This is a genomic window from Dolichospermum planctonicum (genome assembly GCF_005402965.1).
Classification (GTDB): domain Bacteria; phylum Cyanobacteriota; class Cyanobacteriia; order Cyanobacteriales; family Nostocaceae; genus Dolichospermum; species Dolichospermum planctonicum.
Map to the genome: position 1 here is coordinate 1 of NZ_BJCF01000035.1, position 50,354 is coordinate 50,354.

The 50,354-nt window shown below is 37.2% G+C and carries 50 protein-coding genes, 1 tRNA gene and 1 riboswitch; of the genes, 23 read left to right on the forward strand and 28 right to left on the reverse strand.

Annotated features, from left to right (window positions below; genetic code table 11):
- Positions 1–77: 77 nt before the first annotated feature.
- A complete protein-coding gene (locus FFO06_RS14685) occupies positions 78–383 on the reverse strand; it encodes a hypothetical protein (protein WP_137908742.1) in 306 nt (101 codons plus the stop codon).
- Between the two features lie 604 nt (positions 384–987).
- On the opposite strand from FFO06_RS14685, the gene thrC reads away from it, so the two are divergent.
- The 3 genes from thrC to FFO06_RS14700 all read left to right on the forward strand — a co-directional run bounded on the left by thrC (position 988) and on the right by FFO06_RS14700 (position 3,326).
- Complete coding sequence (gene thrC, locus FFO06_RS14690) at positions 988–2,292, forward strand: threonine synthase (RefSeq protein WP_028082282.1); 1,305 nt, start codon at positions 988–990, stop codon at positions 2,290–2,292.
- Between the two features lie 134 nt (positions 2,293–2,426).
- On the forward strand, positions 2,427–2,702 hold the full coding sequence (locus tag FFO06_RS14695) for a MoaD/ThiS family protein (RefSeq protein ID WP_137908703.1): 276 nt from the start codon (positions 2,427–2,429) through the stop codon (positions 2,700–2,702).
- Positions 2,703–2,876: 174 nt separating this feature from the next.
- On the forward strand, positions 2,877–3,326 hold the full coding sequence (locus FFO06_RS14700; protein ID WP_028082280.1) for a DUF2996 domain-containing protein: 450 nt from the start codon (positions 2,877–2,879) through the stop codon (positions 3,324–3,326).
- Between the two features lie 138 nt (positions 3,327–3,464).
- On the opposite strand, the gene FFO06_RS14705 is transcribed toward FFO06_RS14700, so the two are convergent.
- Positions 3,465–3,959 (reverse strand): TM2 domain-containing protein, encoded by a 495-nt coding sequence (locus FFO06_RS14705; protein WP_137908704.1) that lies wholly within the window; start codon positions 3,957–3,959, stop codon positions 3,465–3,467.
- Positions 3,960–4,065: 106 nt separating this feature from the next.
- Here FFO06_RS14705 and dusB point away from each other — a divergent pair, with 106 nt between their 5' ends.
- Entirely contained in the window at positions 4,066–5,115 is a 1,050-nt protein-coding gene (gene dusB / locus FFO06_RS14710; protein WP_137908705.1) for a tRNA dihydrouridine synthase DusB, read from the forward strand.
- A 288-nt stretch (positions 5,116–5,403) separates the two neighbouring features.
- On the opposite strand, the gene FFO06_RS14715 is transcribed toward dusB, so the two are convergent.
- Entirely contained in the window at positions 5,404–6,864 is a 1,461-nt protein-coding gene (locus FFO06_RS14715; protein WP_137908706.1) for an aminotransferase class I/II-fold pyridoxal phosphate-dependent enzyme, read from the reverse strand.
- 217 nt (positions 6,865–7,081) lie between these two features.
- On the opposite strand from FFO06_RS14715, the gene FFO06_RS14720 reads away from it, so the two are divergent.
- Positions 7,082–7,804 carry a TerC family protein gene (locus tag FFO06_RS14720; RefSeq protein WP_137908707.1) on the forward strand — a complete coding sequence of 241 codons (723 nt, stop codon included), beginning with the start codon at positions 7,082–7,084 and terminating at the stop codon, positions 7,802–7,804.
- Between the two features lie 67 nt (positions 7,805–7,871).
- Here the strand turns inward: FFO06_RS14720 and FFO06_RS14725 are convergent, their stop codons facing one another.
- The 9 genes from FFO06_RS14725 to ndk all read right to left on the reverse strand — a co-directional run bounded on the left by FFO06_RS14725 (position 7,872) and on the right by ndk (position 14,214).
- Positions 7,872–8,534, reverse strand: a complete 663-nt coding sequence (locus FFO06_RS14725) for a Na(+)/H(+) antiporter subunit B (RefSeq protein ID WP_028082275.1) — start codon at positions 8,532–8,534, stop codon at positions 7,872–7,874.
- A 20-nt stretch (positions 8,535–8,554) separates the two neighbouring features.
- Entirely contained in the window at positions 8,555–9,097 is a 543-nt protein-coding gene (locus FFO06_RS14730) for a DUF4040 domain-containing protein (RefSeq protein ID WP_137908708.1), read from the reverse strand.
- Entirely contained in the window at positions 9,090–9,368 is a 279-nt protein-coding gene (locus FFO06_RS14735) for a monovalent cation/H(+) antiporter subunit G (RefSeq protein ID WP_137908709.1), read from the reverse strand. Before FFO06_RS14735 ends, FFO06_RS14730 begins: the two co-directional genes overlap by 8 nt.
- Positions 9,365–9,622 (reverse strand): hypothetical protein, encoded by a 258-nt coding sequence (locus tag FFO06_RS14740; RefSeq protein WP_137908710.1) that lies wholly within the window; start codon positions 9,620–9,622, stop codon positions 9,365–9,367. Before FFO06_RS14740 ends, FFO06_RS14735 begins: the two co-directional genes overlap by 4 nt.
- Before the next feature lie 5 nt (positions 9,623–9,627).
- Complete coding sequence (locus FFO06_RS14745; protein ID WP_137908711.1) at positions 9,628–10,005, reverse strand: Na+/H+ antiporter subunit E; 378 nt, start codon at positions 10,003–10,005, stop codon at positions 9,628–9,630.
- A complete protein-coding gene (locus tag FFO06_RS14750; protein ID WP_137908712.1) occupies positions 10,002–11,435 on the reverse strand; it encodes a cation:proton antiporter in 1,434 nt (477 codons plus the stop codon). Before FFO06_RS14750 ends, FFO06_RS14745 begins: the two co-directional genes overlap by 4 nt.
- A 145-nt stretch (positions 11,436–11,580) precedes the next feature.
- Complete coding sequence (iscB, locus tag FFO06_RS14755) at positions 11,581–12,864, reverse strand: RNA-guided endonuclease IscB (RefSeq protein WP_137908713.1); 1,284 nt, start codon at positions 12,862–12,864, stop codon at positions 11,581–11,583.
- A gap of 253 nt (positions 12,865–13,117) precedes the next feature.
- The gene (locus FFO06_RS14760) at positions 13,118–13,453 is read right to left on the reverse strand and encodes a cation:proton antiporter subunit C (protein ID WP_028082268.1); all 336 of its coding nucleotides are present in this window, start codon (positions 13,451–13,453) and stop codon (positions 13,118–13,120) included.
- Between the two features lie 311 nt (positions 13,454–13,764).
- Entirely contained in the window at positions 13,765–14,214 is a 450-nt protein-coding gene (gene ndk / locus FFO06_RS14765) for a nucleoside-diphosphate kinase (RefSeq protein WP_137908743.1), read from the reverse strand.
- A 330-nt stretch (positions 14,215–14,544) separates the two neighbouring features.
- Here ndk and speA point away from each other — a divergent pair, with 330 nt between their 5' ends.
- Positions 14,545–16,560 (forward strand): biosynthetic arginine decarboxylase, encoded by a 2,016-nt coding sequence (gene speA / locus FFO06_RS14770; protein ID WP_028082266.1) that lies wholly within the window; start codon positions 14,545–14,547, stop codon positions 16,558–16,560.
- 59 nt (positions 16,561–16,619) lie between these two features.
- Here the strand turns inward: speA and FFO06_RS14775 are convergent, their stop codons facing one another.
- The 3 genes from FFO06_RS14775 to FFO06_RS14785 all read right to left on the reverse strand — a co-directional run bounded on the left by FFO06_RS14775 (position 16,620) and on the right by FFO06_RS14785 (position 20,035).
- A complete protein-coding gene (locus FFO06_RS14775) occupies positions 16,620–17,789 on the reverse strand; it encodes a nucleotidyltransferase family protein (protein ID WP_137908714.1) in 1,170 nt (389 codons plus the stop codon).
- A gap of 80 nt (positions 17,790–17,869) precedes the next feature.
- Positions 17,870–18,658 carry a segregation/condensation protein A gene (locus tag FFO06_RS14780; RefSeq protein ID WP_137908715.1) on the reverse strand — a complete coding sequence of 263 codons (789 nt, stop codon included), beginning with the start codon at positions 18,656–18,658 and terminating at the stop codon, positions 17,870–17,872.
- 282 nt (positions 18,659–18,940) lie between these two features.
- Positions 18,941–20,035, reverse strand: a complete 1,095-nt coding sequence (locus FFO06_RS14785) for an AI-2E family transporter (RefSeq protein WP_137908716.1) — start codon at positions 20,033–20,035, stop codon at positions 18,941–18,943.
- 156 nt (positions 20,036–20,191) lie between these two features.
- Between FFO06_RS14785 and pdxH the strand changes: the two genes are divergently transcribed.
- Positions 20,192–20,836 carry a pyridoxamine 5'-phosphate oxidase gene (pdxH, locus tag FFO06_RS14790; protein ID WP_137908744.1) on the forward strand — a complete coding sequence of 215 codons (645 nt, stop codon included), beginning with the start codon at positions 20,192–20,194 and terminating at the stop codon, positions 20,834–20,836.
- Between the two features lie 406 nt (positions 20,837–21,242).
- A complete protein-coding gene (locus FFO06_RS14795; RefSeq protein ID WP_137908717.1) occupies positions 21,243–22,334 on the forward strand; it encodes a glycosyltransferase family 4 protein in 1,092 nt (363 codons plus the stop codon).
- A gap of 554 nt (positions 22,335–22,888) precedes the next feature.
- On the opposite strand, the gene FFO06_RS14800 is transcribed toward FFO06_RS14795, so the two are convergent.
- Together FFO06_RS14800 and FFO06_RS14805 are read right to left on the reverse strand one after the other, a co-directional pair.
- The gene (locus FFO06_RS14800; protein WP_137908718.1) at positions 22,889–24,199 is read right to left on the reverse strand and encodes an amino acid permease; all 1,311 of its coding nucleotides are present in this window, start codon (positions 24,197–24,199) and stop codon (positions 22,889–22,891) included.
- Between the two features lie 84 nt (positions 24,200–24,283).
- A complete protein-coding gene (locus FFO06_RS14805) occupies positions 24,284–25,486 on the reverse strand; it encodes an AAA family ATPase (RefSeq protein ID WP_137908719.1) in 1,203 nt (400 codons plus the stop codon).
- A gap of 603 nt (positions 25,487–26,089) precedes the next feature.
- Between FFO06_RS14805 and FFO06_RS14810 the strand changes: the two genes are divergently transcribed.
- Positions 26,090–26,536, forward strand: a complete 447-nt coding sequence (locus FFO06_RS14810) for a response regulator (protein WP_137908720.1) — start codon at positions 26,090–26,092, stop codon at positions 26,534–26,536.
- Between the two features lie 74 nt (positions 26,537–26,610).
- On the opposite strand, the gene FFO06_RS14815 is transcribed toward FFO06_RS14810, so the two are convergent.
- Together FFO06_RS14815 and FFO06_RS14820 are read right to left on the reverse strand one after the other, a co-directional pair.
- Positions 26,611–27,726 (reverse strand): sensor histidine kinase, encoded by a 1,116-nt coding sequence (locus tag FFO06_RS14815; protein ID WP_137908721.1) that lies wholly within the window; start codon positions 27,724–27,726, stop codon positions 26,611–26,613.
- 22 nt (positions 27,727–27,748) lie between these two features.
- On the reverse strand, positions 27,749–29,056 hold the full coding sequence (locus tag FFO06_RS14820; RefSeq protein ID WP_137908722.1) for an ATP-binding response regulator: 1,308 nt from the start codon (positions 29,054–29,056) through the stop codon (positions 27,749–27,751).
- 675 nt (positions 29,057–29,731) lie between these two features.
- Here FFO06_RS14820 and FFO06_RS14825 point away from each other — a divergent pair.
- Positions 29,732–30,373 (forward strand): response regulator, encoded by a 642-nt coding sequence (locus FFO06_RS14825; RefSeq protein WP_137908723.1) that lies wholly within the window; start codon positions 29,732–29,734, stop codon positions 30,371–30,373.
- Positions 30,374–30,700: 327 nt separating this feature from the next.
- A complete protein-coding gene (locus tag FFO06_RS14830; RefSeq protein WP_137908724.1) occupies positions 30,701–31,423 on the forward strand; it encodes a response regulator transcription factor in 723 nt (240 codons plus the stop codon).
- An 18-nt stretch (positions 31,424–31,441) separates the two neighbouring features.
- Here FFO06_RS14830 and FFO06_RS14835 read toward each other — a convergent pair whose 3' ends face one another.
- Positions 31,442–32,773, reverse strand: a complete 1,332-nt coding sequence (locus FFO06_RS14835; protein WP_137908725.1) for a lipid-A-disaccharide synthase-related protein — start codon at positions 32,771–32,773, stop codon at positions 31,442–31,444.
- Between the two features lie 41 nt (positions 32,774–32,814).
- Complete coding sequence (locus FFO06_RS14840; protein WP_370539408.1) at positions 32,815–33,648, reverse strand: carbohydrate ABC transporter permease; 834 nt, start codon at positions 33,646–33,648, stop codon at positions 32,815–32,817.
- 222 nt (positions 33,649–33,870) lie between these two features.
- Here FFO06_RS14840 and FFO06_RS14845 point away from each other — a divergent pair, with 222 nt between their 5' ends.
- Both FFO06_RS14845 and FFO06_RS14850 read left to right on the forward strand, forming a co-directional pair.
- Positions 33,871–34,707 carry a D-alanyl-D-alanine carboxypeptidase family protein gene (locus tag FFO06_RS14845; protein WP_137908727.1) on the forward strand — a complete coding sequence of 279 codons (837 nt, stop codon included), beginning with the start codon at positions 33,871–33,873 and terminating at the stop codon, positions 34,705–34,707.
- A gap of 151 nt (positions 34,708–34,858) precedes the next feature.
- Complete coding sequence (locus FFO06_RS14850; RefSeq protein WP_137908728.1) at positions 34,859–35,431, forward strand: TIGR04376 family protein; 573 nt, start codon at positions 34,859–34,861, stop codon at positions 35,429–35,431.
- Between the two features lie 65 nt (positions 35,432–35,496).
- Here the strand turns inward: FFO06_RS14850 and FFO06_RS14855 are convergent, their stop codons facing one another.
- The 3 genes from FFO06_RS14855 to FFO06_RS14865 all read right to left on the reverse strand — a co-directional run bounded on the left by FFO06_RS14855 (position 35,497) and on the right by FFO06_RS14865 (position 38,959).
- The gene (locus tag FFO06_RS14855; protein ID WP_137908729.1) at positions 35,497–36,924 is read right to left on the reverse strand and encodes a collagen-like protein; all 1,428 of its coding nucleotides are present in this window, start codon (positions 36,922–36,924) and stop codon (positions 35,497–35,499) included.
- 159 nt (positions 36,925–37,083) lie between these two features.
- Complete coding sequence (gene acsF, locus FFO06_RS14860) at positions 37,084–38,160, reverse strand: magnesium-protoporphyrin IX monomethyl ester (oxidative) cyclase (protein ID WP_137908730.1); 1,077 nt, start codon at positions 38,158–38,160, stop codon at positions 37,084–37,086.
- Positions 38,161–38,533: 373 nt separating this feature from the next.
- Complete coding sequence (locus FFO06_RS14865) at positions 38,534–38,959, reverse strand: GxxExxY protein (protein ID WP_137908745.1); 426 nt, start codon at positions 38,957–38,959, stop codon at positions 38,534–38,536.
- A 422-nt stretch (positions 38,960–39,381) separates the two neighbouring features.
- Between FFO06_RS14865 and FFO06_RS14870 the strand changes: the two genes are divergently transcribed.
- Both FFO06_RS14870 and thiC read left to right on the forward strand, forming a co-directional pair.
- The gene (locus FFO06_RS14870) at positions 39,382–39,855 is read left to right on the forward strand and encodes a DUF2726 domain-containing protein (protein WP_137908731.1); all 474 of its coding nucleotides are present in this window, start codon (positions 39,382–39,384) and stop codon (positions 39,853–39,855) included.
- A gap of 91 nt (positions 39,856–39,946) precedes the next feature.
- Positions 39,947–40,043: riboswitch (TPP riboswitch) on the forward strand.
- Between the two features lie 7 nt (positions 40,044–40,050).
- Complete coding sequence (thiC, locus tag FFO06_RS14875) at positions 40,051–41,424, forward strand: phosphomethylpyrimidine synthase (RefSeq protein WP_137908732.1); 1,374 nt, start codon at positions 40,051–40,053, stop codon at positions 41,422–41,424.
- Between the two features lie 288 nt (positions 41,425–41,712).
- On the opposite strand, the gene FFO06_RS14880 is transcribed toward thiC, so the two are convergent.
- Together FFO06_RS14880 and FFO06_RS14885 are read right to left on the reverse strand one after the other, a co-directional pair.
- On the reverse strand, positions 41,713–42,060 hold the full coding sequence (locus FFO06_RS14880) for a type II toxin-antitoxin system PemK/MazF family toxin (protein WP_137908733.1): 348 nt from the start codon (positions 42,058–42,060) through the stop codon (positions 41,713–41,715).
- The gene (locus FFO06_RS14885; RefSeq protein WP_137908734.1) at positions 42,050–42,280 is read right to left on the reverse strand and encodes a hypothetical protein; all 231 of its coding nucleotides are present in this window, start codon (positions 42,278–42,280) and stop codon (positions 42,050–42,052) included. The genes FFO06_RS14880 and FFO06_RS14885 overlap by 11 nt, the downstream gene beginning before the upstream one ends.
- A gap of 126 nt (positions 42,281–42,406) precedes the next feature.
- Here FFO06_RS14885 and FFO06_RS14890 point away from each other — a divergent pair, with 126 nt between their 5' ends.
- Positions 42,407–43,324: a dolichol-phosphate mannosyltransferase subunit 1 gene (locus FFO06_RS14890; RefSeq protein ID WP_137908735.1), complete on the forward strand. Its 918-nt coding sequence runs from the start codon at positions 42,407–42,409 to the stop codon at positions 43,322–43,324.
- A 166-nt stretch (positions 43,325–43,490) separates the two neighbouring features.
- Here FFO06_RS14890 and FFO06_RS14895 read toward each other — a convergent pair whose 3' ends face one another.
- A complete protein-coding gene (locus FFO06_RS14895) occupies positions 43,491–44,738 on the reverse strand; it encodes an L-lactate MFS transporter (protein ID WP_137908736.1) in 1,248 nt (415 codons plus the stop codon).
- A gap of 10 nt (positions 44,739–44,748) precedes the next feature.
- Between FFO06_RS14895 and FFO06_RS22355 the strand changes: the two genes are divergently transcribed.
- From FFO06_RS22355 to FFO06_RS14925, 7 genes are all read left to right on the forward strand, one after another.
- Complete coding sequence (locus FFO06_RS22355; RefSeq protein ID WP_255501597.1) at positions 44,749–44,880, forward strand: hypothetical protein; 132 nt, start codon at positions 44,749–44,751, stop codon at positions 44,878–44,880.
- 155 nt (positions 44,881–45,035) lie between these two features.
- A complete protein-coding gene (locus FFO06_RS14900) occupies positions 45,036–45,953 on the forward strand; it encodes a DNA-methyltransferase (RefSeq protein ID WP_236097155.1) in 918 nt (305 codons plus the stop codon).
- Positions 45,950–46,912: a hypothetical protein gene (locus FFO06_RS14905; RefSeq protein ID WP_201275469.1), complete on the forward strand. Its 963-nt coding sequence runs from the start codon at positions 45,950–45,952 to the stop codon at positions 46,910–46,912. The genes FFO06_RS14900 and FFO06_RS14905 overlap by 4 nt, the downstream gene beginning before the upstream one ends.
- A gap of 360 nt (positions 46,913–47,272) precedes the next feature.
- Positions 47,273–47,500, forward strand: coding sequence for a hypothetical protein (locus FFO06_RS14910; RefSeq protein WP_137908738.1), 228 nt, complete (start codon positions 47,273–47,275; stop codon positions 47,498–47,500).
- A 154-nt stretch (positions 47,501–47,654) separates the two neighbouring features.
- On the forward strand, positions 47,655–48,398 hold the full coding sequence (locus FFO06_RS14915) for a M50 family metallopeptidase (RefSeq protein ID WP_137908739.1): 744 nt from the start codon (positions 47,655–47,657) through the stop codon (positions 48,396–48,398).
- Positions 48,399–48,414: 16 nt separating this feature from the next.
- On the forward strand, positions 48,415–49,503 hold the full coding sequence (locus tag FFO06_RS14920) for a tocopherol cyclase family protein (protein WP_137908740.1): 1,089 nt from the start codon (positions 48,415–48,417) through the stop codon (positions 49,501–49,503).
- 33 nt (positions 49,504–49,536) lie between these two features.
- Positions 49,537–49,610: transfer RNA gene (locus tag FFO06_RS14925), tRNA-Arg, on the forward strand.
- 540 nt (positions 49,611–50,150) lie between these two features.
- Here the strand turns inward: FFO06_RS14925 and tnpA are convergent.
- A partial coding sequence (gene tnpA / locus FFO06_RS14930) for an IS200/IS605 family transposase (RefSeq protein ID WP_137908741.1) occupies positions 50,151–50,354 on the reverse strand: 204 nt, incomplete at its 5' end.

Here is a 50,354-nt window from a genome sequence, read left to right on the forward strand (position 1 = left end):
ACACCACCCCCCTTTTAATGATATGTATTCTCATTAAGCTTATTTCTCTTTAATTGATCGTTAGTTATTATGTACTACTATCTCTGCTTTTTTGATCTGTGACAGTTCAGGGTGCGGAATGTGGGTTGTAAACGAGATTTCCAATAGTTAATACTCTCAGCATTATTCATCCAAAACTCAATTACCGTATCTACTACTTGATCTAAATTCCAACCCCATTTTACAGGAATTGGTTCTATAGATTCCAGGAACGCATCTAAAGTACAAGTATGAGTTCCTAGATATTCTATCCCTTGATGTTGTGGTTTTACTAAACTCTGTTGTTGGTGATTAAAAAAATGCCAAACAGGAGATACCCCTATCAAATTGAAACTGTATTTAATCATTCTCGTCCTCCAAAGTTATCAATTGCCGATAAACCTCTGTTTTTGGCAAAAACTATTGCAGAAAAGTCCGCTAACTTCATCTAGAAAAAGTAGAATTTCTGCCAACTACATCAGTTTCAAGATTACCTCAGACATTAGCACTCAAGCCCTTTGACTGCTAGGATTTATTTGGTTTTTAGATTGTATTGATAAATAATATATGGCATTAATTCCAGGATGTAAATGATTTTTAGTATTTTTTCACCAAAAATCTATAAATCAGTATTTACCCCCCATTACTAGCTTTTATCTGATAGTATTTTATACTAAATTCTGTAGTCCAAACTGTTTACACACAGCAAGTTACCTGTTGGTTGGCATAAAACCCCAAGCAGGGGAACTAGATAACCTGTTACTAACAATATCTGACTAAAGTGCATACCCCTAAACCTGATTCTTTCCCAAGGGTAATTCATGAATTACCCCTACTTTGGTGATTTTTTTGGTAATTGCTGCGGTTGAGTAACCAAACCCGATAATTTTTGTCGGGTATGTTTGACGGTGATTTTGTCTCGTGCTACTATGATTTCAAAGTTGACGGATATCCAGGGAAAGGTAAATTATGACTCAGGCGATTACAAACCTCAACCAAGCAAACACTTCCATACTCAAAGCATTGAAGTGTAAAGAATGTGGCGCAGAATACGAGCTTAAAGCTACTCATGTATGTGAATTGTGTTTTGGTCCACTAGAAGTCAAATATGATTACAATGTTCTTAAAAGCTTAGTTAGTCGAGAAACTATTGAAGCAGGTCCCAACTCAATTTGGCGCTACCGTCACTTTTTGCCCGTTGCTACAGATAATTATATAGATGTCGGTACAGGGATGACTCCCTTGGTGCGTTCTCACCGTCTTGCCCGTCGCCTGGGTCTAAATAAGCTTTATATTAAAAATGATGCCGTGAATATGCCCACCCTGAGTTTTAAGGATCGGGTGGTATCCGTTGCCCTCAGTAGAGCGAGAGAATTAGGTTTTACAACTGTTTCTTGTGCTAGTACAGGTAACTTAGCAAATTCTACCGCAGCGATCGCCGCTCATGCCGGTTTAGATTGTTGTGTATTCATTCCTTCTGACTTAGAGGCTGGTAAAATTATCGGTAGTTTAATTTATAGTCCTACCCTAATGGCAGTCAAAGGCAATTATGATCAAGTTAATCGCCTTTGTTCAGAAGTTGCGAATACCCATGGTTGGGGTTTTGTGAATATTAACCTCCGTCCTTACTATTCTGAAGGCTCTAAAACCTTGGGCTTTGAAGTTGCAGAACAACTAGGTTGGGAATTACCAGATCATATAGTTGCACCATTGGCTTCCGGTTCTCTATTTACTAAAATTTATAAAGGTTTCCAAGAATTTGTAGAAGTTGGTTTAGTAGAAAATAAAGCTGTCCGGTTCAGTGGCGCTCAAGCAGAAGGTTGTTCTCCCATTGCGACAGCCTTTAAAGAAGGTAAAGACTTTATTAAACCAGTTAAACCGAATACAATTGCTAAATCAATCGCTATTGGCAACCCCGCAGATGGGGTATATGCTGTAGAAATAGCTCAAAAAACCAACGGTAATATTGAATCAGTTAATGATGCGGAAATTATCGAAGGTATTAAATTATTAGCAGAAACCGAAGGTATCTTTACAGAAACCGCAGGGGGTACAACCATTGCTGTTCTGAAAAAATTAGTAGAAGCCGGCAAAATCAATCCAGATGAAACCACAGTAGTTTATATCACTGGTAATGGGTTGAAAACCCAGGAAGCAATTCAAGGCTATATTGGCGAACCTTTGACAATTGAGGCCAAACTAGACAGTTTTGAGCGGGCGTTAGAAAGATCCCGGACCCTTGACCGTTTAGAATGGCAACAAGTCCTAGTTTAGAAGCTTTAGCGGTTAGAAACCGTAGTTATACAAATAAAGTCCACCTCCGTGGACTCAACAAAAATTCAGGTTTTTACCTGTCGCGGTTTATAACCGCCTATTTAGCTTACTCACTCACAATTAACGTTTAAACAATGGCCGTAACAGTTTTAGTTCCCACCGCTTTGCAACAGTTTACAGAAAATAAGTCCGTATTAGAATGTAGTGCTAGTAATATTTCTGGCTTATTAGATTCCTTAGAAGTAAGCTGTCCTGGTATTAAATCGCGTTTGTGTGATGATCAAGGCAAACTCAGACGGTTTTTGAATGTCTATGTTAACAGCGAAGATATTCGCTTTTTAGAAGGTGCAGAAACAACCCTAAAGGATGGTGACGAGGTGAGTATTGTTCCTGCTGTTGCGGGTGGTTGAAGCATATATAAATATTTAAAGTATAAAGTTTTAGTCATATCTCCTTATCTCGTTCCCAGTCTCCGACTGGGAATGCAGTCCAGAGGCTCTGCTTCAACAGTAAATGAATAAAATTCCCAAATTCATGGCTCTGGTATGTCAAAATAAAAATAACTGACTACCCCAAAACGAGCAATGGCAGAAGAAACCACACAAACTCCAGCAGAAAGCGAAAAAACCGCCGCCAAAGCTGCCAAAAAGGAAAAACCCCCAGCTTTGGAAGATAAACCTTTTGAAGAGTTTATGCAGCAACATTATCTCCCGGCACTGCAAGCAGCAATTACTAAAGAAGGTGTGCCAGATGTAAAACTGACTTTTGCCAAGCAGAAGTATTCCATAATTGGTTTTACCTCAGCGGAAGAATGTTGGCAAGTTATCGGTTCCTGGCAAGGGGGACAACGCCAGTTTAATGTATATTTCCCCGAAGAGAATATTCAAGGTAAAAAGGGTTTTTCCTGTAATGAAGGTAAAAAACCGAGTACCCTAGAATCATTTTTAATTGACGAGCGGAAAATCACCCTAGATTTGTTAGTATCTCGGTTAGTATATCGTTTGAACGGTCAAAAATGGCTAGGTAGAAATTAGTTAACGTAATCATAAGTCACGACTTCAGAAATGGAGTCGTTACCTATTTTTAGATAATTTAACAGAAGAATATATAGCATTTCCTAGTCTAATGAAGTACAAAAGTTCGGAAATGATAAATCATAGCGGTTCGCAACTTTACAATTCATCAAAGTAATAAGTCACAACTCCAGAAATAGGGTTGTTGCCTATTCTCACATGATTTGATTGTAGCATTTCTTTGAGCATGGTTTCTACTTCTATAAGACTAGCTCCTGTGGCCTTAACACCTTGAGTTACTGTTAAACTACCACCATTAGCCTCTGCTGCTTCTATGAGTTTGACAATGAGTGGTTTACCATTTGGTTGGTGAACTTGTGATATAAATATCCGCTCATTCATGGGTATACCCGCAGATGATACACCTGCTTTTAACCGCAATTTTTGCTCATATTCGTCAACCATATTCGGTATGATCACTAAATCAACAAGTTGTCCAATATAAAATAAACCACCAGTACATAGCCATAATAAACCAGTACCGATTTTGCCATTATATAAGCGATGTAAGCCTCCTATACCAAAAAAACCTGCTCCACACAGAAGATAAGAAACAAGAAGACGATCTTGATTTTGATTGTTTTTTATAGTCATTTTATTTTATGTCCATTAGGATTTACTGGTTTAATCATCTACCCTTTGATTAACTACCTTTCCTTAGTCCTCAATTCCCTTAACGATTCTATTTTTAATTTTAACCATGATTTCTCTTTCTCCTGAACTTCAAGCTAGACTTTCTACACCTCTCAAAATTGGATCATTTGCGGTTAAAAGCCGTGTTTTACAGTCTCCATTGTCGGGGGTGACGGATTTGGTCTTTCGTCGTTTAGTACGTCGTTATGCACCAGAATCTATGATGTATACAGAAATGGTCAATGCAACGGGTTTACACTATGTTAACCAATTACCAAAAATTATGGAGGTAGATCCTCAAGAAAGACCTATTAGTATTCAATTATTTGATTGTCGTCCCGATTTTCTAGCGGAGGCAGCAATAAAAGCGGTTGCGGAAGGTGCAGATACTGTTGATATTAACATGGGATGTCCAGTTAATAAAATTACTAAAAATGGTGGTGGTTCTTCTTTATTACGTCAACCGGAAATTGCAGAGGCAATTGTGCGGGAAGTTGTGAAAGCGGTAGATGTTCCTGTAACTGTGAAAACTCGTATTGGTTGGAATGATCATGAAATTACTATTTTAGATTTTGCTAAACGCATGGAAGACGCGGGAGCAAAAATGATTACTGTCCATGGACGCACTCGCGCTCAGGGTTATAATGGTAATGCGCGGTGGGAATGGATAGCTAAAGTTAAAGAAGTCCTGTCAATTCCTGTGATTGGTAATGGAGATATTTTTTCTGTGGAAGCTGCGGTAAAATGTTTAGAACAAACTGGCGCAGATGGGGTAATGTGTTCTCGTGGAACTTTAGGTTATCCCTTTTTAGTTGGTGAAGTTGATCATTTCTTAAAAACAGGAGAATTATTACCACCACCTAACCCCATTCAACGTTTAGAATGTGCGCGAGAACATCTTTTTGCTTTATGGGAATACAAGGGAGATAGGGGAGTCCGTCAAGCGCGTAAACACATGACTTGGTATGCTAAAGGTTTTGCTGGTGCTGCTGACTTACGGGGTAAATTAAGTTTAATGGAAACTGTACAACAAGGTTTAGATTTGATTGATAGAGCTAAGGAAAATCTAACTCATGGTTATGAAATTGAGGAAGAAATACCTGCAACTATAGCATAAATATAAAGAATAAAGATCAGGTCTCATTAACGTGGGGTGACATATCCTTCTGAGTTCAATGTTTTAAAAGCCAATTCTGTATTATAGCGGTTCTTGGTTGAGTAAAGTATAATATCCCCGCAAGAGAGCAGGGGTTATGATGTAAAAAAACTATCTTACAGCAAGTTCAGCTTGAGTGAGGTACACCTTGTGCGGGCAAGACTTGTACTGAGCTTGGTCGAAGTATGCCCGCACCACAAGAGTTTTATTATTAATATCTGTACTTCATAAACGGATAACTGCTGTATATTATTTCACAACTTTTAGAGTTTGTAAAGTTTCATCGGCACAACCACTAATAAAACCACCCATATTTTGAATTTCCTGTAAATATGCCAATGCTGATTTTGTAATTATTTCCCCCGGCATTAATACAGGAATTCCTGGAGGATAAGGACAAATAATTTCTGCACAAATTCTATCTTGGGTTTCCTCTACAGGTAATACTTCGCTATTAGCAAAAAAGGCCTCACGGGGAGAAATGGACAGATCATGACCTATTATAGCATCGTTTCTATTCTTACACGGTTGACACTCAGATGTCAAGGGGGTGACATGGCTAAGATTATTTAATCCCTGAATTAGGTTTTGAATATCTGCTTTTGTGTTTCCTAAGCTAATAATAAATGTGAGATTTTGCCAAGATGAAAATTCTGGAGTAACATCGAATTTTTTATCTAAAATTTCTTCAGCCGCAAAGCCTGTAAATCCTATTTCACTAACATTTACAGTTAATCTAGTTTGATCTAAATCTAGAAATTTTTGTGATTTTTCGCTATTAATTAAAGGAGTAGATAAACCAGGAATTTGATTAATTTTAATTATTGCTTCTTGCGCTAATTCCCAAGTTTGAGACATCAATTTTTTTCCATGTATTGCCATTTGATGACGTGCAGCATCTAAAGAAGCTAAAAGTATAAAACTAGGGCTGGTAGATTGAACTAATTGTAAGGCTTTATTAATTCTATCAATATCAATTCTATTTCCTTGAATATGTAACATTGATGCCTGTGTCATTGCCCCCAATGTTTTATGAATTGATTGTATAGTTAAATCTGCACCTGCGGTTAAAGCTGAGGTGGGTAATTGTGGGTGAAAATGAAAATGTGCGCCATGGGCTTCGTCTACAATTAAAGGAATATTATATTGATTAGTTAAGTGTGAAATCGCTTTTAAATCTCCACAAACACCATTATAAGTTGGATAAACTATCAATACTGCTTTTGTATCTGGATGTTCTATTAATGCTGCTTTTACTAATTCGGGTGTTATACTATATGTAATATCTAAATATTCATCATATTCAGGATTTATAAAAATAGGAATTGCACCAGAAAGAATTAATCCAGAAATAACTGAAGAATGAACATTGCGCGGGAGAATTATTTTTTCTCCCATTCTACAATTAGCAAGAATTGCAGCTGCAATTCCGCAGCTAGAACCATTAACTAAAAACCATGTTTTCTCAGCCCCAAAAGCCTCTGCTGCTAATTCTTGTGCTGCTAAAATTACGCTTTGGGGTGTAAATAAATTATCTAATTCTGCCAATTCTGTTAAGTCAGCATGAAAGACATCTTTACCTAATAAATCGCTTAAAAGTGGGGAAATACCCTGGCCGCGTTTATGCCCTGGGGTGTAAAATGGTGCATGAGAACGGGTTGTACAAGCTTTTAATGCCTCTATAAGCGGGGTTTGGTTTTGATTTAGCATATTGTCAATGTCCCCTAGGGTCTTTTAAGCAAGGAATAAAAACCTTTGGCTTGAGTGAAGTACACCCTCTCAGCAATACTAACTATTTTCTCGGCTCTGACATTCTGATATATAATAAACATACTGCGTAAACAACAAGGAGGTAATTTAGAGTGTCAATGTGCGTTCTACAGTAAAAATCTCCTATTAATTTTTAATTGTCCCCCTCTTGTGAAAAATGTTAGACAAAATATTTAATTACCTAAACTTTCACTTCAGCGTTGAAGCCTCCATTGTTCTCTTGATTTTAGTATTTTTAGAAGCGGTACTATCCGCTGATAATGCGATCGCCCTCGCTGCGATCGCCCAAGGACTAGAAGACAAAAAACGAGAAGGTCAAGCCCTCAACATTGGCTTAGTATTCGCTTATATTTTAAGAATTACCCTGCTATTAACAGCGACTTGGGTACAAAAATTCTGGCAATTTGAACTTTTAGGCGCCGGTTATCTCTTATGGTTAGTATTTCAACACTTTAGTTCTCAGGAAGACGAGTCCAATCATCATCACGGTCCACGGTTTAAATCTCTGTGGCAAGCTATACCCGTAATCGCCTTGACAGATTTAGCTTTTTCCTTGGATAGTGTCACAACAGCGATCGCAGTTTCTCAAGAAACATGGTTAGTAATCACCGGTACAACCATTGGTATTTTCACCCTAAGATTCATGGCTGGATTATTTATCCGCTGGTTAGATGAATATGAAAATTTAGAAGACGCGGGTTATATTACTGTCGCATTTGTGGGTTTACGGTTGCTGTTAAAAGTCATCAATGATGATTTAGTGCCACCACAATGGCTGGTAGTAACTGTTATTGGTGTGATCTTAGCTTGGGGATTTTCCAAGCGTACCGTTGTTGAATTAGTCCCAGAAGAAAGGGAAAAAACTGAAGTCTCAAAGTGATGAGGACGGGAACTAGGTAACAGGTAAGAGTTTATTACCAATTACCTTTCCTGAACCTTTCCTCAATTCATAACAAACCCCGATAACGAATAAAAATCAAAACCACAGCCCAAGAACCTAATGCTACCTTAACAGCAACTAGGATGTTTAATATCGGTAAAATTCCACCACTAAATAAGGCCCCTAACTCACCGTGGGGTAATTCTAGCCCCGATAAAGTTATGACTGCTAAAACAATAAAAACCAATACCGAAACCTTTTCCCAAGTAGCAGCGTGCCAACGGTGATAAATATCCTGCATCCACTGATATGATGAAGTAATTGCTATGAGTCCAATTGCTGTACCACCAGCCACACCAGCTGCAAAACCGCCTCCAGGACTCAAATGTCCCCTAATTGCTAATTCAATACCCACTAACGCCGCAATTGTCGCCCCTAGACGAGCTAATATTATTGATGGTTGATCTTTGAATTGATAAATACTGCAAGATGGTTTGTCATTGGCTAGTAAAAAATTAGCTCCGAGAATGGCGATAGTAAAAACAATTACTTCAAAGATTGTATCATATAACCGATTTCTGAAAATAATCCCTGATACCGCATTGGGAACACCACTTTCTTTAACTACTGTTTCCACAATGGAAATATCTGATAAATTCGGTTCATAATTAGGCATGATCAGCATTTTCACAAATAAAGCTATTCCCGCTAAAATGTAGACTAATTTCATAAATGCTGCTCCCCTAAATGTCAAACATGGAAATATTTTAAAATTGTTTTTGGTAATGAAAGTTCACTTTCTATAATGTTATAGATACGTTGCACTCGAATTGCAGTTTGGTAGGTTTCTTCTCCTTGATGACTTTCTTCCAAACGCACACAAGTAGCATGAATTTCCTTTTCTATTAATGCCTGTTGTAGACTTTGGTTATTGCTATAGGGAACAATTTCTAGCCGTAAGTAATGTTTGTTAAAAATCTGGCGAAATTCGTTGATAAGTTGTTGCAAAGTGCTATCCTGATTTTTTTCTATTGACTGATTTTCAATGACACCAAGACGCAAAACTAAAGATGAACGGACTGCAATTGCATAGAGAGCAATTGATAGCATTGTTCCCATTAATGCTTCTGTTAAAGCTACATCTGCTGCTCCTAAAACTGCATCTACCATTGCGGCTATGGCACCGAGTACCCCACGAATCACTAAAGCATGATAGGGGTTAGTTTGAGTTACTAACATCCCCGCAGTTAAGGGTAATAAAGCAATGATCAAATAGAGATAAGTATCATTCATTTTTTGCCTCTTGTGTTGAACAATATGCTAATACATAACCCAGCATAGTATTCCAAATTGCTAAGGAAATAATGCCCAGAATAAGTAATGGCCATTCACTGGGTATTTTCAATAATAGTCCGATGATAATAATCATTGAACCTAAAGTATCAGCAACAGAAAGTCCATGTAATTTGAATAATACTGATCTGTTGCTAACTAAATGAAAAGTTCCCCAAAACCAAAAAACTATGCCTATACCTATACAGCTATAACTCAGAAAGTTGATCATACTTCACCCAATCTTCTCAGGATATGTGCTAATAACATTAATCCGGCATTTCCTACACTCAGAATAATCGCTGCAACTACACCAATCATCCAATCATCTCGCAAAACGGAAATTACAAGAATCATGATTGCTACTTTACTGGAAATACTACCAAAAGCTAACATTTTCTGCCAAGTATCATCACTTTTACCAGCTTCATAAATGGGGATAAGTAAAGCTACAATCATTGCCATTAAGACTATTTCTAAGTTCATAATTGTTACCTGCCGGGTTTAATTTGGTGGACCTCATACCATCCTTCTTCACGGTATTTAAAAACTATGGTTTTGGGTGTGAAGGTAATTAGAAATATATCCACAAAAATCAATAAAGGTGATCTTTTGAGTTTGACTTTCTCCATAATAATTTCTTCTTGATGATGGGGACGCAGGATAATTTCAAATGCCTCCATAAAAGCCAATGGAATGGTAATAATAATTTTAATTATCACCTTTAACCAAGCTTTTAATTTTTCTGGTGAGGATTTACCACGTGGTAAAAGTAAGGCAATAATGACACCAATGATAATATTTGTTAAACTCACGTTAGCAGTGAGTAAAAACCAAATTGATAATCTTAATATGAGATGTCCAATCATGGGAAAGCCATCCAAAATAGCAAAATTAAAGTCAGACTCATGACACCAACCAAATGCTCAAATTCTTCAAATACACGAGGTAAAGATATTGATAACTTTTTGAAAATAACATGATAGGCTAACCAGCCCACAGCAATGGTTATAAGTGCTTTTGTAATATCAGCAGTATTATAAGCTTGAGGATAGACAATATTGGCAACAATTAAACCAGTGATCAAAAATATTATTGATATCCAAAAACCTGGTTTGATTTTCTGTTCTCCTTCTCGACTGTGGGGTAAAAAAATAAATTTAGCAAAGGATATTGCTGTACCGACTGCGGCAATATTCATAATTATAAATTGCCAAGATGCTAAATTTTTCATGCTTAAACTCTTAGCAGCAAAACCTGATAATAAAGGGAAACCAGAAATTGATAAACTAGCGATAACTAAGGCTATCCAAATTGTTGTATGAATGGGTTTATATTGCAATTCTTTAAAGTTGCGACTGGGTAAAGAACCCGCAATCAAAAATAAAGATGATTTGACTAATCCATGGGTAAGAGCATAAAATCCACCTACTACTGGTGCCGCGAGAATAAAGCCTAATTGGGAAATTGTGTGAAAGGCCAACATTCGCTTAGTATCTTTTTCCAAAACAGCATAGGATACACCCATTAAAGCCGTTCCTACACCGAAAATTCTGACTATGATATCAATTTCTTCGGAAACTAATGCAGTACGCAATAAAGGTAAAACACTGGCTTTAACAACAATTCCTGACATCAATGCGGAAACTGGTGTTTCTGATTCAGAATGAGTTAAAGGTAACCATAAACCGGATACAAAAATCCCAGCTTTGATTAATAATCCCAGAAAAATTAATGCTAGTGCTTCCGGTGGTGATCCCTTTAAACCTGTAAAACTAAAGGAATGATGTGTCTGATAAACCAGCGCCGCACCAACTAGATAAAACAACATGGAAGTATTACTTACAAATAGATACCGTAAACCTACCCAAATTGAGCGATCGCTACGGGGATAAGCAATCAATAAAAAGGCCGCAATACCACTTACCTCTAAAGCCACATATAAACTAATGAAATCTGCACAGACAAAGGCAGCATTGAGGCTACCATGGACAATAATCATCTGAGCATAGAAAAAAGCCGTTTTATCACTGCGCCAGCAGTAGAGAGCAACAGCAGCCGTGACTATAGCATTTGTGAGAATAAAGTAAGCGCTTAACTCGTCTGCTATTAATTTAATACCGAAACTGTCTAGTAAATTCAGTGTCACTGGTGATGGATTGAGAAATAACTGCAACCCATAAGCAGCAGAAGCAATAGTTCCCCACAGAGTTAAATGTCGGTTGAGTTTGGGAACGATAAAAATGATGAATCCTAGAAAAAATGGGGTAGCAATCCAAGTCAATGTAATAGTATTCATCTAAACCTCCTCCAGGAGACCCCCACCAAAACTGTACTCAGTTTGGTGATGGGAGGAATGGAGGGTTAATTGTGAAACGTCCCTTGAGTAATTTTGTGCGTTAGCACAAATAGCGAGAAGGACAGTTGAGTAATTAACAAATCTTTTATACTGCATACGAATAACCATCCTTTGCGTGAATGCGTTTACAAAACTTATGTGATATTCCTTGAATCAATCCATTTTTAGTAGAAATATTGAAACTACCAGTTGAACGAATAGCAACTTTTCCTACATAAGTACCAATCTTTTTACCAGTGGTGACAACCGCTTTAGCAATATCGCCAGTTTGAAAACCAAAATGTATTTTTTCTCTCGGTACGTGCCTATTCGGAAAACCGTACTTGTCGGTTCGGCAAGATTGCCTAGAACCGTGACCGTTAGCTGTAATTAGCAGTAGTTTAACACCTTTGATATTGAGAATTGGAGTTGACTGACCAACACAAGCTGCGTCAATCCAGTGCGTTTTCTCTAAATTTTGCTCACTTCTATTAAACTTTGTTAACCCTCCTGAACCTGTTTCTACAGGTAATCCAGTTGCTTTTAGGACTTTTAGTAATGCAGTACGAGTTGTGTTTACTGCGGCTGCATCAGCCAGTGGTCTTTTGGCTTGCTTCAAGATTTTCTCTAACTTTGAAAAGTCTTTTTTGAGAAAATCTTTGATGTCTTTCGTTCCCTTTTTGGTGTTACACTTTTCACAACTTAAAGTGAGATTCGTAATTGAATTACTACCACCCTTGGCTCGTGGATGAATATGTTCTACTTGAAAAGGAACGTCTTTCGCTCCACAGTAAGCACATTGTCTACCCCACTTTTCTAGTAAGTATTCTCTGGTTTCGTAACCAGCTAAAGTTCCCTGTTGATATTCCTGTCCTTGAATATCAGGATTAGCCATTAACTGCATATCAAACCTGACTAATTCTTGACTAATAGCCTGAATTGGTGCAAAGTTGAGTAACTTCTTAACCCAAGTTTTGATATTCTCAACCCGACTTTGTAAGCTCGGTGCTAACCATCCTTCTGGACGGGTTCTATTCAAAAACCTTGGTTGTCTGTAACGAGTTTTTCTTGCACGTCTAGAACGTCTTAATTGCCTTCTAGAAGTTAAAGCATCTCTAATTGCAAAACCTCTATGTTTTAATTCAGCAGCAAATACAACCTCGCCAGTTAAATCATTAACTAATGCCATTCCCGTAAATTTTGCACCAGGGTCAATCTTTAGTCTTAGCGACGATATTGGGGAGTCAGGACGGGATTTTTTGAGAATAATTGTGAACGGAAACTGTCTAAATATTGCTGCTTTTTTGCTTCTTAGTAGTTGTCTGGCTTGCGCTGAATGAATTGGGTTTAATGGCGTGAAGTTGGTATCTAAAACAAATACTTTGGACATATTGTCCCTCCTTTCGACTGCGCTCAAGGCAAGCCTTGCGGGTAATGTTAGCCTGGACAAAGATTTAAAGGCTTTTTACGCTAACAGCACTGGATTAACCCAATAAGCCTGTTTAACTGTTAACCTCAGCAGCTACAAACTGGCTGCGTATTTGTAGGTGAGATGACCTGAAAATCGTAGTGATTTAACACTTAGTCGGGTAAACTCTGGGCTTTAAAAGCCCCCACTTACCCTAAGGGAAGTGGTGGGTAATTTACGGTGTATTATTTTTCTCAATCTCATGGGTTTCCAGGGTGGGATTATCCTGTGCTAATTTCATCACACCAACCAGCATCAAAGCCTGAATAGAAAAACCAATGACTATCGCTGTTAATATCACTGCTTGGGGAACAGGATCGGCATAATTAATATTTTTTACACTAGAAATAATGGGGGTAAATAAGCCTTCTCGTGATGCAATTAGTACATAAAAGGCAATCACACCTGTACTCATCACATCCATGGAGACAATTTTCATCACCAGGTTTTTTTTGAGGATAATCCCGAAAAAACCGCACAATATTGTTATTAGTACACAGGCTTCTAACACGGTAATTAATTATTTTATTTTATGCTCAAGTGATAATTTAATATAAGCACAGATTTTTGGTACTAACTCAATATCAAGTGCTAAAATATTTTGATGATTATTATAGTGATATCTAATGATTTAGTATTAAGGAACTTATGTATCATATCTTGGCTTGCAATCTTTTTTTCCTACCCTCCAAAAGGAGGTTTTCAAAATCTCTTATGGTCTATTAAATTTTTTATATTCATTTAAGGTAACAGGTGACAGGTAACAGCTAAGAGTTTTACTACCCATTACCCATTACCCATTACCTATTACCTATTACCTAATTACTCATTTAACCACGGTTTTGAATGGGGTTGCCAAGCAACTAATTCTTCATCCTTAAACCATAAAGCTATTTCTGTTTGGGCTGTTTCTTGAGCATCAGAACCGTGAATCAGGTTACGACCTACATTAACGCCAAAATCGCCACGAATTGTACCTGGTTCTGCGTTTAAGGGATTGGTTGCACCAATAATCTTTCTCGCTGCTGCAACAACGCCCTCACCTTCCCAAACCATTGCTACAACTGGACTAGAAATGATAAATTCCACTAACCCAGGAAAAAAAGGTCTTTCACGGTGAACAGCATAGTGTTGTTCCGCTAATTCTCTACTGACTTTCATAAACTTCAACCCAACTAAAGTAAAGCCTTTAGTTTCAAAACGGCGGATAATTTCACCCACCAAACCACGCTGTACACCGTCCGGCTTAATTGCTAAAAATGTGCGTTCCAAGTCTGTCTCCAAAAACATAATCAAATTTTGATGGGTTAATTGTCAGTTGTATTGAGGTCTTTTGTCTAGTAGTCTGAGCAATTTTCCCTGATCATGGTGGATAACCGGATTGAATTACCATTTTCTTTACCCATTACATACAGCAATAGGTAATTAACCGCAGATAAACGCAGATAAACGCAAATTTTTGTAACTAACCATTCTCAGCACAAGGGAGTATTGGGTGATTATCCTAATTCTTAATCAGAAATTATTTCTAGTCTTATATCCTTTACCAGACTATTTTGTTAAATTGTTAATTCGTGGGCAACACACAGAGGTCAGGAAGAAATGGGTGTCGAGTCAACTGCTGATGAGATTGTAAAAATGCCGCCTAATGGGCATAAAGCTGAATTGAAAAGCCAAAGAGAGAAGAAACTGTTAGTACCTACTAGCATAAGCACGGGAAATTTATCTATTCCCTGGAAAATTGAGAATAGTGAAGACCTTTATCGGATTGAAGGTTGGGGTCGGCCTTATTTCTCGATTAATGCTGCTGGTCATGTAACTGTTTCTCCCAAGGGTGAACGTGGTGGGTCTTTGGACTTGTTTGAGTTGGTCAATGCTCTACAACAGCGTAATTTAGGTCTTCCTATGTTAATCCGCTTTTCCGATATTTTGGAAGACCGGATTGAGCGCTTAAATGCTTGTTTTGCTAAGGCGATCGCCCGCTATAATTACCCTGGTGTCTATCGTGGGGTTTTTCCTGTTAAGTGCAATCAACAACGTCACCTGATTGAAGATTTAGTTCGTTTTGGTAAACCCCATCAATTTGGTTTGGAAGCAGGTTCTAAGCCAGAATTAATGATCGCTTTGGCTTTATTGGATACCCCTGGAGCATTGTTAATTTGCAATGGCTACAAAGACCAGGAATACATCGAAACCGCTATGTTAGCCCAAAGACTAGGACAAACACCAATTATCGTCCTAGAGCAAATTGAAGAGGTGGATTTAGCCATTGCTGCTAGTCGTCAATTAGGAATTAAGCCAATTTTGGGAGTTAGAGCCAAATTAAGCACACAAGGTATGGGTCGCTGGGGAACTTCTACAGGCGATCGCGCTAAATTTGGCTTAACAATTCCCGAAATTATGGAAGCTGTAGAAAAATTAGGTGCAGCTGACTTACTCGGTTCTCTACAACTGTTACATTTTCACATTGGTTCGCAAATCTCCGCTATCAATGTCATTAAGGATGCCATTCAAGAAGCTAGTCGTATTTACGTAGAATTGGCGATGCTAGGGGCAGATATGAAATACTTAGATGTTGGGGGTGGTTTGGGTGTAGATTATGACGGCTCGCAAACGAACTTCTACACCTCAAAAAACTACAATATGCAAAACTATGCTAACGACATTGTAGCCGAATTAAAAGATACCTGTGATGAACGGCAAATTACCGTACCTACTCTTGTGAGTGAAAGTGGTCGGGCAATTTCCTCTCACCAATCAGTGTTGATTTTTGACGTTCTCAGTACCAGTGATGTCCCCCTTGATCCTCCTGATCCTCCCCAAGACGGAGAATCTCCAATTATTAAATACCTGTGGGAAACTTACCAATCTATCAATAAGGAAAATTACCAAGAATTTTATCACGACGCTGCTCAATTCAAAGAAGAAGCTATCAGTCGCTTTAATTTAGGAATTTTGCGCTTGAATGAACGCGCTAAGGCCGAACGTCTTTACTGGGCTTGTTGTCAAAAAGTTTTAACTATCATCCGTCAGGAAGAATACGTACCTGACGAATTGGAAGACCTAGAAAAAATCATGGCTTCCATTTACTACATCAATCTTTCTGTGTTTCAATCAGCACCAGATTGTTGGGCTATAGATCAACTATTTCCCATTATGCCCATACATCGTCTGGATGAAGAACCAACCCGCAGAGGAATTTTAGCAGACCTCACCTGTGATAGTGATGGGAAAATAGACCGCTTTATAGATTTGCGAGATGTGAAATCAGTGTTAGAATTACACAAATTTCATCCAGGAAAACCCTATTATTTGGGAATGTTCCTGAATGGAGCATACCAGGAAATTATGGGGAATTTACATAATCTCTTTGGTGATACTAACGCCGTTCATATCAATTTAACTCCCAAGGGCTACCAAATTGAACACGTTGTTAAAGGTGATACCATGAGTGAAGTCGTTAGTTACGTTCAATACGATGCTGAAGACATGGTAGAAAATATTCGCCAGCGTTGTGAGCGGGCTTTAGAAGAACAGCACATCACCTTAGCGGAATCTCAGCGACTTCTACAAACTTACGAGCAAAGTTTACAACGGTATACTTACTTGAATAGTTAATAGTCATTAGTCAGGGATCAGTTGTCAGTAGCAAATTACAACTGACAACTGACAACTAACTAAATTGAACTTGTTCCCAATAATTCAGCAATGGCTTTATGTTCTAAAGGCGTTTCTATGGGACGAGTTTGACGGGCATCTGTAATCAGCCAATCTAAAGCCGCAGCTTGGACATCAATGGATGCTCCCGTTTTATCTACACAGTAACGCCCAAACACTAATTTATCAACTAGGCGGACTCCGGGAGCTAAACGGGACCATTCAAAAATCACGCTGTTATCTACAGTAGCCCCACTACAAATCCAGCAATTTGGACCAATCATGGCCGGTCCAATAATTTTTGCTCCGTCTTCAATTTTGGTCATTCCACCAATATAAACAGGTCCAGTAATATCAACTTTATCCCAATTTACAGATACATTCAAACCAGTAAAAATACCGGGAGCGACTTCATGTCCGGGGATTTGTACATTTTTGATTTCCCCCGATAAAACACCGCGAATTGCTCGCCAGTAATCGGGAACTTTACCAATATCTACCCATTCAAAATCCATGGGAATAGCATAAAAAGGGGCGTTATCTGCCACAAGTTGGGGAAATAACTGGCCACCAATGTCATATTCTACTCCAGAGGGTATATACTTAAATACTTCTGGCTCGAAAATATAAATACCCGTATTGATATTAGTGCTAAGAGCTTCTTCTATTGGGGGTTTTTCTTGGAAGGCTTTAATGCGATTATCGTCGTCAGTAACTACCACACCATAGCTAGAAACTTCTTCCTTGGGAACTGATTTAGTGATAATGGTAGCGATCGCACCTTTGGATTTATGCCATTTTACTGCCGCAGTTAAGTCTAAGTCAATTAAAGCATCACCACACAATACTACAAAGGTATCATCAAAAAATGGTGAGAAGTCTTGAATCCGACGCATACCCCCAGCCGAACCAATGGCTTCCCCCACGAGTTTACCATCATCATCAATTTTACCTTCAAAAGAATAGGCAATCTGCACTCCAAACCGCTGACCATCACGGAAATAACTTTCTATTTCCTCCGCTAAATGGCTGACATTGACCATAATTTGATCAAATCCGTGTTGGCGCAATAATTCCAATAAAAATTCCATTACTGGCTTTTGCAGTATAGGAATCATGGGCTTAGGAATTGTATAGGTAATAGGACGGATACGAGTACCCTTTCCTGCTGCAAGAATCATTGCTTTCATAAAATCTTATTCCTTAGTAATTGGTCAGTTGTCAGTTGTCATTAGGGGATAGAAATTTATGCTCCCCCTGCTCCTGGACTTTAATTAGGTAAACGAATTGAAATTTCCTGGTAAAATTCTTTTTGGAATAACTCCACCTTAGATTGAGCCGAGAGCAGTAGTAAAGCCCAAAAAACGCTAATCATGCTACCATGTCCTGATTGATGATTATGTCCGTTTTTCCCTGGTTGCTTTGTCTGTATCCATAAATCTATCAGTTCTTCTAGATTCCAACATTGTTCCTCCAAATTTCGCTCTTTAGCAGCACGATGTAACACCTGTTCTAGCTCTAACGCGACCTCCGTTAAATTTTCTTGGTGGGCTAACTCTAGGGCTTCCCGCATGGTTTGCACACTAGACTGGCGCTTAGTTCGCTGAGGTTTATCAGATTTTTCTACCAGTTTCAACTGGCTGGCCATGATTTGCAACTGGTCTATTAACTCTTGCAGTGTCACTCGACGTTTTCGAGGTGGCATAGCTGCTGGACGACGACGCAGGTGTTGCTCTAATTGTAAGGGACGGGCTGGACATGACAATCCATCTTCAATTTCTAATATTGTATCATCTATAACTTCTTCTGGAGTATTATATACCGTTGACAGTTGCATTAATGTATTTGCCTTAAATAATACAAGCTTTGATGCTGATAAAAAAGCCTGTCCAGATTGAGATAAATCATTTTCATAGCCTCTGGTAGTTGCTTCTGGGGACATTAATTTCAAGTAATGATCAATCACCTCAATAACTCGCACGTCCCAAGGGTCAATTTCCCCTTTTTCGGCTTGGGAAATCAGGTGTGTAATTGTTTCTAATAATTCAACTGCATCCATCAATTCAAAATTTAATATACCAGAAATCAGAGGTCACGCAATTTTAGATTTTAGATTTTAGATTTTAGATTTTAGATTTTAGATTTTAGATTTTAGATTTATTCCAAGTAGCTTATTTCTGAATCCAGTAAGTATAAATATAGCTACACTACCTAGTTTATCAGACCTTTTTAAATATTGGTTTAAATATTGGTTTAAATCTTGGTTTAATATTAGATGCCGTTTAACATCTAAAATCTAAAATTTGCTCAAGAACAAGAGTTTCACTGACCGCTGACTAATTTATTCATCTTCCCCAAATTCTGAGCCGTAATTAGCCCGAAAATTTGCGACAAAATCACTATGCTGACTGTTTTTGATCACATCGAAAGTACCTTTGATAGTTCCAGCAATTGGTACAGCCACCAGTGTTCCCAGCAAACCCGCAATTTCAAATCCCATTAAAATGGCGATAAAAATCCACAGGGGGTTGAGTCCGATAAAATTACCCATGAGTTTGGGAGCTAATAGATTATCTTTAATTTGTTGCATGATAATTGCCATTGTAGCGACTGGAAATGCTAACCACCAATTTTGAATTAATACCAATATTGTGACTAAACCAATGCCTAAGGTTGCGCCAACAACAGGAATAAGTCCAGAAATACCGATAATAATAGCAAATAAGAGGGCAAATGGTACTCTCAAAAATAAGAAAATTGGCGTGAGGGCTATGATCATAAATAGCCCTAGTAACAATTGACTCAGAAAGAAGTTCTGGAAATTTAATTGTAATGACTTGCTCAGGGGAATACCGATATTTGATGGTAAAAGATTGATTAGTCCAGTCCAGACGCGATCGCCATATATTAACATATAAAAAGCGAGAACTATGACTAATATAACATTGAGTATTCCTGATAATAGCGTTCCCGCAAATCCTACAGCCCCTGAAGCTATTTGCTGAACTAGGTTCTGTATATTAGCATTAATTTGATTTGTCACCAGCTTTAAATCTATAGATAACCGTCTTTGCTTCGCTAACATCTCTAAATGATCGAAATTGGCTTGACTAGTCGCTAACCAATCTGGAATCTTATTCAAAAGTTGAATGGTTTGATCAATCAACATTGGTACAAGAGTAACACATAAAACAATAAATAGAGTTAAGGTAAGTAGTAAAACAATAATTACTGCTTGAGTGCGTCTAATTCTAATATTTTCAAATAACTTGACTGGATAATTCAGTAAAAAAGCCAGAATGGCAGAAATACTGAGGATAGTCAGAGGATTTTGAAAAAAATGAAATAATACAGACATCAGCCAGATATTGAGAGCAATAATTGGTCCACTGAGTCCATAAATTAACAAAGTTTGCAGAGGGGCAAAACGGCGCATCTGATTTAATGTATAAACAGGGGGCTTCAGGGGCTTGCAGGGCAGGGTGGCGTAATTCCTATTTCCTATTGTCCAAAAAACGTACTGATTTTGATCATAGAATGTTTCCCCCAATACTAATATACGCTGAATCTAAATCGTGAGAAAATAAAAATGATAGATAAAAGCATTGCTGATCTTCGTAAAGATTACACCCTAGAAGATTTAAATGAAGAAGAAATTGACCCGAATCCATTTATACAATTTAAAATTTGGTTTAACCAGTCCGTAGCAGCCCAACTACCTGAACCTAATGCCATGACTTTGGCTACCTGTACACCTGATGGTAAGCCTTCGGCGAGAATGGTACTACTCAAGGATATTGACGAACGGGGTTTTGTATTATTCACTAATTACAATAGTCAAAAAGGACAAGAAATATCAGTAAATCCCCATGCTGCTTTGGTTTTTTGGTGGGCTGAACTAGAACGTCAAGTCAGAATTGTGGGGACTGTCGAGAAAATTTCCTCAGCACAGTCTGATAGCTATTTTGAAGTGCGTCCACCCTTTAGCCGTTTAGGTGCTTGGGCTTCTAATCAAAGTGAAGTAATTTCCAGCAGAAATGTATTAGAGACACAATTAATAGAGTTTCAGCGTCAATATCAAAATCAAGAAGTGCCTCGACCTCCTCATTGGGGGGGGTTTCGAGTTATTCCCCAGGAAATTGAGTTTTGGCAAGGAAGATCCAGCCGCTTACATGATCGGTTGCGATATACTCTTGTAGATAATGGAAATTGGAAAATCGAGCGGTTATCACCTTAATTTTAGATTAATTTTAGATTCCCGACTTCTCCAAGCAGTCGGGAATCTTTTTGTGTAGCCTCATAACGCCAGCTATCAAAAATGATTTAATTTTTCTATAAAAAGATACTGATCTAAGAAAAAAACGATGATTATTGATTAATAATTCCTAAGAAGTTACCTGGTAAAATTATGTTAGATATTTGTTTCTTAAAGTACAGATACAAGAAAATGCCATTAGCTATGATAAACAGAACTTATCAAAGAGACTAAAATTTATGAATATAGTAGTGATCAGAGTAATTAAAACAGCGGAAAATTTTTAAATACTGATCAGACAAAGGTATTAAAAGTTGACTACTGATTGCTATATTATTTGTGTTTTTTTGTAAAATTTCAATAGTTTTTAATACAATCTCTTCAATTTATGAGAATTATACATATATTGAATCATATCCAAGAAATCGGTAATGGTATTGTGAATGTAGCTGTTGATCTGGCTTGTTTACAATCCCAAGCTGGTGATCATGTAGCGGTAATTTCAGCAGGAGGAGAATACGAAAAATTATTAAATAAATTTGGGGTTAAACACTATACAATAAACCAAAATCGCCAGCCAATAAATATGATCAAAGCGGCGGTAGGTTATCGGAAAATTGTGGGAGAATTTCAGCCAGATATAGTTCATGCTCACATGATGACTGGTGTGGTTTTAGCAAGAGCATTGAGGTGGGGAAATAGATATAATTTAGTGGCTACAGTACATAATGAATTTCAACGTAGTAGTGTATTAATGGGTTTAGCTGACCGAGTAATTGCTGTTAGTAAAGCCGTTAAAAATTCGATGGTAAAACGGGGAATTTCTGAAGAGAAACTACGAGTAATTTGTAATGGAACTTTGGGTAGCCCTCGGACTAGGAAAATCTCGGATTATCAACCTTTAAGTTTACACCGTCCTGCGATTGTTACTGTAGCGGGAATGTACAAACGGAAGGGAATTGCTGAGTTAATTGCAGCTTTTGAGGAAGTTACTCAAAATTTTCCCACAGTCAATTTATATCTAGTAGGAAATGGACCAGATAAACAAATATTTGAAGCTCAAGCTCAAGCAACGGACGTTAGTGATCAAATTCATTTTGTCGGATTTTGTCCCGAACCACAACGTTATTTACTAGCCTGTGATATTTTTGTCTTAGCTTCCCACCGTGATCCTTGTCCTTTGGTGCTTTCAGAAGCGAGGGAAGCTGGGGTAGCTATTGTGGCTACTGAGGTAGACGGAATTCCAGAGGCGTTAGATAATGGGAAAGCGGGAATATTAGTTCCGGCTCAGAATAGCCATAAATTGGCTGAAGCATTAATAAAACTATTGAGTAATACAAATATGCTTCAAGAATGGAAAAATCGGGCGCAAGAAAACTTAGAATGGTTAAATGTTGCCCGTGTACATCAAGAAACATTAGCTGTGTATCATGAGTTCGCTTTTCAGGAAACTTTTTCAACCTATACACAACTTGATTAATAATAGTTATTTCCAGTGCATATCTGGTAAATTATCTATAAGTGTGTAACAGCAGCGAAGAAGAATAATAAACAGGGTAAGTCTGAAAATAGACCATAAGATGTTGATATCGCCAATTTTTATCTACCCAATGGAGGAATCAAGATACATCCAATAAATACTAAATAATTAAATATTCCGATCACCTGACGAACTTTAACAGCACATTCCTTTGTTTGCATTGTACAAGCAAGGGATTTTTTTTATAAATTTTGAAATGATACCAATTCCATAGAATGATCAGCAATTTATATATCTAAAGGGGGACTGGATTAAACCACTTTAAATATTATATATTAAATAGCCCGATTACCCTACCGGACTTTAGCTCCAAATCCTCTTTTGTCATTACCCGACAAGAGGGGTTTTATTCACTTTTGAATATTGATTATGTAGATGATCACCAAAAACAAGTATGTTGGTATAAGCCAAAGCGAACAAACTCCAGAAAGAAAAGATTAGGTTTTCTAGCGTCATTTTATTAACCGGAAATTAGTCATTTTTAGGATTTATATTTAGAATTTATATATTGAAAAAAATTGTCTACCTATTAGAAAGATTCCGCCCATAATGATGAATATTAATGTTATTTTTCCTCCGGGAACTAGGGTTTGATGGTTAATATGGAAAAATTCTGGATTTTCACTTTGTTTCCAACTCATTAATGCTGGCATAATTCCTGCTAAAATAGAAATACTAAACGTACCTGTGTATTCTAAAGCCTGGAAAAATATGGTGGGATTAAATGTTCCTAAACTTAAAGGTGGAAGCAATATCAAGGAATAAAGAGGTAAACGAGAAATTTCGCTTTTAGTGATTAAAGAAATATCTTTAAAAAAATCCGTTAAACCGTAGGTAATACCAATAAATGATGTGACAATGGCAAATTCCGAAAAAATTGATAGTAACATCGCAAACCATTCTCCAGAAGCACCATTGCGGAGGATTTTTAATGGGTCAAATATCCTCTCATTTCCTGGACTAAGTTGTACAATATCTGGAGTCACGCAGCCTAAAATAACCGCATTCCAAGCCAAAAACATCAGGAGTGGAATCACAGAACCAATAATAATAGATTGACGAATTTTGGGAATATCTCCTTCTAATTGAGTCACAACCAGCGGGATAACAGAATGGTAGAACATGGCCACATATATAACAGCAATAGAACCACCAATAGCAGTCCAATTTTGGACTAAGAATTGAGAGCTTTGGATTTGGCTTCCTCCTAATAATAATAAACCCACAAAGGCCATGAGTAAAATAATGGTAAGTATCTCATTTAATTTTTCAATAAAGTTATTTTTTCCCCAATAAATCATACTACCAAATATTAGAGAAAAACTCACTGTTCCTGCCCAATGAGGTAAAATATTTTCTAACTTCCAAACTTGATTAACTGTGGTTGTTAAAACTTCTCCACCTTTAGTCATATATGCCACTAACAAAGCATAGTGATTAAATAAATATGCGACTCCAGCAATTCTCGCTCCGACTTTACCAAGAATCTTTTCTACTATTGCTAATAAGCCTAAATGGGGAATACCCTCAACTTGCATGATATTTAAAGTCACTTCCGCAATTATTAAACCAGATATTAAAGTATAAAACCATACAATAATAATGGCAATTGTAGATGGTATAATCCCAGATGGTAAGGTTACTGCTGGTAGTCCAATAATTCCAGCCCCAACAGTAGTACCTACAATCAAAGCTGTATTTCCTAAAACACTGCCTGGTTGATGTTGAAATTTATTACCATCAAATTCCAGGTGAGAAAATAATCTTGTTACTGCTTGTTGATCTTGTTTTTCTTGTCCAATCATAAACTCAAAACTAATTGTTGCTCTTCTCAATATAGTTATACTAGATACCCGACTTCTAAGATCAGTCGAGAATATAATAAGTGATTAAACGAACTTCTTGATAAACTCACACATTAAATCTACTCTACCTTTACGTAACATGGCTGGATCTAATCTTTCCGTGGTATTACAAGTCATTAATACTACTAATTTTTGCTGCATTTGCATACCAGATTCATCAATTATACTCTGGTATAATGTCCCATCTAATAAGGCTAAAATATGCTCAGTTTTGTTATTATATTGTGCCACTTCTGAAGCCCGATCTTGAGCTAGATTATCAGCTTCGTTGATGATAATACAAATGCGTTCTAAATATGTTGGCGGGACAAAGTTGGTAATAGCATCATGATCTAAAATGAAAATTACATATCCTAAAGGGACAAGAATTTCTTTAGCCATACTCTGGGTCCATGCGGTTTTTCCTGTACCTGGTGCGCCATGAACTACAACTGCTAATTGGTTTTGATGCAAAATTGTTTGTTGAACTAAGTCGCTAAAATTTTGGATGTCTTGGGGAAATGTCCGCAAGGGATATTGACTATGAACTTTCCCGACGCGACTTTGATATCCACTCAGCATTACTGCTAAATCATAGGTGGCTTTATTAATTAAAGGTTTCATATTTTGGGACATTAAAGTATAATTCCTTCTGCCCCTTTCATAGGCTTCAATTTGTAACCAAATATCATGTTTTGACCAATAAGCATAAACTGTATTTACCACATCTAATCTTTCCCAGTTCACAAATTTTTCTACTGGAAAATAAAAGTCTCTTTCGGAGTAATACTGAGTGATAATATCAGGACGTTCTAATAATTTTAAGACTCGGAGAACGGTAATTTCTTGCAGAAGATTCAGCACATAATCAATAGGAATACTATTGCGGCTCACAAATTGTACAAGCGGTGTTTCTGTACTCAAAATCTCTTTATGGCGCTGTTCTGGAGTGAGCATATCTGGTGTGATATAATTCCAAAATTTCTGAAATTCACCACGAGTATAATCTGAGGCTAAATTTAAAATATTTGCCCACCAAGCATATTCTTTTCTGGCCAAAGCATCAGCATAATAACTGACTAAATTAATACCTTTCTGGGTTAATTCCTGAGTATCATGGAATAAAATTTTCCCGAAATATTCCCAATCAAAATCTCTGTGAAATGGCCGCCAACCACTGGATAACAAGTTCTGACAGTTTTTATTGGTGTTATTACTTTCGTTAGTTCTGAAGTAGTCAAAATCCATAATTTAAATTATTCTCTGCTGAGACAATGATGCACAATTTTTTGTTACAGCCACTATTGGTAATAATTGGTAATATATTATATTCCCAAAATTGCAGTTGTGTCAACTATTCTACTCATAATTTAGCTGTTTGAGCAATATTAGATGATAGAAACTAGATTTACGTCTGCTATTTTTTCTATAACATGATCTTCAAAGTTTAAAAATAGACTTCTTAATCAGAAAAGTAATTATGGTAGTATTTGACAATTTCTGGCAATTATTTAATCATATCCAATGTCAGCTTGATCGTTATTAGGCTGGTTTTGGTGGGTATTTCTCACCCTACCTATGGTTGAAAAATTAAACAGTAATTCCATGGTTAGTAAAAATAAAAACAATAAACCCTATTTCTCGAAAGAGTAGGATTATAAATTTGTTGATTTTTGTAAATAAATTTATTGACAGTTTTGCATATAATCAAAATATATCTGCTAAAAGGATTAAAACTGGATTTTTATTTCCTGTTCCAATTACTGAAGATAAACAACCAATGAGAATTTGCGGGTTCGTCTGTTCTACTCATAAAAACGACTACTCCCTATTAACTACTCTGGAGAAGAGATGTATTTAGCACATTCATTTATGAGTGATGAAAAACGACAAAAACATCGACAGCCTTTGGTTTTAGCAGTAGAAGATAATGATGATAGTCTACTGCTAATGAGTTATACCCTAGAATTATTAGGTTGTCGATCTATTTGTCAAAAAGAAGGTTCAAGAACACTGTTTATGGCTAAGAAGTATCAGCCTGATTTAATTTTATTGGATATTTTCTTACCGGGTATGAGTGGGTTAGATGTTATTCAATGTCTCAAGGGAGAATTATTAACTTGTCATATTCCTGTAGTTGCTGTAACGGTTTTGACTGGAACTGAAGATAAAAAAAGTATTCTCAAAGCTGGTTTTGATGATCACATTAGTAAACCCTATATGATTGAGGAATTAGAAACAACTATTCGGCGGTTACTAGGTAGAAAATTTCAGCTATGTTCGGTTTCAAGAATATAGCAAGGGAATAGGGAATAGGTAATAGGGAATAGGGAATCAGGTTCAAAGTCCTTGCATTTGTTAATTAATAGTAATCAAGTGATTTTGGGTAATCTGACTGTGAATGTGCTACCTTTACCAAGTTGTGAAGAAAGTTCTATTTTACCTCCATGGGCTTCGACAATACATTGTGAAAGATGCAGTCCTAAACCACTACCTGATCTTTTATTCCTTCCCTGGCGAAATCGCTCAAAAATTGTTCCTTGATCTTCGGCTGCAATACCATAACCTGTATCTTGAACTTCGATGATTATTTGACTGGGATGATTGGTTGGGGATAAGGTTTGAAAAATGCGGACTTCTATGCTACCTGTATCGGTAAATTTGATAGCATTAGCAATGAGATTATTGAATACTCGTCTTAATTCTAAGCGATCGCCGTTAACAATCCCTCCATTATTTCCTGTTTGGTTTAATTCATGGGTATCTAATTTTAAAATTAAGTTTTTCTCAACTGCTAAGGGACTGAGTTCACCCACTACTTCAGTAGCTATTTGTGTTAAGTCGCATGATTCATAGTTTAAGCTTTTTTTCCCAGCTTCAAAACGGTAAACTTCTAAGAGAGTATTCACCATTTCTAGGAGATTTTGATTGCTACGAATCATCATATTAATCGCTTGTTTCATTTCTGGAGAAATCGTACAAAAGACTTCTTGCAAAAAGAAATGCAGCATTCTATCAGCAGCTACTAAAGGAGTCCGTAAATCATGGGTAAGACGAGAAACAAAATCTTCTCGCTGTAGTGTCATTTTTCGCTGTTCGTCGATACTGTGTTTTAATCTTAGCAGCGATCGCACCCTTGCTAATAATTCTTCTGTGTCAAAGGGTTTGCGAATAAAATCGTCAGCACCCGCATCTAAACCTTCCACAACGCTAGATTCGTCAAAAGCTGTTAATAGCAAAATTGGAATATAGTTTATTTCTGGATTCTTACGGATTCTTCGCGTCACTTCATAGCCATTTATGCCTGGCATCATCACATCTAAAATAATTAGATCTGGTGGCAATTCTACCACGTTTTTTAAAGCTGCTTCACCATTAGCAACTGAATCAATATGATATCCCTCATCTTCTAAAATTGCTTCCACTAAAATCAGATTATCTTTAGTATCATCAACGGACAAAATTCGATCTTTTTTGAGAATAGTCATAATTAATCAACCTTTTAATCATCTACAATTTCAAATTTGGAGAATTTATTGATGCTTTCCTATGGGAATATATGGAATGAAAATGATGCTGATGAGTACGAGAAACTACATTACCTAAATCGGCTATCAAATTTATTTTCCGTGGTAATTCTATTTTAAACATTGAACCGACTCCTAATTTACTTTCGATATATATTTTTCCTCCCATCATGCGTACTAATGAATCAACAATAGCTAAACCCAATCCTGCACCAGAATATTTACGGCTAATCCCTTGATCAACTTGATGAAATGCTGCAAAAATATTTTGAAAATCTTGAGTAGCAATACCAATTCCTGTATCTTCTACAGCAATTGTAACTCTATTTTGATGTATTTCTTTGATTTCTACGAAAATATTTCCAGATTCTGTAAACTTAATGGCATTAGAAAGCAAATTCATTAAAATTTGCCGTAATCTTACTGCATCATTAAATACTAATTTATTGTTTAAATCTCCTTTGACTAGCAAAGATAAATTCTTGGCTTCAGCTAAAGAACGGATTTCTTTCACTGTATTACTAACAACTTCTGATAAATCGAATATTTCTGGCTTGAGTTTTAATTTACCGGCTTCTATGTGGGAAAAGTCGAGGATTTCATCGAGCAACATTAGTAATTTTTTACCATTATTGAGGATTCGTTCTACCATGTCCATTTGCTGATTGGTTAAATTACCAAATTTGGGACGTAATAGAATCTGGGAAAATCCAATAATCGCATTCATTGGCGTTCGCAATTCATGGGATACCGTTGCTAAAAATAATGATTTTAACCTTGATATTTCCAAAAGTGCGAGTTTTTGTTGCTGAATCTGTTGCTGTTGTACTGCTAATTCTTTACTCTTGATAATTAGCTCTTCACGACTTTCTTTAAGTTGTTGATTTGCTAACTCTAACTGCATTTGGGATCGGTGAATACGAATTGCACTTCGTAAAATTTGGGCTATGGTTTGTGAAGATAATGTAGACTTGATCAAATACTCACTAGCACCTGCTTTGATACACTCTCCAGCTATTGCTTCATTTCCTGAATTGATCAAAATCACTAAAGGCACTTTGATGGCTGAAGAATTTATTTTGTGAATTAATGTTAAGCAATCTTGATTTCGTAAATGATAGTCGAGAAATATGCAATCATAGTGATTATTGATCAGAGCCGAGAGCGCGTGATGGCTATCTTTGACTTCATCAAGTTCTATACTAATACCTGTTTCCCTCAGAGCTAGATTTAATAGCACACGCTCTACTTCATTCTCTTCTACAACTAAAATTTTTAGTGTTTCTTCCATCGGTTTTTATTTTCACTGTAGTAAAATCAAATACTTTATCTAGTTGAAAACATTGTAAATTAGCAATTAGTTAACTGTCTTCACCCATTAGTGAGAACTGTATGGAAACATTATGTACTGAAAATATAAGTAATATTACTTATTAAAGTAATATGTCTCAATTGTCCCAATAAAAATCACTCCCTTAACTTGTATAGGTTTTGATAGCACTTAGGTTAAAAGTCTTTACAAATCTGAGTTTTATTTATCCTTGACGGAAACCGCTAAGGCTAAGGCCAGGAAAAGCTATAACGCGCATTACCGTATACACTGTATTACCCCCTACCGATCAAATGCTAGATCTAGTCAATCGCAAATTTAGGAATCATGCTTAAACTGTAATTTTTCGGATTTGTCTCAATAATTTCATTTGTTTTAGCAGAAATATCTATATATCTTTAGCTAGATTTTTACGACGATTAAATTGCAAATATTGGCAATTTATTACTTCTCTAGATAGATGTTAACTGAAAACAGGATCATCTACCCCGATCACAGGTAACTGTTAAGTTAAATCAAGATCAAATTTTGATCTGAGAAATAGTTTTAATTAGTGTTTCTGTGCAATAGTAGTTACTTACTATCTCCCGTCTCCTGGTAATACAGGGAAGCAATCCGATTATCATGGGTGTAACAATGAATGAAATTAGTATTCTATTAATTGAAGATCATGATTTAACCCGTATGGGACTCAGAACTGAATTGCACTCACATAGCGGCTTTAAAGTGATTGGTGAGGCGGCTAATGCGACTGTTGGATTAAAACTTTTAGAAACGATGAAACCAGATGTGGCCGTGATAGATATTGGTTTACCTGATATGGACGGAATTAAACTGACACGCAAATTTAGACGTTATCAGGATGAAACAGGACAATCACAGACAAAAATCTTGATCTTGACTATGGATAATACAGAAGATGCTGTCTTAGCGGCCTTCGCAGCGGGAGCAGATTCTTATCATCACAAGGAAACAATTATTAATAAATTTACGGAAGCGGTACAAGTCACTTTCCGTGGTAACTCTTGGATTGACCCGGCGATCGCTGATGTGGTATTAAGAAAAATGCGGCCTCGTCCTGGTGATGATCAATCCTTGGTTCAGTCAAAAACTCTCAAAATCGAGTATCCTCTCAGCCAACGGGAACTGGAAATTTTAGAATTGATTGTGGCTGGTTGCAGTCATGGAAAAATTGCAGAAACACTATATATTACCGTAGGAACGGTAAAAACTCATGTTCGTAATATTTTAAACAAACTCTGTGCATACAGTGGCTAGTATCATAAACTAGACGGAGGAAAAGAATCCACTATATATCTTTAGCTAGATTTTTACATCTAAATTAAGTTATATTAACTACAAAAATCGGTCATTTATTATTTCTACTGGTAGATGTTTATTGGTAACAGAATCATCTATCCTAAGTCTGGGTGACTGAGATAAGTTAAATGAAATTTTGATCTGAGAAATAGTTTTGATTAGTGTTTCTGTGCAAAAATAGTTACTTAGTAAAAAGGTTCAAAATCTCAGGAAACAAGCTTTTTACCTTCCACCTCCTGTCTCCTGGTGCTACAGGGAAGCAATCCGATTATCATGGGTGTAACAATGAATGAAATTAGTATTCTATTAATTGAAGATCATGATTTAACCCGTATGGGACTCAGAACTGAATTGCAGTCACATAGCGGCTTTAAAGTGATTGGTGAGGCGGCTAATGCGACTGTTGGATTAAAACTTTTAGAAACGATGAAACCAGATGTGGCGGTGATAGATATTGGTTTACCTGATATGGACGGAATTGAACTGACACGCAAATTTAGACGTTATCAGGCTGAAACAGGACAATCACAGACAAAAGTTCTGATCTTGACCATGGATAATACAGAAGATGCTGTCTTGGCCGCTTTCGCAGCAGGAGCAGATTCTTATTATATGAAGGAAACAAGTATTAATAAATTTACGGAAGCGGTACAAGTCACTTTCCGTGGTAACTCTTGGATTGACCCGGCGATCGCTAATGTGGTATTGAGAAAAGTACGTCAGGGTAGCTCTGCTGACAATCAATCATCCGATAAGCCGAAAACTGTAAAAATCGAGGCTTTAGAAACAGAATATGAACAAGTTTTAGAAACCTACCCCCTCACCCAACGGGAACTGGAAATTTTAGAATTGATTGTGGGTGGTTGCAGTAATGGACAAATTGCAGAAAAACTATATATTACCGTAGGAACGGTAAAAACTCATGTTCGCAATATTTTAAACAAACTCTGTGCTGATGATCGTACCCAAGCAGCAGTTCGGGCTTTGCGTTCTGGCTTAGTAGCTTAATCACTCAGTAGTCAGTAGTCAATTACCCATTATCAATCTTTCCTGTAAACATTCTGCAATTCTTTGTGCAGCACCCGCAAGTCCCATACGCTGTAACCCGTTTTTAGCAATGTCATGCAAAAGATCAGGATTTTTCAGTAGAGACTGAATGGCTGGTAACACCTGTGATGGTTGATTGACTAAGGTTAGGGATATTCCTAACAGCCGACTTTGGGCTTCTGCAAAAGCGGCGTTATATTGGGGACCACCACCAGGAATAGCAATCGCCGGTTTTCCTAAACCAATGAATTGTTCCGTTGCAGTCCCCGCCATAGCTATGGCCAAATCACCCAAATGTAAACACTCATTATAGGCTGCTTGTGTCAAAATCAAATAAGCATTTTTTTGTTTAAAAGTCAAGCTGTCCGGGTCAGGAATTTGTAAAGGAGATTGATCACAAAGTCGCCAACCTTGAATATGTAAACTTTGAGATAAAATACCACAATCTAAACCAGGAGCGATCGCCCCCAAAAAAATCATTGTCCCAGCGCCACAGAATAAAGAATCTGGTTGTTGTAAACTAGCAACCAAGGCAGATACAGAAACCATGATCATTTCCCAATTATTATAAGCCTCCGGGGCGCGAGAACCGGGCAATAGAGTGACAATCAAAGGACGAATTTGTTCTTTGTGTTCAGCATTACCACGATCAAACCCCCGGCTGCTAAAATTGGTCTCTAACCCATCCATCATCGGATTTCCTGCATCTACAGCCGGAATTGACCACTTTTTTAAGATCTTCGTCGTCAGAGAATCTCTAGGAAACACAGCCTGACAACGGCTGCGACTCATTAACCACCTTTCCCAAGGATGGTAAATTGAACCAGAAAAATTTTCCCACTTTGCGGATTTTGATTTTCTTGGTAATAAACCCGCTTCATCGCGCACATAATATTCTGATTTAGCCGTCCCCACAAAAGCGTAATTAGCACCACTTATAGCTGCGAATAACAGGGGGACAATATCCCCCACAGCTAGAATAGCATTTTGATTCCCTAAGCTTGTTTGTAGCCTCACCCAACGGCGTACAGATTTGATTTGATTCCAGGTTAACTGGATCAAACCACCGCTGACATCACGCATTAGCTCTTTGCTATCCATATAAACAAAACCACCAGAAGGCATATTCTGTACCTTACCAATTATGGGAACGTTTATTTTTTGATAAGCGCGTCCTTCACCCACTATTGGTAAAACAAAAATATCCGGTGGGGAAGATAATGTTTGTAAAGCCTGGATAATCCGTACAGCAATGATATCTTCTCCATGACCATTGCTTAAAACTAATAATTGTAAACGAGAATTGGCCATTGACTTGAAAAACACCCTCTAATATTAATTTAGAATATTAATTAACCCTTAACACCACTAGCAGTATCCGTAGGGACAATGTATTTTTGCAAGAACAGAAATAATACTAACACTGGAGTAATTGAAATTACTGAACCAGCGGCCACCAAACGCCAATCTAAAGAAAAAGTCCCCGCTAACTTAGCAACTCCCAGAGGTAAAGTGTATAAACTTTCATCCTGAATCACAATTAAAGGCCATAAAAAGTCACTCCAAGCGCCAATAAAGACAAAAATAGCCAGAGTAATTAGCGCTGGACGGATAGCGGGTAGCATTACATACCACCATAATCCTAACTCAGAAGTACCATCTAAACGAGCAGCTTCTTCAATTTCCTTTGGTACAGTTATCAGGGCTTGACGTAGTAAAAATATACCAAAGGCAGAGGCTAAACTAGGAAAAATTACCCCTAGATAACTATTTCTCAAACCTAATTGCACTGTCAGAATATATAAAGGAATCATGACGATTTGGAAGGGAATCATAATTGTGGCCACAATAGCAATGAAAATTCCGTTTCTGCCCACAAATGATAGTCTAGCTAAGGGATAAGCTGCTAAGGAACAAAACAACAAATTTAAACCGACTGTTAATACTGATACTAGGATACTATTATATAAATAAGTAACAAAAGGTAGAGATTGCCAGACTTGAGAGAAGTTTTCTAAGGTAGGTTGACTAGGTAATAATTCTGGTGGTGATTGCCAAATATTTTCCGTTGGTGACTTCAGTGATGTGCTAATTAGCCATAACATGGGAAAGAGCATGACTAAAGCGATCGCTCCTAGTATGGCATAAATAACTAAAGTTTGCAGTCGGGAGTCTTTTAAATTCATCATTTTACTGAGATGTATTAAGTATCAATTTTGTTTATTATAATTGATGAACTAAAAAATAGACTTAATTCCATAATTAATAATTATACACAAGAATTTGATCTAAAGTTACAAAAAATAAAAAACAAGATTCCCGACTGGTTAAAAGATCCGGTACTTCTTTAATAATTCCAGGATCTAAGATATGATGAAATCGAAATTTTCAAAAAAAGTAATATTTTCATGAAAATAATTCTGAAAATAGCAGCATTTGTTACTATAATTATTTTTGTCAGTGTTGCCTTAGTCTTTGCTCACAAAATTTCCCAAAGTCAGTTAACATCAAATCCTGAAATTGTCAAAGAATGCGTAACTAGAGATAATAGAAGTTGTGACCAGCAAAAAATAGCTGTAAACTTCCCATTTATTCCTGATCAAAACTTCGATAATCAACAGCGTTTTTTAACAACAATTGCCAATAAAATTCCCACAGTTCCTGAGATTGATACATTTGAATATACCTTACTACGTTCCTATGGAACAGTGTTTATTAATCAAGAATCAGGAATTAAATTACCAGAAAAAGTCATTTTAGATAATGAACTAGAAACCCAATCTTTTCAGGATAAAATCAGTATAGAACTAGTAAATGGTACAGAAGAATGTTATTTACAAAAACCAGCAGCAGCAGCTTTAAATAAAGCCAAAGATTTAGAAAATATTCCTCTAAAATCTGGTTATGCTGGGGATTGTTTGCGTAATTTTGCCACTAATTTAAGATTTTGGAATAAATACGCAAATAGAGAAACATTAAACCAAGTAAAAGCTGGAAAAGAGACAAAAATTCTTGGTTTAGTTGCACCTCCGGGGACATCACAACATTTGTGGGGATTAGCAATTGATTTACAAATATTAACACCGTCTCAAAAACAGACCTTAAATGAAAATGGCTGGTTTCAAACAGTAGTTAATGATCTTCCCCATTGGACATATTTAGGTTGGAGAGAGGAGGACTTACCCAAATTTGGATTACAACAAAAAATCATCCAAGGAATTAAATATTGGATTACACCAATTTAACAGTATTGCTGATAGCCATATTGAAGTATGAAATTTAAAAACCAAGGATTCCAAATTATTGCTCTCTGAGTGAGATAATCAGCAACAAATTTTTATTTTCCCCATTCTTTGTTATAAAATAGACATATATCGGATATTTGGAGCTTTAACAATGAGTTTATTTGATGATTTAAGTCGCTTTTTAGAAAGTCGTCTAGAAGAATTTTTGCGGAATAACCCTCATTTAGAATTAGAAGCACTTTTAGAACAACTACGGGAACAGGAAGAAGACACATTAAAGTTAATTTCTGAGTTACAATTGCAAGAGAAGCGATCGCAAGATGAAATTCTTTCCACAGCCCAAGAAATTCAAAAATGGCATATCCGTATTCAAAAAGCCCAAGCTGCGGGTAGACAAGATTTAATCACTCCAGCCCAACAGCGAGAAGCAGCACTATTGCAGGAAGGAAACCAAATGTGGGGACATATGCAAGGCTTAAAAGAACGCATTACCCAATCACAAGAACTACTTGGGAAAATTCAAAAACGTCGCCAAGAGGTACAAACTAAAGCAGCAGAAATGCAAACAGCCAGAACCAAAGCACAAACCCAGCAAAAATTAGAAAATTATGGTTGGAATACTGCTAGTAATTCTCAAAGTAATTTTGATGAATTAGAAGATAAATTTCGTCGTTGGGAAACCCAAGATGAATTAGAACAACTCAAACGCAAAATGGGAAAATAATTGGTCAAGAGTCGTTAGTAGGGGCGCAAAGTCTGCGCCCAGGATCAAAGCATTCAGAACACTTATCACCGTTTACGAATTACCCCTTGCCAAAGAATTTTCTGCTGTGTAGAACGTCCAGCTAAAGAACGAATTGCAACAACTTCAATATTAACATTCACACCTGGATTTAAGGCTAGGCTGGGAATGTTTAACTTACCCAAAGCTAGATTAAAATTGTTATAGCTACGGCTGACAAGTTCTGGAGGAATTTCCCCTGCATATACAGTTTCAGGATTAATATAATCGTCAACATGATCATAGAATTGATATTTGATGCGAAATTGAGTATTGATCACATTAGATTGTCCAGCTAAATCAACTATTCTTAAAATGAGATTTTGTTTTGAATTAGCAAGTTCAGCCACCGCTAATCTAGTGACATCTTTTTGAAGAATAGCACGATTGACATTGTACTCCGTCAAACTTCCTGTAGTTTTAGTATTACCATCAATCCAGATATCTTGCCAGATATCTTGAGGAAAAGAAATATCTATTTCTTTGCTATCATTTAGTGTTAGTCTTACCGATGGATTAGCAAAGTTGGTAATCGGCTGTTTCTCTCGCCAAACTAATTTAAAACTTCCCTCTAATCGCTGTTCAAACTCCCGATATTCATCAGCAAGTATAGAACCAGTCCCCAGTAAAGATTTTGCACCTTGACGAATTTGCCATTTATTTTTAGAAAGGCTAAATTGTTGAGTTACTAATTGAGAAATTGCTATTTCCGCAGTTGGTTTATCATCTACTAAAGCTGCTTTACTATTAACTATACTTAAAATTCCCAATCGCCCTGGTTTGCCATCACGTCCATTTACACCAGAGCTACCATAACCCCCATCATAACAATTATAAACTTTTTGAGTACATTGACGATTAGGAGTACCAGCATTTCCTACACAGACTTCTCTCACCCAACTTCGTTGACTACAAGAACAACCCAACGTACCCTGTCCACCCCGGCCACCCCGGCCACCTTTACCACCAACAGCCCTAAGGGCAATTTTTTTTAAATCCGCCAAATTGCTATAATAGACCGTGAGATCACCACCATGACCACCATTGCCACCATTACCACCATGACCACCATTACCACCACTGGGTGCATAAACATCATTATTTCCTCCTTGTGATCCATATTGTCCACAGCTAGGTTGAGAACCGAAACCACCATTTTCTCCATCTTGGCCATCTTTACCAGATAAGTCAAGATTTAAGGGTGAACCATCAGTATATATTGTTTGACTTGTACTGCTTGAACCATCTTCACCATTTCGACCACTTTGACCATTTCGACCAACATTGACAATATTAAGTAATATATCAAACAATCCAGCTATTTTTGATTCTTTAACATTCCTTGGACAGACAACCACAGCAGAAACTGGCAATATGTTAGTAAATAAACAAAACGTCAGCAGAAATGGTAACTGATATCTGAAATTGTTGTGCATAATCATAATAATTTCTTACCTTTGCGTCTTTGTTCCTTAGCGTCTAGCCTGCGGGATATCTAAAAGAGATTGCGCGAAACAAAATTAATAAGATAATCAAAAATTAAAAATGTGGCTCTGTTGAAAACAAAACCACATATAAAGAAAATTAAGCTCAAATTAACGAGCTTGACCGTGGGCAGAAGCCGCATCAATAGGCTTCATCAGATATAATTGTAATAACTGCCAACCATGGGACACATAAATTGGAAGTTTTTGGAAGAATTGCAGGAATTTAGGAGTATTAGAGTTAGAAATTGCTGCCAATTTTTCATTATTCTGGACGCAAACATCTAAACGTTCATAAAATGCTGGGTTATCAACATCCAACATCACAGGGAAGACTCTACCGGCGGTTTCATTGGTCTTCTTAATTACATGAATATCATACTCTCGCGCATCTAAGCCCAAAGAAGCATAAAAATCCTTGCGTTGGATATCATTGAGATACATAGTTGCAAATACCGACAAAAGGAAAAAGCGACTCCATAGTTTTGCTCTCCAGTCATTCAACATTTGCGGCTGCGCTCTCATGATCGCATCAAAGAAATCCCCGTGACGGTTTTCATCTTGACACCAGTTTTCAAAGAAACGGAAAATTGGATAGATCCGATCTTCAGGATGGGATTCTAAATGACGATAAATGGTGATATAACGCCAATAACCGATCTTTTCAGAAAGATAGGTAGCATAGAAGATGAATTTGGGCTTAAAGAACGTATAACTGCGGCTCTTAGTCAAAAACCCTAAATCTAGAGAAAGATTAAAGTCCGACATAGCTTTGTTCAAAAACCCAGCGTGACGAGCTTCATCCCGTGACATCAAGTTAAAGCACTCAGCCAAAAGGGGGCTTTTATCCTTTAAGCGACGGCCGAGTTCCTTATATAACAGGAATCCAGAAAACTCCGCTGTACAAGAACGTTCCAGAAATTCAATGAACAGTTGACGAGTTTCACCGTCAATGTGATCCCATGATTGTTCAAACTGAGCATCTCTAACAAAGTGATGACGATTGTAGTCAACGCGAAATTCTGCCAAAATAGCTTGTAATTCGTCTTCATTGACAGAAATATCCATCCGCGCCATTTCATCAAAATCAGTCGTGTAAAACCTTGGTGTTAAAAGGGTTTCCTTCGCAGGGGATTTAACTCCGGGACGGATTTCGTCAAAGCCGGGTTTTTTGAGAGAGTCTACCATGTTTTGATTTGCTCTTTTATCTTTCTTTTCTTGATTGCACCAGATGATCTTTATGCTCTCACAATGCTCTCACAAGGTGCAAGGTACAACAATTATGATTTTGTATGAAATTCAGTGTAGCAATATCTAGCCCAAAAATGGGTGGATAAATGATTAAGAGTTGCAAAAATCCATAAAAAACGGTTTATATGATATTTGGGTTGCAAACGAGTTGTGGAGGAATTAACGAACCACAGAGGCGCAGAGGACACAGAGGGAAGAGTTAGAGAGAGAGGGCTATGCGTTTAAAAATGGTTTATATGATGTTTGGGTTGCAAACGAGTTGTGGGGGAATTAACGAACCGCAGAGGCGCAGAGGACACAGAGGGAAGAGTTAGAGAGAGAGGGCTATGCGTTTGATACCGTCTTTGAGGAGGGTAACGTTAAAGTTGATGAAGAGTCCTAAAGTGCGCTTGGTTATTTTGAGGTAGGAGAGAAGTTGAGCTTCGTGAATTGGGGCTAGAGTTTGCACAGCTTTTAATTCTACAACTAAACAGTCTGCAACTAAAAAATCTAATCTACCTCTACCTACATCATGTCCTTTATATGTCAAGCTTATTGACTTTTCAACCTCATGATGTATACCCCGAATCATAAATTCAACAACCAGTGCCTCCTTATACACTTCCTCCAAAAACCCAGGACCCAAAACCCGGTGTACCTCAATAGCAGCCCCAATAACCTCTCCCGTAAGCGCATTCATATCCTCTCCCAAACCTCTTACCTCTGTGTCCTCTGTGCCTCTGTGGTTCGTTTTTATCATATAATCCTTGCTTGTTTTCAGGATACTGGTATTCTCGTAACACATTTCATATTTTTTTACAAAAGTCAATAGTTTAATCCATAGATTTTTCCTGCGAAGTCATGATTGTGGCACGATTTAATTTTATTGTGGCACGATTTAATTTTATGGATTTATTTCAATCCCTTATTCATGCTTGCTTTCAGGCGTTGGTGATTTTTACATGGTTTTTATAAAAACAACGAAATTACGTGGTTTTTTATTGATTTCTGTCCCTGGCACGATTTAATTTAATATTGCCTTCAATTAATTATTTTGCTATTTTTTAGTTGTTGATATTAAAAGGAATTTAGAACGAATATTATTTGATGCTTATTTATTCCTCCAAAATACCAAACTCCCGCTAACCATTTTGCAAAAATATTAATGGAGAAAAACTAATGTCTGTAAAACCCAAACGACTGGTTAATCCTTACGAAGAAAGAATGCTAGAGTTTCTGCAAACCTGCATAGATGAAAATTATAAAATTCATACACAGGTAAGCTTATGCTCATTTTGTGAATTAGGTAGCAGCCTTGATATTAAACTCAGAAACTTCTTCTTTAGTTCCAGTGTAGACGCTCTGATCACAAACAAAGACTATAAACCTTGTTTAGTTGTGGAATTTCAATCTACATATCATGATTCTCATGACGCGAGAGAGCGTGATTATAAAAAATTACATTTACTAACCTTAGCAGGAGTTCCCCTAATTTATTCAAGAATTAAAGACTTTGGTTTATTATATCTTTACTCGCAAAATGAAGAAGTAATATTTAATTTATTCACAGGCGAAAAAAGAGAAAATGCCAAAGCCTTAATTAAAAACTATTGCGAACCATCTAATTTTGCTAATGTCCTAGCTATAGCATAGCCCGCCTGGGGTTTCAACCCTAGCTGGTTTGTGTAACCAACTTATGATTTATCATCACCCTCCCCCAAAGATCACGAAAATGCTACAATCTACATCATGCTAGGGGTGCTTGGGAAACTAAGCTGAGATCAAACCCTTAACACCTGAGTCTGGATAATACCAGCGGAGGGAAGCTGTTTATTGAGGAATTTGGATATGCGTACAGAATGGGTAGCTAAGAGACGTGGACAAGACAACGTATCGCAAATGCACTACGCTCGTCAGGGTGTAATCACTGAAGAAATGCAATACGTGGCCAAGCGGGAAAATCTGCCGGCTGAACTTATCCGCGCTGAAGTAGCACGGGGGCGGATGATTATCCCTGCAAATATTAATCACACAAATTTAGAACCGATGGCTATTGGTATCGCTTCTAAGTGTAAAGTTAATGCTAATATCGGTGCTTCTCCCAATTCTTCCAATTTGCAGGAAGAGGTTGATAAACTTAATTTGGCGGTAAAATATGGCGCTGATACGGTGATGGATTTGTCCACAGGTGGTGGTAATTTAGACGAAATTCGTACCGCAATTATCCAGGCTTCACCTGTTCCCATTGGGACTGTTCCAGTTTACCAAGCTTTAGAAAGTGTTCACGGAACAATTGAAAATCTGACTGCTGATGACTTTCTCCACATTATTGAAAAACACGCCCAGCAAGGGGTAGATTATCAAACTATCCACGCGGGGATTTTAATTGAACATTTACCTTTAGTGAGAAACCGAATTACTGGTATTGTTTCTCGCGGTGGCGGAATTTTGGCGCGGTGGATGTTACATCACCATAAACAGAACCCGCTCTATACCCATTTTAACGACATCATTGAGATTTTTAAGAAATATGATGTTTCTTTCAGTTTAGGCGACTCCCTGCGCCCAGGATGTACCCATGATGCCTCCGATGAAGCCCAGTTGGCGGAACTGAAAACCTTGGGAAATCTCACCCGTAAAGCTTGGGAACATGATGTGCAGGTGATGGTAGAAGGTCCGGGTCACGTTCCTATGGATCAAATTGAGTTCAATGTCCGCAAACAAATGGAAGAGTGTTCGGAAGCACCTTTCTATGTTCTTGGTCCTTTGGTTACAGATATTGCTCCTGGTTATGACCATATTACCTCAGCTATTGGGGCAGCTATGGCGGGCTGGTATGGGACGGCGATGTTGTGTTATGTGACACCTAAAGAACATTTAGGTTTACCTGATGCGGAAGATGTACGTAATGGCTTAATTGCGTATAAAATTGCGGCTCATGCGGCGGATATTGGGAGACATCGGCCAGGTGCTAGAGACAGGGATGATGAACTTTCTAAAGCTCGCTATAATTTCGACTGGAATCGTCAATTTGAGTTGTCTTTAGACCCGGAAAGAGCGAAGGAATATCACGACGAAACTTTACCGGCAGATATCTATAAAACTGCTGAGTTTTGTTCCATGTGTGGACCTAAATTCTGTCCAATGCAGACTAAGGTTGATGCTGATGCTTTGACTGAATTGGAGAAGTTTTTGGCGAAAGAACCTGTAGCGCAAGGTTAAGATAATTGTCGTTACATATCGTTACTAGGTTAAACCTGGTAACGATATTGGAGAAATTAAAAAATAATTTAACTAACTGAAAGGCAATTTTTATGACTGTATTAATAATACTCCTTACTTGTCAACTATTGTAGGAATTGGCTTTGGATTCTATCGTTTGTTCGATAATTATTTACCGACTATCACTAATTTCCACAATCATTTCTCCTTGCTGTAATTGTTCCAAAGCATCAGGTAGAGTAATTATCAGAAGTTGACGCAAATTGCGATTTTAGACAAAACACCAAGTTAAATTTCTAATGTATGTCTGAGTACTGCATCTACTAAAGACATTTCTGACCAAAAACCAATAACTTTATCAATTTCTGTATCTAAAACAGTTGCTAGATTATCTGTCATAATCACAGAATCAGTAATTAATCCCGTTTGTTTTCCTTCTGGTGTTGCTATATTCACAAATACTCTGCTAGGGTGTCCAGCACGGGAAACATTACTAGTAATCATAGCTATAATAGTTTGCGATAAACCAGTACCAATATTGTTAGATTGAACAACTAAAGCAGGACGACGTTTAGCAGTTTTTAAGTTTGAGTCTGGGAACAAAACCAGCACTACTGAACCACGATTATAAGGCATCGTAAACTTCCATTTCTGGTTGATCCCAATCTTGTGCAAAACATTGTAATCTAGCTCTTAATTTTGCTGCTTGTTCTTCATTAATTCCGCGAGATGACAAATCTACAGAAGTATTTGCATCGAGAAAAGTTACAATTACTCGCGCTGTATTTATGCCTGTTGGCGTTTCGTTTAGCTCAATTTTCCCGTCTTTGTAAATGCCTTCGATTGACTGTAACATTAGTTTAATTTTTGGGGTAAACTACTTTTAAAACTATGCTTTTGGTAGTAACATAATTATTATATAATATTTTTGATGTTTAGTGTGATTTTTGTACAAAACAAATGTAATTTTTAATAAAATAAAATGACTCGACAATCTCATGATCAATTCACTAAAGAATATCTAGAGGAATTATTAACACCTTTAGGAACAATTAAAAAAAGTGAAAAGGTTAAAAGTGAAATTCAAGAAATTGATGTTTGGTTTGAACCCTTTTCTGATCAAAATCAGGAAAATCTACCTTTAGGTTTATTAGGGAAGATGGCTAAAAATCAATGTTTATTTGAGCCTTTTCGCAATCCACCATCGGAAATAGAAATTCGCAGTTGTTTACTTAAATTATATGCCGTTCATGGTGATGTAGTTAGGAAAGCAAAACGCGAAAATAGAAATATTGCTGAGTCACAATTACCGATTTTATGGATTTTAACACCAACTTTTTCAGATCGGATGATTGCGGGTTTAGGTGCAAATGAAATTGTAGAAGATTGGGTTAAAGGTGTTTATTTTCTTCCAAATATCTTGAAAACAGCAATAGTTGTGATTCATCAATTACCAGAAAATGAGGATACATTATGGTTGAGAGTTTTGGGGAAAGGAGGAACACAAAAAAGAGCAGTAGAGGAGTTAACTGAATTACCAGAAAATAACCCTTTTCGAGAAAATTTGTTAGAAATTCTAGCGGACTGGCGCAAGAATTTAGAATTGAGAGATAATTTAAGTAGAGAAGAGGAGGAAGTAATTATGAACTTATCACCGGCTTATTTACAACAAATAGAAGATTGGAAGCAAGAAGGAAAGCAAGAAGGTAAGCTAGAAGCAGAACTTTATTTGATAACTTCTCTGTTAGAAGGGCGTTTTGGTAGTTTAGATGCTGAGTTATCTGGTGTGGTGGAAAAGATTGCTAATATTCCTATTTCTGAACGTACTCAGTTACTTCTTGCTTTGGGTAATTTATCCCGTGAGGAGTTGTTGCAAAGATTGAGTAGTGAGGAAGTTTGAGGAGATTTACGAAACAACAAGACCCCCGATTTCTTGAAGAAGTCGGGGATCTAAAATCTAATTATGGGTTATTTGTAATAAACTGATATAGGGAGTTAAAGTGGGTACTTTCCCAATATAAATTGTGGAAAACACAAGCCAAGAGGGGATGTCGAAAACGAACAAATTATGTTACTAAATCGGCATTGGTATAGGTGCGTTTCAGCGTGAATACAGCCAAGATAATTCCCACAATTGCTAATCCCGCAGTTGGATAAAAGAAATTAGTGTAACTACCGAAAATGTCTCTAATTTTGCCAGCTAATAAAGTTCCACCCAAAGCCCCCATACCGTAAGCAGTGAAGACAATACCGTAATTTTTGGCGTAGTCTTGGGGTTGAAATATGATTAAAGTGGAAGTAGGAGCGATCGCTAACCAACCCCCCAAAGCCAAGTAAAATAGCGAAAAAGCGACTATATAAGTGAGTACACTTCCCTTTCCAGCACTCAGCATCATAATCGAGGCAATCAAAATGAAAACAAAGGAAACAATTGCCGCTAATTTTGGCGTAAATTTGTCCGTGAACCACCCAAAAAATAACCGCCCTGCACCATTAAAGACAGCGAACAGTGAGACTGTATTTGCGGCTGTTGCTGCATCCAATTTAATAATTTCCTGTGCTAGAGGACTAGAAATACCAATAGCTGCCAGTCCGGCAAAAGAACCAATGGTATAACAAGACCATAAGCCATAAAAACTGGAAGTCTGAAGAATTGATCCTGAAGTTGTAGTATGGGAATTTGCTTGAATAGCTACAGGTGGAGTCCACCCCTCTGGTTGCCAACCTTGGGGAGGAGTTGTGAGGATAGTAGAAATAGCGGTAATAATAGCTGCAAAAGCAATACCTAAAATTACAAAAGTTTGCCGAACTCCAAAAGCATCTATCAGAAACTTTGCCAAAGGTGCAGTAATTAAAGGTGACAAACCAAACCCAATCACAGTAGCACCAACAGCCAAACCTTTTTTATCGGGAAACCACTTAGCTACCACAGCCAACGGTACACCGTAAGCGATACCCACACCCATACCAGCAATTACACCATAGGTAATAGTTAGTGTGGGAATATTGCCACCCAAACTAGAGAGAATATAACCTAATGCCGTAATTAATCCACCAACACCTGTAATCAGACGAGTATCAAAACGATTGATATAAAAGCCAGTGATTGGCATTAAAATTGCGAAGACAACCAACAGCACAGTAAATGGCAACAGGCTATCAGTTGCACCTACATTGAGAAGTTTTTCTAAAGGTTTTCTAAAAATACTCCAAGAATAAACTGTACCCAAGCACAGCAGGATAGTTATACTTAGAGGTATCAGTAGCCATCGCCCTTTCTCAGCAGGCATACCAAACAATTGTACTTTTTCCATTTGTTGTTATGTGAATAAGGGAAATGATTTTTTTCCAGTATCTCACTTTTTGGCTCAATTAACACCAACTCAGTTACTTCTTTCTTTGGGTAATTTATCCCGTGAAGAGTTGTTACAAAGATTGAGTGGTGAGGAAAGTTAGTATAGTATAATATTTTTTGGCAGTTTGACGGAATTTCCCAAACTGCTGATGCGTTGAGTAATTTTTAACACTGTTTATTAAACTTGTGAGGATAGATGAGATTGAGCAGTTCTAATAATGCATTAAACGTAATACAACAGTCTCTAAATCTTGGAGTGGTAGAAGCACAAAGTAGTGAACAAAAATTACTACCATTACCATTAACAAAAGGATTCCAACTACAATATACCCATCCTCACGGACAAATTTATCAAGGTAATTCCCTAGATTGGCTGGCATCTCTTGATTCAGAAAGCGTTGATCTAGTGTTTGCTGACCCACCTTATAATATTAAAAAAGCTGAATGGGATAATTTTGAGAACCAAGAAAAATATATCGCCTGGTCAATTCAATGGATTAGCCAAGCTTCGCGTATTCTCAAATCTAATGGATCTCTTTACGTTTGTGGTTTTTCTGAAATATTAGCTGATTTAAAATATTCAGTATCCAAATATTTCAAAAATTGTCGTTGGTTAATTTGGCACTATAAAAACAAGGCTAATTTAGGTAGTGATTGGGGACGATCTCATGAAAGTATTATTCATTTTCGTAAATCAGATCAAGTGAAAATTAATATTGACGATGTGCGAATTCCTTATGGCGCACATACATTAAAGTATCCTTCCCATCCCCAAGCCGAAACCAGTGCTTATGGAAAAGGTAAAACTAAAAAAAATAATAACTGGACACCTAACCCAAAAGGTGCAAAACCTAAAGACGTAATAGAAATTCCTACTACTTGTAACGGGATGGGTGAAACAACACCTCATCCAACTCAAAAGCCAGAAGAATTATTAAGAAAATTTATCCTTGCATCATCTCAGGAAGGAGATTTGATTATTGATCCATTTTCAGGATCCGGAACAACTATTGTAGTTGCAGAACAACTTAACCGTCGTTGGATGGGATGTGATCTCAATATTGAGTATAATAATTGGGCAATTCAAAGATTAGAAAATGTCCATCGCATGACAAAGGAAGAATGGATAGCCTTTGATCGCAAAAATTCAGAACGCAGGGAGTCTATTCGATGAGGTTAGAAGATTTAGTAAATCACGCAGTGGACAAAGAAAATTTTCAGACTATTCAAAACTACATTTCCTTTTGTAGAAGCTATCTAGAATTTATAGCCAATGGCTTACAAGCTAGAATAGTTTCACAAAATGAAAATCATTACCAATTTTATCAATATACAAATGATGGTCATTACAATATAACTCGTCCAATTAATACTAACTTAATGTATGATGCTGGAATATTTGAAATTGCTTATAATCAGTTTTTGCAAGTTCTTGAGCAGTTGAGAGATAGACAGTTACCAGAGGAATCGTTACGGCAGGTTTTAATCTGTACAATCTATACCCTGCAGCAGACTATTGGTGCTACACTAGATGCTTTACCTTCTGGAAAGTCTAACCAAGCCCGTAAAGTTAATGGGGATCTTTTTGAGCGTCTAATTCGTCTGCTGATTGCATATCTCAATATAGATTGTGTTTCTGGAACAATACAAGTGCCTATTAGAGACGATAACGGAGTAATTTTGTTTAATACAACCTATCAACATGACTTATTGATTAGTCAAGACAATGAACTCAAGATTATTGGTTCAGTTAAAACTTCGAGTAAAGACCGTATTGATAAAATTTTTGTAGATAAGTTTTTATATAACAAGCTAACTAGCACTGATTTACCTCACATTGCAATTTTCTTAAATGATGTACAAAGAAAGAAGACAAAGCACCAAAATCGCTATGGGATTAATGCAACATTTTTACCAGGACACTTTAAAGCCTACACTATTAAACTAAATCCACTGGACGGTGTATATTACTGCGATATTCGCCCAAACATGATGAGGGATACACTACTTTCTCAACATATTCAAACTATTGATAATTTCTTTTATCGTGATATTTGGAATTTGCTAAGTAGTCATGGACAGTCTTTAGAAGAAGTTGAAATAGAGGAATGTGAAAATAGGGAAAGCGAATAATATTTATTTTTTTGGCATTTGAGTTTAAGTAATAAAATACAATATTTTAAACATTAATTGTCGTTGTTTTTTAATTATTTTGCTCCCCAATAAAAAAGCAAACGTCGTAATTTTAGCATTGAAAATTTGGGATTTAGCGATCATGATATTTGGATACCAGCAACAGTGATTCAACACAATCTCACTCTCGTTTCTGCTGATAGCGATTTTAGACGTATTCATCAACTACAGCCTTTTTTCTGGGAATCATGGGTGTAGATTCACTCTATTTTAAAAATAGCTTGAAGAAAATGAGCGATCGCTTTACTGAAAGTATCGCTATGAGATAAAATATAATCAAGTATTATTAAAATAACCTCTATGTCCCTACAAGAACTGAAAAAGCAAGCCTTTCAAATACCAAAGAGCGATCGCTTAGAACCGGTCCGTGCAATCATTGAATCATTGCAAAATCAACCCAGTCAAAAATCAGAACGGACTAGCATTATTAAACAAATGAAAGGTTTATTAAAAACCAATCAACCAGCACCAACCGATGAACAGGTAAAAGCAATGCTAGAAGAACATCGAGTGGAGAAGTATTTTTAATGAAAATTCTCATGATAGTAATATTATTTTACATTACTTATTAGATTGAGAACCATTTTTGCCAGAGGCATTTTCCTACTTTTTCTGGAAGTGAATTAAGATATATTCAAGAATACTCAGCTAATTCGTGTAATTACTTGCAGGATAGTCGATAATGAGAGAACCCAGTAAAAATTTCAACCCTCTATTTACTCCCACAGAAGTAGAAAAAATGGGGTTAACTTGGTTAGTTGCAGCGGGTATAGTCACAGCATTTTTGTGGCAAATACCTATGGGTAATTATATTTTATACCCATTTTCTATTTTAGCAACTTGGTTTCATGAAATGGGTCACGGTTTAATGGCCTTGATTTTAGGGGGACAGTTTCAAAAATTAGAGATATTTGGCAACGGTTCTGGTGTAGCTCATTATACCCTAAGTAATAGATGGGGATATCTTGGTATCGGATTGGTCGCTGCTGCTGGTCCAATGGGTCCACCTCTCGCTGGTGCAGGTCTAATTCTCGCTTCTGGTAGTTTGAAAACCACTTCTTTGAGTTTAAAAATTTTAGGCGGGTTTTTACTCCTGTCTACATTAATTTGGGTGCGTTCTTGGTTTGGTTTTGTCGCAATTCCCTTATTAGGTTTTATGATCTTAGGAATCGCCTTAAAAACACCTCTTTGGGTACAAGGGTTTGCGATTCAGTTTCTAGGTGTGCAAGCTTGTGTAAGTACCTATCATCAACTTGATTATTTATTCAGTTATACCGCAGGACCATTAGGATTATCAGATACCGGACAAATGCAGCAGTATTTGTTTTTACCTTATTGGTTTTGGGGGCTATTAATGGCGATCGCTTCTTTAATGATCTTAATCCAAAGTCTCCGCCTTGTCCATACTCAAAAATCAGCAAAATAACAGCATCTATTCAGTTATGACCACAAACCTCCTCAATTGCACCCAAACCCCCCACAGCGGCTATCATTGGGATGGTAGTAATCGCCGCTTTTTTGAAGGCTGGTATTACCGGGTCACAATACCCGAAATTAGGCAAACTATCGCCTTCATGTACTCCATCGAAGACCCCAGGGGTAATCAGCCCTACAGTGGCGGTGCAGCCCAAATTCTGGGCATAAATGATGAGTACCTCTGTCGCACTTTTCCCGATGTGAATAAATTTTGGGCGAGTCGGGATGTATTAGGATTAGGACATTGGGGAAAAACTAACTTACAAGTTTCCCCGCTATATCTCATTCCCAGTGAATTTACACAGCATATTTCCGAAGGCTATCAAGCCACAGCTACCTTAAATCAAGGCATAATTACCGATCCTGCCACTGGTAATTATTGCCAATGGGAGTATACAATTACACCTATATATGGTTGGGGAAATCAAAATAGTTTTCAGCAATCAACAGCGGGTTGGTTATCATTTTCGCAGATATTTGAACCTGGATGGCAAATTTTAATGGCTCATGGTTTAGCTAGTGGTTGGATAGACTGGCATGGTAAAATATATGAATTTACAAATGCGCCAGCATACGCAGAAAAGAACTGGGGTGGTGCTTTTCCCCAAAAATGGTTTTGGCTAAATTGCAATTCTTTCATTAATCAACCCGATTTAGCTTTAACTGCTGGTGGGGGCAAACGTGGTGTATTATGGTGGATGGAATCAGTTGCTATGATTGGTATTCACTACCAAGGTAAATTTTATGAATTTGTCCCCTGGAATTCAGAGGTAAAATGGCAAATTCAGCCCTGGGGTAGATGGCAAATGCAAGCCAAAAACCTAAATTATGAGGTTACACTGACCGGAACTACCCAGTTACCAGGTACTCCCCTCCGCGCTCCGACAACCAATGGTTTAATTTTCTGTTGTCGAGATACCATGCAGGGAGAGCTAAACTTAGAATTGCGAGAAGTTAATGGCAGCAAATCTCAGGTTATCCTGAATGCAAGTAGTAATCTGTGCGGTTTAGAAATTGGTGGCGATGATTGGGATAATTATTGGCAGTCTCAATGAAAATACTGCTATGATATTATTTGTCTTATCCTTGGGGTTGTAGCTCAGTTGGATAGAGCGAGCGCCTCCTAAGCGCTAGGCCGTGCGTTCGATCCGCACCAATCCCATATTAATATACAATAATATTTTAGATAAGGCTTAATCCTTTCGTGTTAAAGCCAGTTTGTTAAGGCTAAATTATAACTGCTATACTATAGTTTCTGCCATCTGTAGCAAGATAGTTCTTCCTTATCAAGATGATAATAACAGATTTAAAATCAAATGTCAACCCCTTTTTACTTCTAAAAACGGAAAAACATAAAAATATTTTTTGATTTGATGTCTTTAGTTGAATGAGTCTCTGCCATCTGTAGCAAGATAGTTCTTCCTTATCCAGATAATTATAACAGATTTAAAATCAAATGTCAACCCCTTTTTACTTCTAAAAACGGAAAAACATAAAAATATTTTTTGATTTGATGTCTTTAGTTGAATGAGTTTCTGTTTTTATGGGAGTTTAGGGAAATTAACGTGAATAATACAGAAAGATTAAGTTTTAAGGAAACCAAAATCTTTTAATAAAGGTTGACTAAAGTTAAAGTTGATACTTTGACCGAAAATAATGGGATACAAGCCCCGTCCACTTCGACAAGCTCAGTGCATCGCTTCTAGGACGGCTTTTCTTGATTTTTAATATACTCTTTTAATATCTCTAGTGGCGCACCTCCTACAGAAATGGCAAAATAACTGGGACTCCATAACGCTTCTCTATGAGGTTTTTTATAGCCAGCTTGCCCATACCTACGACTAGATACCCCTTTCAAAGCATTTACTATTTGAGAAATAGATAGTTTTGGCGGATACTCAATAAG

Coding starts and splice junctions, on each gene's coding strand:
- FFO06_RS14745 (WP_137908711.1), bottom strand. CDS start 10,005: ATGATTGGACATCTCATATTAAGATTATCAATTTGGTTTTTACTCACT.
- thrC (WP_028082282.1), top strand. CDS start 988: ATGACTCAGGCGATTACAAACCTCAACCAAGCAAACACTTCCATACTC.
- FFO06_RS14820 (WP_137908722.1), bottom strand. CDS start 29,056: ATGGAAGAAACACTAAAAATTTTAGTTGTAGAAGAGAATGAAGTAGAG.
- FFO06_RS14780 (WP_137908715.1), bottom strand. CDS start 18,658: ATGGATGCAGTTGAATTATTAGAAACAATTACACACCTGATTTCCCAA.
- FFO06_RS14720 (WP_137908707.1), top strand. CDS start 7,082: ATGTTAGACAAAATATTTAATTACCTAAACTTTCACTTCAGCGTTGAA.
- acsF (WP_137908730.1), bottom strand. CDS start 38,160: ATGGTAGACTCTCTCAAAAAACCCGGCTTTGACGAAATCCGTCCCGGA.
- FFO06_RS14800 (WP_137908718.1), bottom strand. CDS start 24,199: ATGATTGGACAAGAAAAACAAGATCAACAAGCAGTAACAAGATTATTT.
- FFO06_RS14890 (WP_137908735.1), top strand. CDS start 42,407: ATGACTCGACAATCTCATGATCAATTCACTAAAGAATATCTAGAGGAA.
- FFO06_RS14915 (WP_137908739.1), top strand. CDS start 47,655: ATGAGAGAACCCAGTAAAAATTTCAACCCTCTATTTACTCCCACAGAA.
- FFO06_RS14835 (WP_137908725.1), bottom strand. CDS start 32,773: ATGGCCAATTCTCGTTTACAATTATTAGTTTTAAGCAATGGTCATGGA.
- iscB (WP_137908713.1), bottom strand. CDS start 12,864: ATGTCCAAAGTATTTGTTTTAGATACCAACTTCACGCCATTAAACCCA.
- FFO06_RS14920 (WP_137908740.1), top strand. CDS start 48,415: ATGACCACAAACCTCCTCAATTGCACCCAAACCCCCCACAGCGGCTAT.
- FFO06_RS14850 (WP_137908728.1), top strand. CDS start 34,859: ATGAGTTTATTTGATGATTTAAGTCGCTTTTTAGAAAGTCGTCTAGAA.
- FFO06_RS14830 (WP_137908724.1), top strand. CDS start 30,701: ATGAATGAAATTAGTATTCTATTAATTGAAGATCATGATTTAACCCGT.
- FFO06_RS14740 (WP_137908710.1), bottom strand. CDS start 9,622: ATGAACTTAGAAATAGTCTTAATGGCAATGATTGTAGCTTTACTTATC.
- FFO06_RS14815 (WP_137908721.1), bottom strand. CDS start 27,726: ATGACTATTCTCAAAAAAGATCGAATTTTGTCCGTTGATGATACTAAA.
- FFO06_RS14700 (WP_028082280.1), top strand. CDS start 2,877: ATGGCAGAAGAAACCACACAAACTCCAGCAGAAAGCGAAAAAACCGCC.
- FFO06_RS14785 (WP_137908716.1), bottom strand. CDS start 20,035: ATGCGCCGTTTTGCCCCTCTGCAAACTTTGTTAATTTATGGACTCAGT.
- FFO06_RS14805 (WP_137908719.1), bottom strand. CDS start 25,486: ATGGATTTTGACTACTTCAGAACTAACGAAAGTAATAACACCAATAAA.
- FFO06_RS14855 (WP_137908729.1), bottom strand. CDS start 36,924: ATGCACAACAATTTCAGATATCAGTTACCATTTCTGCTGACGTTTTGT.
- FFO06_RS14895 (WP_137908736.1), bottom strand. CDS start 44,738: ATGGAAAAAGTACAATTGTTTGGTATGCCTGCTGAGAAAGGGCGATGG.
- FFO06_RS14885 (WP_137908734.1), bottom strand. CDS start 42,280: ATGTTACAGTCAATCGAAGGCATTTACAAAGACGGGAAAATTGAGCTA.
- FFO06_RS14795 (WP_137908717.1), top strand. CDS start 21,243: ATGAGAATTATACATATATTGAATCATATCCAAGAAATCGGTAATGGT.
- FFO06_RS14840 (WP_370539408.1), bottom strand. CDS start 33,648: ATGAATTTAAAAGACTCCCGACTGCAAACTTTAGTTATTTATGCCATA.
- FFO06_RS14845 (WP_137908727.1), top strand. CDS start 33,871: ATGAAAATAATTCTGAAAATAGCAGCATTTGTTACTATAATTATTTTT.
- thiC (WP_137908732.1), top strand. CDS start 40,051: ATGCGTACAGAATGGGTAGCTAAGAGACGTGGACAAGACAACGTATCG.
- FFO06_RS14870 (WP_137908731.1), top strand. CDS start 39,382: ATGTCTGTAAAACCCAAACGACTGGTTAATCCTTACGAAGAAAGAATG.
- FFO06_RS14725 (WP_028082275.1), bottom strand. CDS start 8,534: ATGAAATTAGTCTACATTTTAGCGGGAATAGCTTTATTTGTGAAAATG.
- FFO06_RS14775 (WP_137908714.1), bottom strand. CDS start 17,789: ATGAAAGCAATGATTCTTGCAGCAGGAAAGGGTACTCGTATCCGTCCT.
- FFO06_RS14910 (WP_137908738.1), top strand. CDS start 47,273: ATGTCCCTACAAGAACTGAAAAAGCAAGCCTTTCAAATACCAAAGAGC.
- FFO06_RS14750 (WP_137908712.1), bottom strand. CDS start 11,435: ATGAATACTATTACATTGACTTGGATTGCTACCCCATTTTTTCTAGGA.
- FFO06_RS14715 (WP_137908706.1), bottom strand. CDS start 6,864: ATGCTAAATCAAAACCAAACCCCGCTTATAGAGGCATTAAAAGCTTGT.
- FFO06_RS14735 (WP_137908709.1), bottom strand. CDS start 9,368: ATGATCAACTTTCTGAGTTATAGCTGTATAGGTATAGGCATAGTTTTT.
- dusB (WP_137908705.1), top strand. CDS start 4,066: ATGATTTCTCTTTCTCCTGAACTTCAAGCTAGACTTTCTACACCTCTC.
- FFO06_RS14730 (WP_137908708.1), bottom strand. CDS start 9,097: ATGAATGATACTTATCTCTATTTGATCATTGCTTTATTACCCTTAACT.
- FFO06_RS14825 (WP_137908723.1), top strand. CDS start 29,732: ATGAATGAAATTAGTATTCTATTAATTGAAGATCATGATTTAACCCGT.
- FFO06_RS14905 (WP_201275469.1), top strand. CDS start 45,950: ATGAGGTTAGAAGATTTAGTAAATCACGCAGTGGACAAAGAAAATTTT.
- FFO06_RS14705 (WP_137908704.1), bottom strand. CDS start 3,959: ATGACTATAAAAAACAATCAAAATCAAGATCGTCTTCTTGTTTCTTAT.
- FFO06_RS14810 (WP_137908720.1), top strand. CDS start 26,090: ATGTATTTAGCACATTCATTTATGAGTGATGAAAAACGACAAAAACAT.
- speA (WP_028082266.1), top strand. CDS start 14,545: ATGGGTGTCGAGTCAACTGCTGATGAGATTGTAAAAATGCCGCCTAAT.
- FFO06_RS14880 (WP_137908733.1), bottom strand. CDS start 42,060: ATGCCTTATAATCGTGGTTCAGTAGTGCTGGTTTTGTTCCCAGACTCA.
- FFO06_RS14695 (WP_137908703.1), top strand. CDS start 2,427: ATGGCCGTAACAGTTTTAGTTCCCACCGCTTTGCAACAGTTTACAGAA.